The organism is Streptomyces sp. NPDC030814 (genome assembly GCF_055572155.1).
Genome location: NZ_JBVIDX010000038.1, coordinates 1 through 51085 on the forward strand (window position 1 = coordinate 1; position 51085 = coordinate 51085).

Annotated in this window: 40 protein-coding genes, 2 tRNA genes and 1 pseudogene; 30 read left to right on the plus strand and 13 right to left on the minus strand. The window is 71.3% G+C overall.

Going from position 1 to position 51085, the window contains the following annotated elements; genetic code table 11:
* Window positions 1-175: 175 nt before the first annotated feature.
* The 5 genes from ACZ43N_RS40070 (at window position 176) to moeZ (ending at window position 6464) form a co-directional block, all read left to right on the plus strand.
* Window positions 176-1966, plus strand: a complete 1791-nt coding sequence (locus ACZ43N_RS40070; RefSeq protein WP_468104434.1) for a DUF3492 domain-containing protein — start codon at window positions 176-178, stop codon at window positions 1964-1966.
* Window positions 1963-3324: a hypothetical protein gene (locus ACZ43N_RS40075; RefSeq protein WP_468104435.1), complete on the plus strand. Its 1362-nt coding sequence runs from the start codon at window positions 1963-1965 to the stop codon at window positions 3322-3324. Before ACZ43N_RS40070 ends, ACZ43N_RS40075 begins: the two co-directional genes overlap by 4 nt.
* A gap of 201 nt (window positions 3325-3525) precedes the next feature.
* A complete protein-coding gene (locus ACZ43N_RS40080) occupies window positions 3526-4485 on the plus strand; it encodes an NAD-dependent epimerase/dehydratase family protein (RefSeq protein ID WP_468104437.1) in 960 nt (319 codons plus the stop codon).
* On the plus strand, window positions 4473-5222 hold the full coding sequence (locus ACZ43N_RS40085; RefSeq protein WP_468104439.1) for a spherulation-specific family 4 protein: 750 nt from the start codon (window positions 4473-4475) through the stop codon (window positions 5220-5222). Before ACZ43N_RS40080 ends, ACZ43N_RS40085 begins: the two co-directional genes overlap by 13 nt.
* Before the next feature lie 63 nt (window positions 5223-5285).
* Window positions 5286-6464, plus strand: coding sequence for an adenylyltransferase/sulfurtransferase MoeZ (gene moeZ, locus ACZ43N_RS40090; protein WP_055514434.1), 1179 nt, complete (start codon window positions 5286-5288; stop codon window positions 6462-6464).
* Window positions 6465-6550: 86 nt separating this feature from the next.
* Here moeZ and ACZ43N_RS40095 read toward each other — a convergent pair whose 3' ends face one another.
* The 3 genes from ACZ43N_RS40095 to ACZ43N_RS40105 form a co-directional block, all read right to left on the minus strand.
* Window positions 6551-8053, minus strand: coding sequence for an alpha/beta hydrolase (locus ACZ43N_RS40095; RefSeq protein ID WP_468104441.1), 1503 nt, complete (start codon window positions 8051-8053; stop codon window positions 6551-6553).
* 116 nt (window positions 8054-8169) lie between these two features.
* On the minus strand, window positions 8170-9720 hold the full coding sequence (locus ACZ43N_RS40100; RefSeq protein WP_468104443.1) for an alpha/beta hydrolase: 1551 nt from the start codon (window positions 9718-9720) through the stop codon (window positions 8170-8172).
* 119 nt (window positions 9721-9839) lie between these two features.
* A complete protein-coding gene (locus ACZ43N_RS40105) occupies window positions 9840-12656 on the minus strand; it encodes a lysylphosphatidylglycerol synthase transmembrane domain-containing protein (RefSeq protein ID WP_468104445.1) in 2817 nt (938 codons plus the stop codon).
* A gap of 185 nt (window positions 12657-12841) precedes the next feature.
* On the opposite strand from ACZ43N_RS40105, the gene ACZ43N_RS40110 reads away from it, so the two are divergent.
* The 5 genes from ACZ43N_RS40110 (at window position 12842) to nudC (ending at window position 23060) form a co-directional block, all read left to right on the plus strand.
* On the plus strand, window positions 12842-13207 hold the full coding sequence (locus ACZ43N_RS40110; RefSeq protein ID WP_468104447.1) for an MGMT family protein: 366 nt from the start codon (window positions 12842-12844) through the stop codon (window positions 13205-13207).
* A 251-nt stretch (window positions 13208-13458) separates the two neighbouring features.
* On the plus strand, window positions 13459-16986 hold the full coding sequence (locus ACZ43N_RS40115; protein ID WP_468104449.1) for an ATP-dependent helicase: 3528 nt from the start codon (window positions 13459-13461) through the stop codon (window positions 16984-16986).
* Between the two features lie 99 nt (window positions 16987-17085).
* Window positions 17086-20601: a UvrD-helicase domain-containing protein gene (locus ACZ43N_RS40120; protein WP_468104451.1), complete on the plus strand. Its 3516-nt coding sequence runs from the start codon at window positions 17086-17088 to the stop codon at window positions 20599-20601.
* 10 nt (window positions 20602-20611) lie between these two features.
* Window positions 20612-22015, plus strand: a complete 1404-nt coding sequence (locus tag ACZ43N_RS40125; protein ID WP_468104453.1) for a dipeptidase — start codon at window positions 20612-20614, stop codon at window positions 22013-22015.
* Between the two features lie 97 nt (window positions 22016-22112).
* A complete protein-coding gene (gene nudC / locus ACZ43N_RS40130) occupies window positions 22113-23060 on the plus strand; it encodes an NAD(+) diphosphatase (protein WP_468104454.1) in 948 nt (315 codons plus the stop codon).
* A 28-nt stretch (window positions 23061-23088) separates the two neighbouring features.
* Here nudC and ACZ43N_RS40135 read toward each other — a convergent pair whose 3' ends face one another.
* Complete coding sequence (locus tag ACZ43N_RS40135; RefSeq protein WP_055519018.1) at window positions 23089-23331, minus strand: mycoredoxin; 243 nt, start codon at window positions 23329-23331, stop codon at window positions 23089-23091.
* 176 nt (window positions 23332-23507) lie between these two features.
* Here ACZ43N_RS40135 and ACZ43N_RS40140 point away from each other — a divergent pair, with 176 nt between their 5' ends.
* The 5 genes from ACZ43N_RS40140 to ACZ43N_RS40160 all read left to right on the plus strand — a co-directional run bounded on the left by ACZ43N_RS40140 (window position 23508) and on the right by ACZ43N_RS40160 (window position 27504).
* Complete coding sequence (locus ACZ43N_RS40140) at window positions 23508-25790, plus strand: ATP-dependent DNA helicase UvrD2 (protein WP_468104457.1); 2283 nt, start codon at window positions 23508-23510, stop codon at window positions 25788-25790.
* A gap of 163 nt (window positions 25791-25953) precedes the next feature.
* Window positions 25954-26277, plus strand: a complete 324-nt coding sequence (locus tag ACZ43N_RS40145; protein WP_468104459.1) for a hypothetical protein — start codon at window positions 25954-25956, stop codon at window positions 26275-26277.
* Window positions 26278-26452: 175 nt separating this feature from the next.
* Window positions 26453-26821, plus strand: coding sequence for a WhiB family transcriptional regulator (locus tag ACZ43N_RS40150; protein WP_055538974.1), 369 nt, complete (start codon window positions 26453-26455; stop codon window positions 26819-26821).
* Window positions 26818-27141 carry a hypothetical protein gene (locus tag ACZ43N_RS40155; RefSeq protein WP_468104461.1) on the plus strand — a complete coding sequence of 108 codons (324 nt, stop codon included), beginning with the start codon at window positions 26818-26820 and terminating at the stop codon, window positions 27139-27141. Before ACZ43N_RS40150 ends, ACZ43N_RS40155 begins: the two co-directional genes overlap by 4 nt.
* A 153-nt stretch (window positions 27142-27294) precedes the next feature.
* On the plus strand, window positions 27295-27504 hold the full coding sequence (locus tag ACZ43N_RS40160; protein ID WP_468104463.1) for a hypothetical protein: 210 nt from the start codon (window positions 27295-27297) through the stop codon (window positions 27502-27504).
* A gap of 140 nt (window positions 27505-27644) precedes the next feature.
* Here the strand turns inward: ACZ43N_RS40160 and ACZ43N_RS40165 are convergent, their stop codons facing one another.
* Window positions 27645-28997, minus strand: coding sequence for an ABC1 kinase family protein (locus ACZ43N_RS40165; RefSeq protein WP_468104464.1), 1353 nt, complete (start codon window positions 28995-28997; stop codon window positions 27645-27647).
* Complete coding sequence (locus ACZ43N_RS40170; RefSeq protein ID WP_468104466.1) at window positions 28990-30255, minus strand: TOMM precursor leader peptide-binding protein; 1266 nt, start codon at window positions 30253-30255, stop codon at window positions 28990-28992. Before ACZ43N_RS40170 ends, ACZ43N_RS40165 begins: the two co-directional genes overlap by 8 nt.
* 218 nt (window positions 30256-30473) lie before the next feature.
* Between ACZ43N_RS40170 and ACZ43N_RS40175 the strand changes: the two genes are divergently transcribed.
* From ACZ43N_RS40175 to ACZ43N_RS40190, 4 genes are all read left to right on the plus strand, one after another.
* Window positions 30474-31070 (plus strand): M48 metallopeptidase family protein, encoded by a 597-nt coding sequence (locus tag ACZ43N_RS40175; RefSeq protein WP_468104467.1) that lies wholly within the window; start codon window positions 30474-30476, stop codon window positions 31068-31070.
* Window positions 31071-31370: 300 nt separating this feature from the next.
* Window positions 31371-32975 carry a TerD family protein gene (locus tag ACZ43N_RS40180; protein ID WP_468104469.1) on the plus strand — a complete coding sequence of 535 codons (1605 nt, stop codon included), beginning with the start codon at window positions 31371-31373 and terminating at the stop codon, window positions 32973-32975.
* Window positions 32976-32983: 8 nt separating this feature from the next.
* On the plus strand, window positions 32984-33661 hold the full coding sequence (locus ACZ43N_RS40185; protein WP_468104471.1) for an AIM24 family protein: 678 nt from the start codon (window positions 32984-32986) through the stop codon (window positions 33659-33661).
* A gap of 27 nt (window positions 33662-33688) precedes the next feature.
* Entirely contained in the window at window positions 33689-34441 is a 753-nt protein-coding gene (locus ACZ43N_RS40190) for an AIM24 family protein (RefSeq protein ID WP_468074637.1), read from the plus strand.
* A 199-nt stretch (window positions 34442-34640) separates the two neighbouring features.
* On the opposite strand, the gene ACZ43N_RS40195 is transcribed toward ACZ43N_RS40190, so the two are convergent.
* Both ACZ43N_RS40195 and ACZ43N_RS40200 read right to left on the minus strand, forming a co-directional pair.
* Window positions 34641-35162 (minus strand): NUDIX hydrolase, encoded by a 522-nt coding sequence (locus tag ACZ43N_RS40195; RefSeq protein ID WP_468104473.1) that lies wholly within the window; start codon window positions 35160-35162, stop codon window positions 34641-34643.
* On the minus strand, window positions 35159-36574 hold the full coding sequence (locus ACZ43N_RS40200; RefSeq protein WP_468104474.1) for a zinc-dependent metalloprotease: 1416 nt from the start codon (window positions 36572-36574) through the stop codon (window positions 35159-35161). Before ACZ43N_RS40200 ends, ACZ43N_RS40195 begins: the two co-directional genes overlap by 4 nt.
* Window positions 36575-36763: 189 nt before the next feature.
* Here ACZ43N_RS40200 and ACZ43N_RS40205 point away from each other — a divergent pair, with 189 nt between their 5' ends.
* The 4 genes from ACZ43N_RS40205 to ACZ43N_RS40220 all read left to right on the plus strand — a co-directional run bounded on the left by ACZ43N_RS40205 (window position 36764) and on the right by ACZ43N_RS40220 (window position 40097).
* On the plus strand, window positions 36764-37876 hold the full coding sequence (locus tag ACZ43N_RS40205; RefSeq protein WP_468104476.1) for an SDR family oxidoreductase: 1113 nt from the start codon (window positions 36764-36766) through the stop codon (window positions 37874-37876).
* A gap of 174 nt (window positions 37877-38050) precedes the next feature.
* Window positions 38051-38512, plus strand: a complete 462-nt coding sequence (locus ACZ43N_RS40210) for a molybdenum cofactor biosynthesis protein MoaE (protein ID WP_468104477.1) — start codon at window positions 38051-38053, stop codon at window positions 38510-38512.
* 249 nt (window positions 38513-38761) lie between these two features.
* Window positions 38762-38926 (plus strand): hypothetical protein, encoded by a 165-nt coding sequence (locus ACZ43N_RS40215; protein ID WP_468104478.1) that lies wholly within the window; start codon window positions 38762-38764, stop codon window positions 38924-38926.
* A gap of 73 nt (window positions 38927-38999) precedes the next feature.
* The gene (locus ACZ43N_RS40220) at window positions 39000-40097 is read left to right on the plus strand and encodes a YlbL family protein (protein ID WP_468104479.1); all 1098 of its coding nucleotides are present in this window, start codon (window positions 39000-39002) and stop codon (window positions 40095-40097) included.
* Between the two features lie 141 nt (window positions 40098-40238).
* Here ACZ43N_RS40220 and ACZ43N_RS40225 read toward each other — a convergent pair whose 3' ends face one another.
* On the minus strand, window positions 40239-40781 hold the full coding sequence (locus ACZ43N_RS40225) for a PPA1309 family protein (protein WP_468104480.1): 543 nt from the start codon (window positions 40779-40781) through the stop codon (window positions 40239-40241).
* 164 nt (window positions 40782-40945) lie between these two features.
* Here ACZ43N_RS40225 and ACZ43N_RS40230 point away from each other — a divergent pair, with 164 nt between their 5' ends.
* The 4 genes from ACZ43N_RS40230 (at window position 40946) to ACZ43N_RS40245 (ending at window position 46517) form a co-directional block, all read left to right on the plus strand.
* The gene (locus ACZ43N_RS40230) at window positions 40946-43900 is read left to right on the plus strand and encodes a UPF0182 family membrane protein (protein WP_468104489.1); all 2955 of its coding nucleotides are present in this window, start codon (window positions 40946-40948) and stop codon (window positions 43898-43900) included.
* Window positions 43901-43944: 44 nt separating this feature from the next.
* A tRNA-Met gene (locus ACZ43N_RS40235) sits at window positions 43945-44018 on the plus strand.
* A gap of 173 nt (window positions 44019-44191) precedes the next feature.
* Window positions 44192-46306 carry a sel1 repeat family protein gene (locus ACZ43N_RS40240; protein WP_468104482.1) on the plus strand — a complete coding sequence of 705 codons (2115 nt, stop codon included), beginning with the start codon at window positions 44192-44194 and terminating at the stop codon, window positions 46304-46306.
* Between the two features lie 137 nt (window positions 46307-46443).
* Window positions 46444-46517: transfer RNA gene (locus tag ACZ43N_RS40245), tRNA-Met, on the plus strand.
* Window positions 46518-46687: 170 nt separating this feature from the next.
* Here the strand turns inward: ACZ43N_RS40245 and ACZ43N_RS40250 are convergent.
* The 3 genes from ACZ43N_RS40250 to hisN form a co-directional block, all read right to left on the minus strand.
* Window positions 46688-47104, minus strand: coding sequence for a Fur family transcriptional regulator (locus ACZ43N_RS40250; protein ID WP_468104483.1), 417 nt, complete (start codon window positions 47102-47104; stop codon window positions 46688-46690).
* Between the two features lie 270 nt (window positions 47105-47374).
* Window positions 47375-47767, minus strand: a complete 393-nt coding sequence (locus ACZ43N_RS40255; protein ID WP_468104484.1) for a CBS domain-containing protein — start codon at window positions 47765-47767, stop codon at window positions 47375-47377.
* 246 nt (window positions 47768-48013) lie between these two features.
* Window positions 48014-48814 carry a histidinol-phosphatase gene (gene hisN / locus ACZ43N_RS40260; RefSeq protein WP_468104486.1) on the minus strand — a complete coding sequence of 267 codons (801 nt, stop codon included), beginning with the start codon at window positions 48812-48814 and terminating at the stop codon, window positions 48014-48016.
* A 260-nt stretch (window positions 48815-49074) separates the two neighbouring features.
* Here hisN and ACZ43N_RS40265 point away from each other — a divergent pair, with 260 nt between their 5' ends.
* From ACZ43N_RS40265 to ACZ43N_RS40275, 3 genes are all read left to right on the plus strand, one after another.
* A complete protein-coding gene (locus tag ACZ43N_RS40265) occupies window positions 49075-49707 on the plus strand; it encodes a TetR/AcrR family transcriptional regulator (protein WP_468104490.1) in 633 nt (210 codons plus the stop codon).
* A gap of 129 nt (window positions 49708-49836) precedes the next feature.
* Window positions 49837-50310, plus strand: a complete 474-nt coding sequence (locus ACZ43N_RS40270) for a GNAT family N-acetyltransferase (RefSeq protein WP_468104487.1) — start codon at window positions 49837-49839, stop codon at window positions 50308-50310.
* Window positions 50311-50401: 91 nt separating this feature from the next.
* Window positions 50402-50836, plus strand: a complete 435-nt coding sequence (locus ACZ43N_RS40275) for a transposase (protein ID WP_468104488.1) — start codon at window positions 50402-50404, stop codon at window positions 50834-50836.
* Here ACZ43N_RS40275 and ACZ43N_RS40280 read toward each other — a convergent pair.
* Window positions 50769-50927: pseudogene (locus ACZ43N_RS40280) on the minus strand (GNAT family N-acetyltransferase); the annotation flags it as partial. The gene ACZ43N_RS40275 and the pseudogene ACZ43N_RS40280 sit on opposite strands and share 68 nt — an antisense overlap.
* Window positions 50928-51085 lie beyond the last annotated feature (158 nt).

The window sequence follows — 51085 nt, forward strand, 5'->3', positions numbered from 1 at the left end:
CCCCCCCCCCCCCCCCCCCCCCCCCCCCCCCCCCCCCCCCCCCCCCCCCCCCCCCCCCCCCCCCCCCCCCCCCCCCCCCCCCCCCCCCCCCCACCGCCTTGTCCGCATACGTTCGTCCCGCTGCGAGCCGCCGGGTGAACGGCGGCTCCCCAAACGGGAGATCGGGGGTGCACACGTGCGCATCGGACTGCTTACGGAGGGTGGCTATCCGTATGTGAGCGGTGACGCCAGGCTCTGGTGCGACCGACTCGTGCGTGGGCTGGAGCGACACGAGTTCGACGTCTACGCGCTCAGTCGTGACGAGCGCCAGGAGGACGAGGGCTGGGTCCCGCTGCCGCCACAGGTCAGGCGCGTCCGGACAGCGCCGTTGTGGACGGTCGAGGACGACGGTGTGGTCCACGGCCGACGGGCGCGACGGCGCTTCGCGGAGGCATACGGCGAACTGACGTCGGTGATCTGCTCCCCAGTGGCGCCCGAGATGCGGGAAGCCTCCGGCAGTGGCGCCGGCGTTGAGGCGGACCGTTTCGGCAACGCCCTGTACGTGCTTGCCGAGCTGGCCCGCGAAGAGGGCGGGCTGGTGGGCGCCATGCGTTCGGAGGCCGCTGTCCACACACTGGAACGCGCCTGTCGTGCGCCCGGCGCACTCGGCGCGGCGCGCGAGGCCCGTGTACCGGATCTGCTGACCGTCGCCGCGCACCTCGAACGCGCGCTGCGCCCCCTCTCGCTCGACTGGTACGAGGACGACGGGCTCGGCTCTGTCGACCTGTGCCACGCAGCGGCCGGCGGCTCGGCCGCACTGCCCGGTCTGCTGGCCGGTCACTTCCACGGGGTGCCGCTCCTGGTCACCGAGTACGGGGTGCCCCTGCGCGCCCACTACCTCGGGGCCTCCGGCAACGCGCCGGTGCGCGCCCTTCTCGCGGCCTTTCACCGGCATCTCACCGCCGAGGTCTACCGGCGGGCCACCTGCCTCACCCCCGGCAACGCACACGCCCGGCGCTGGCAGGAGCGCTGCGGTGCCGATCGCGCGAAGATCCGCACGGTCTATCCCGGCATGGAGGCGTCCCGCTTCGCCGAGGTGGGGGAGTCGCCGGAGAGCGCGGATCCACACACCCTGGTGTGGGTCGGCCGTATCGAGCCGGCCAAGGACCTGATCTCCCTGCTGCACGCCTTCGCCGAGATCCGAAGAGCGGAACCGAAGACCCGGCTCAGAATCGTCGGAGCGGCCGCGGGCGCCGAGGGGGCCGCGTACCTCGGTCACTGCATGGCGCTGGCCGCCCAGCTCTTCCCCGGCGAGGCCGACGGCGTCCATTCCGTCGGTGACCATCCCGTCTCCTTCGAGGAGATCGGAGACCCCGCCGTCCCCGACCTGGCGGAGGCGTACGCGTCCGGCGCCGTCGTCGTCCTGTCGAGTGTCGTCGAGGGGTTCCCCATCAGTCTCGTCGAGGCCATGTTCTGCGGACGGCCCACCGTGTCCACGGATGCCGGGGCGGTCGTCGAGGTCATCGGCGGTACGGGACTCGTCGTCCCGCCGCGCAATCCGAAGGCGCTGGCGGAAGCGTGCGTGGCGCTCCTGCGTGAACCCGAGCGCCGTGCGCGCCTCGGCGCGGCAGCCCGTGCCCGCGCCCTCGAACTCTTCACGGTCGAGCAGAACGTCGAAGCATTTCGCGGCATCTACCTGGACGTCGTCTCCCACGCCCCGGTACGGAAGGTCGTCCTCGACGAAACCGGCGAACCACTGCCCTTCGGCGCCCCGGCCGAGGCGCACGTCCCCGGCCGCTGGACCGAGACCCGGCCGGTGACGGGCGGCCTCGGCGTGGCGGGCGTCGCGGGGGTCGCAGGGTTCGCGGGCCTCGGCGGAGTCGTCGCCGGTCGCCCCCGCTGGGCGGTCGACGACCCCGTCCGCGTCACGGGAACGCCTCCGGCAGCCACCGGCGAGCCGGTGCCCGCGGGGGAGGGAGCGCGATGAGCGAGCTGCGGTTGGACGGTCTTGAGACATGGGACGGGCCGGACGAGTCCGTCGCGTCGAGTCCCCCGGAGCCGGGGGCTTCCTCGCAGGCCGAGGCGGCACCGGGGGTACGGCCCTCATCGCCGTCGACAGCTCCGCCGGACCCACCGGCCGTCCTCGACGCGGCCGGTCCCGAGGACCTGGCCGAAGCCGAGGCCGTGCCAGGCCTGCCGGCACCGCCTCGCAACGCCGACGACGGCCTCACCCCACCACAGGACGAAGACCACACCAGCCCCGAACCCGCGGCCACCCCGCGAAGCGGGGCCGTCGACCCCGTGAAAGCCCTGATCGACCGCCACCGGGAGCTGTGCGAACGGGCCGTGGACCCGCTGGAGATCGCCGCCGGGCTGGAGGCCCACGGGGTCACCGACCGCACGGCCGCCCGGTTCCGGCACCGCGACGTGTTCTCGCTCGCCGAGGAGATGTACGCGCGCGTACCCCGCGACGCGGAGACAGCCCCGCAACGCGAACCGATGCCCGCCGCGACCGGCCACGGGGGCGGTTGGGCGGTGTTCGCCCTCCTCCCGGGCGCCCTGTGCGCGGCGGCCGTGGCCGGCGTACGACTCACCCACGGCCAACCCCGCCTCGCGGTCGCCGCCGTCGGCGCCCTCGCGGTCGCACTCGGTCTGCGCGCCGCCCTCCGACGCGGCCCGCTCCGCGTCCCGGCCGGCTCGACCGAACGCGGCGGCACATGGGCCTGCTGGCTGATCGCGTACGCCCTCCTCGGCGACGGTCTGCTCGCCGCCGGACTCGCGGGAGGCCCCGACGGTCCCTGGCCCCTGGCCACCGCACCCGTCCTGGCCCTCGCCCTGGGCTGCGCTCCCGCACTGTGGTGCGCCCACCTCCTCTCCGTGCGTGCCCGCCGCAAGCTCGGCGTGAGCCGCGGCCTCGCCGACTTCGCCGACTCCATGAAGCCTCTGCTCCTCGGAGTGTTCGCCCTGTACCTGTGCGCCCTGGTCGCCCTGCTCGCCCTGTGCGGCGCGCTCCTGGACGAGCCGGCCGTCCCCAGGGGGGCAGTCGCCCTGGGTGCGCTGCTTCTGCTGGCCCGTCTCCTCACCGCGCACGGCTTCCCGCACGCCCCGGCCGTCGCCCTGTGCACAGCGGCGCTGACCGAGGTGTGCGCCTTGGCCACGGTCTTCGCGAGCCGCCTGCCCGGCTGCTCCCTCCTCGCCGTCCCCGTCCGGAAGGTCACCGACGCCTGGGGACCGGGCGCGGTCCCCGCCCTGGTCTGCGGCATCGCCGCGCTCCTCCTCCTCGTCCACGCCACACGCACCTTCACCCGGGCCTCGGCCCACGCCCGCCCCCCGGGGGCGACCTGACACGCCCCGGCCGGTCCACGGCGCGGTGGCCACAGGCCACCTCCCGGAGCCGAGCCCCACCGGTGCGCGGGATCCGTCGCGCGCACCACCTCCCGCGGGGCCGACACCGCGGGCCCACCTCATCACCCACGGCACCACCCCCTAAGGAGAACGCCAGATGATCACCTCCCGAACCGGAGAGTCCGCCCCGGGAGCCGCCCGATGAGGGTCCTGCTGATCGGAGCCAACGGATACCTCGGCCGTTTCGTCGCCGAGCGCCTCCTCGCCGACCCGGCCGTCCAGCTCACCGCGCTCGGGCGCGGCGACGACGCCGACGTACGGTTCGACCTCGCCACCGGCAGCCCCGGCGCGCTCACCCGCTTCCTGGACGCGGTCCACCCCGGCGTCGTCATCAACTGCGCCGGGGCCACCCGCGGCGGCGCCCGCGAACTCACCCGGCACAACACCGTCGCCGTCGCCACCGTCTGCGAGGCCCTGCGCCGCAGCGGCTGCGGGGCCCGCCTGGTGCAGATCGGCTGCGGCGCCGAGTACGGCCCCAGCCAGCCCGGCTCCTCCACCGCCGAGGACGCCGTGCCCCGCCCCGGCGGCCCGTACGGCGTGAGCAAGCTCGCCGCCACCGAACTCGTCCTCGGCTCCGGCCTGGACGCCGTCGTCCTCCGGGTCTTCTCACCCGCCGGGCCCGGCACCCCTGCCGGCTCGCCGCTCGGCCGCCTCGCCGAGGCCATGCGGCGCGCCATGCAGTCCGGCGACGGCGAACTCAAACTCGGCGGCCTCGGCGTCCAGCGCGACTTCGTCGACGTACGGGACGTCGCCCGCGCCGTCCACGCCGCCTCGCTCTCCGCCGCCCAGGGTGTCATCAACATCGGGTCCGGCCGGGCCGTGCGCCTGCGCGACGCCGCCGCCGTCCTCGCCCGTGTCGCCGGCTACGGCGGCGCCCTGCACGAACTCGACACCCCGCCCGGTCCCCTCCGGCCGACCATCGGCCACCCCCGGCCCGAACCGGACCACACCCCCCAGGTGGCCTACCCCTACCCGGACGGCTGCGGCAGCTGGCAGCAGGCCGACGTCCGCACCGCCCGCGACCGGCTCGGCTGGCGGCCCCGTATCAACCTGGAGGAGTCCCTCGCCGACATCTGGATGGAGGCGGCGTGCCGTATCTGACCTCCGCCGCGTCCGGCACCGCCAGCACCGGCTTGAGCGCCGGCCTCGGCATCCCCGGCTATGCGCACCCCCTTGTCGCTCCGCTGGAATGGGGCGAACTCACCCGCCCCAGGACTCCGCTGCACTGGGTCGTCCTGAACGTCTCCGACGGACCCGGCACCCGCCCCGACCCGCTCTGCCTGGAAGCCGCGGGGCGGCTGCGCAACGCCGGCGTCCGCGTCCTCGGCCACCTCGACGTGACCTACGGCGCGCGCCCCTTCGGTGAGATCGTCGCCGACGCCCACCGCCACCTCGACTGGTATCGGGTCGACGGCTACCTCCTGGACCGCTGTCCCACCGAGCGCGGAGCACTCCCCGAGATCAGCCGCACGGTCCTCACGCTCCGCTCGCTCCTCGGCGGGGGACACATAGTCCTCGGCCACGGCACCCATCCCCATCCCGGATATGCCGAGAGCGCCGACCAGCTGGTGACCTTCTCCGGGCCCTGGAGCGACTACCGCTGGTCGCAGGTGGCCGAATGGACCGCCGACCATCCTCCCGAGCGCTTCTGCCACTTCGTCCACGGTGTGCCCCGCGTCCACCTAGACGAGGCGCTGCGCATTGCCCGCTGGCAGGGCGCCGCCACGATCTACTTCACCGACCGCACGGACAACGGCGGTCGAGCCGACCCCTGGGCGGCACTGCCCGGCTACTGGGACGAAATTGTCTCGCTTGTTGGAACGGGTGTCTCGGAATGAAAAAGGGCGTGGCAGTGTTACGGGGAGAACAACTGTAGTGATTGACCGATCAACGGAGTCCCCGTGTCGCTGCCACCCCTGGTCGAGCCCGCTTCCGAGCTCACCGTAGATGAGGTCCGCAGGTACTCCCGCCACCTGATCATCCCCGACGTCGGGATGGACGGGCAGAAGCGGCTGAAGAACGCCAAGGTGCTCTGTGTGGGCGCCGGCGGCCTGGGTTCGCCGGCGCTGATGTACCTGGCCGCGGCGGGCGTCGGCACGCTCGGCATCGTGGAGTTCGACGAGGTCGACGAGTCGAACCTGCAGCGTCAGATCATCCACAGCCAGGCCGACATCGGCCGCTCCAAGGCCGAGTCCGCGCGCGACTCCGTCCTCGGCATCAACCCGTACGTGAACGTGATCCTTCACGAGGAGCGGCTCGAGGCCGACAACGTGATGGACATCTTCAGTCAGTACGACCTGATCGTCGATGGCACGGACAACTTCGCGACCCGTTACCTGGTCAACGACGCGTGCGTACTGCTGAACAAGCCGTACGTCTGGGGTTCCATCTACCGCTTCGACGGCCAGGCCTCCGTCTTCTGGTCCGAGCACGGTCCCTGCTACCGCTGCCTCTACCCGGAGCCCCCGCCGCCGGGCATGGTCCCCTCCTGCGCCGAGGGCGGCGTCCTCGGTGTGCTGTGCGCGTCCATCGGCTCCATCCAGGTCACCGAGGCCATCAAGGTCCTCACCGGCACCGGTGAGCCCCTCGTCGGCCGGCTGATGATCTACGACGCCCTCGAGATGCAGTACCGCCAGGTCAAGGTTCGCAAGGACCCGAACTGCGCGGTCTGCGGCGAGAACCCCACCGTCACCGAGCTCATCGACTACGAGGCCTTCTGCGGCGTCGTATCGGAGGAGGCCCAGGAGGCGGCCGCGGGCTCGACGATCACTCCCAAGCAGCTCAAGGAGTGGATCGACGACGGCGAGAACATCGACATCATCGATGTCCGCGAGATCAACGAGTACGAGATCGTCTCGATCCCCGGTGCCCGGCTGATCCCGAAGAACGAGTTCCTCATGGGCTCCGCACTGGAGAGCCTCCCGCAGGACAAGAAGATCGTCCTGCACTGCAAGACGGGTGTCCGCAGTGCGGAAGTCCTCGCGGTCCTCAAGTCGGCCGGCTTCTCCGACGCCGTCCACGTGGGTGGCGGCGTGATCGGCTGGGTGAACCAGATCGAGCCGGACAAGCCGGTCTACTAGTTCCGTCCCCGCCGCCGGCGGGCGGACGCCTTCGACGGAGGGGCTCGGCACCACACGTGCCGGGCCTCTTTCCGTCAGGGCCGCGACTACGCGCAGACCTTCCCGTCCTTCGGCACGGTCCCGGCCAGCAGATACGCGTTCACCGTCGAGTCGACACAGCTGCTGCCGCTGCCGTACGCCCCATGGCCCTCGCCCTTCCAGGTGAGCACCACTCCGACGTCCTCGCCCAGCTCCCGCGCCATCTTCAGGGCGCCCTCGTACGGCGTCGCCGGGTCCCCGGTGTTGCCCACCACCAGAACGGGATCGGCCCCCGGCGCGCTCACTTCCGGTGAGTCCGTCAGGCCGGGCACCGGCCAGTCGTGGCACCAGCCCGCGGTGTCCCAGCCCAGGAACTCCCCGAACACGGGCGAGATCTCCCGGAACTCGGGAAGCAGCGTCTCTGTCTCCTGCGGGGTCGGCCGCTGCTTGTCGTCCAAGCACGATATGACGCGTTGCGAGTGGGTCGTCGTGCCGTAGTGGCCCGAGGGGTCGCGCTCGTTGTAACCGTCGGCCAGGGCCAGTAGTTCCGTGCCGTCGCCGTCCTCGGCAGCGTCGAGCGCGCTCGTCAGGCCGGGCCAGCTCTGCTCGCTGTAGAGCGGCAGGATGATGCCGGTGATCGCCAGGGTCTGGGTGAGCTTCCGCCCTGAAGCCGTCGGCAGGGGCTCTGCGTCCATCCGTTCCAGCAGGTCCGCGATCTTCCGTGTGCCCTTCTTCGGGTCCTGGCCCGTCGACCTGAGGTAGTTGTCGAGCGCGCGCTGGAAGCCCAGTGTCTGGTTCTTCGCGTGGCCCACCGTGTCGGCGGTGGGGTCGATGACCGCGTCGAGCACCAGGCGGCCGACGTGCTCCGGGAACAGGTGGGCGTAGACGCCGCCGAGTTCGGTGCCGTAGGAGATACCGAAGTAGTGCATCTTCCGGTCGCCGACCGCCCGGCGGATGAGGTCCATGTCGCGGGCGGTGTCGGTGGTCGAGACGCGGGACAGGAGCTCGCCCGCGGCCCGCTCGCAGCCGTCGCCGAAGTCGGCCGCGTCCTTGAAGAAGGCCGTCTCCTCGGCGGCGTCGTCCGGGGTGGCGTCCACCGACTCGGCCGCCTCGATCTCCTTGTCGCTGCGGCAGCGCACGCCCTCGCTCCCGGCGACACCGCGCGGATCCCAGCTCACCAGGTCGTACCGCTTGTGCAGTTCGCTCGTGAGGCCGGCGTACGAAGGCATCATGGAGACGCCCGAGCTGCCCGGTCCGCCGAAGTTGAACAGGAGCGAGCCGAGCCGTTCGCTCTTGTCGGCGGTCGCCTCGCTGCGGATCAGTGCGAGCCCGATCGTCTCGCCGTCCGGCTTCGACCAGTCCAGCGGGACCTTCAGCGTCGCGCACCGCCAGTCGTCACCCGGCGGCGGCCCGTCCGGCGTCGCCTCGCAGCGCTCCCAGTCGAGCTTCTGCGCGGGGAGCGCGGAAGGGGGCGAGGCGCTTTCGTCCTTGCCTGCGTCCGAGCCTGCGCTGCAGCCGGCGACCAGCAGCACCCCCGCCGCCAGAGCCGCTCCCCGTAGTCGTCGAGTCATGGGCAAATCCCCCCTTACGACACCACCAGCCGGATGTCGTGAATGGCAGTCATGCCATGGTATGCGGACTTCCGTGCAAGCGTCGGTGCCTGTGGATAACGCCCTGACCTGCGGCTTCAGGTGCAGACCGAGCCGGTTCTCGGGATCTTGCCCGTGAGCAGATAGCCGTCCACGGCCGATTTCACGCAAGCGTTCCCGCTGCCGTACGCACCGTGCCCCTGCCCCCTGTACGTCAGCTCGACACCGACTCCCGGCCCGAGCGCCTCCACCATTCTCCGCGCGCCCTCGTACGGCGTGGCGGGATCACCCGTGTTGCCGATCACGAGGATCGGCGCCGAGCCCGGCGCGCTCACGTCGGGATGGTCGGCCGCGCCGGCGACGGCCCAGTCGGTGCAGGTGGGCAGGGACCAGGCGAGCCAGTTGCCGAAGACGGGAGAGGCGGCCCGGAACTCGCCCTGCTTCGCCTCCACGTCCTTGGTGGTGTACCGCGGTTTGTCGTCGGCGCAGTTGATGGAGATGTTCGCCGCGGTCAGGTTGCTGTACTCGCCGTTCTCGCTGCGCCCGTTCATCGAGTCGGCCAGCAGCATCAACGGTCGCCCGTCCCCGTTGTACGCCTGTTCGAGTCCTTCGGTCAGGTAGGGCCAGAAGTCCTGGGAGTACAGGGCCTGCGCGATACCGGTGGTCGCTGCGGACTCCGTCAGGTCACGGGGGAAGACGCCGGGGATCGGTTCGCGGTCGAGGTCTTCGAGGAGTGCCAGGACGCGAGTCTGGACGTCCTGCGCGGAGTCACCGACCGGGCACTCCTCGGCCTTCGACACACAGTCCTTCGCGAAGTTGCCGAGGGCGCGCTGGAAGCCCTCGGCCTGGCCGAGCGTGTTCTGTTCGGGTGTCCGGGTCGGGTCGACGACCGCGTCGAACACGGCCCGGCCCACCTTCTTGGGGAACAGATGGGCGTAGACCCCGCCGAGTTCGGTGCCGTACGAGACGCCGAAGTAGTGCAGCTTGTCGTCGCCGAGGACCTGGCGCATCAGGTCCAGGTCGCGCGCGGCGTCCGTGGTGCGCACATGCGGGAGGGTCTTGCCGGAGTTGTCCTTACAAGCCGCGTTGAACGTCTTCGTGCTGTCCAGGAGTTCTTTCCGCTCCGACGCGTCGTCCGGCGTCTGGTCCTGCTGGAAGTACTCGTCGAGTTCCTCGTCGTCCTCGCACTCGACGCCCGCGCTGCGACCCACTCCGCGCGGGTCGAAGCTGACCAGGTCGTAGCGCGTGCGCAGGTCGGCGAAGTCGTCGGCGAAGGCGGGTAGGGACTTGACGCCCGAGCCCCCGGGACCGCCGAAGTTGAAGACGAGCGAGCCGATCCGCCGGTCCCGGCCGCCGCTCGACCGCACCCGGATCAGCGCGACGTCGATCGTGTCGCCCTTGGGATCGTCCCAGTCGAGGGGGGCCTTGATGGTCGCGCACTGCCAGGGGTCGCCGTCCGGCAGCGGTGAGGGGGCGGGGCCGCCGCCCTCGGAGGCCGAGGGTGCCGGGCAGTCCTTCCAGTCCGGTTTCTGCGTCGTCAGATCCTCGTCCCTGCCCTCGGGCTCGTCGCCGCAGCCCGCCGCCGACCAGGACAGCAGGACGGCGATGGCGGTCAGGGCGACGGCACGCTGCCGGAACGACGTGGGCATGCCCTCATCCTGAAGCCGCCCCGAGCGGCACGCTCGGGGCGCGGGCCGTGCGGGTGAGACGGGAGGGTTCGCCTTCACGCGCGCGTGAAGGCGAACCCTCCGTTCTTACGGGACAGCTCTCAGAGCGCACCCTTGCGCGTCAGCTGGTTGAAGGCCAGCCACCCCGGCAGCACGGGCAGCCACAGCGTCAGCAGCCGGAACAGCAGGACGGCGGGCGCCGCGACCTCCTTGGGGAGACCGACGGCGATGAGGCCGACGGTCAGGGTGGCCTCCACCGCTCCCACACCGCCGGGAGTCGGTGCAGCGGAGCCCAGCGCGTTGCCCGCGAGGAAGACGACCGCGACGCTGGCGATGCTGATCGAGGCGTTCTCGTCGCCGAAGGCGCGGATCGAGGCGTCCAGGCACATCACGAAGCAGCCGGTCAGGAGCAGCATGCCGCCGATTCCGGTGATCAGCTTCTGCGGCCGCTGCAGCACGTCGAGCATGCGCGGCACGACACCGGCGAAGAGCGACCGCACACGCGTCACGACGAACTTCCGCAGGAACGGGATCGAGGTCACCACCAGGACGAGCACCGCGACCGTCAACAGGCCCGCGATGACCGTGCGGGACGGCGACAGGGACGGAGTCTTCTCGGTGCCGGTGAGATAGCCGAAGGCGAGCAGCATGAGGATGTGACAGCCCAGCCCGAACAGCTGTGACGCGCCCACGCTGGCCACCGCGAGCCCAGGCCGCACCCCCGACCGCTGCAGGAACCGGGTGTTGAGGGCCACACCGCCCACCGCCGCCGGCGCGACGATCTTCACGAACGACCCGGCGACCTGCGCCGCCACCGTCCGGAGGAAAGGCACCCGCTCCGGCACGAAGCCCAGCAGGCTCATCGCCGCCGCCACATAGCTCAGCGCCGAGAAGAACACCGCCGCGGCGACCCAGCCCCACTCTGCGTTCTGAATGAGCGGCCCGAACTCGATGTGGGTCAGCTGCGTCAACAGGAAGTACGCGCCGATGGCGCCCGCGATGAAACTGATCAGCGTGCGCGGCCGGACCCGTTCCAGCCTGGCCGGCTCGACGGGCGCCTGCGGCCTGATGAGCAGCACCTGGTGGCGGATCTGGGTGAGCAGGTCCTCCTCGCGGGCCTCCTCCAGGGCCTCGTCGATCGCCCGCTTCTCCGCCCGCTGCTCGGCTCGTACCGTCTTCTTGTCGGCCTTTCCCGGCTGGACGGCGGCCTCCTTGTGCTCCTCAGCGCGGGCCTGCTTGGCCAGCTGGGAGGCCTCCAGGACCGCCTCGCGCTCGCGCTCCGCCCGCTCCCTGGCCAGTCTGCGCAGGGTCGCGCGCGTGGAGCGGGACAGCGCGATGGGTTGCAGCATCGGCAGACAGGCGGCCACCGCGTCGGGGCCGAGGACGCTCACCGCCGACGCCACCGCCCGCTCGGCGCCCACGCGTAGCCCCAGGGTGGTCAGCAGCTGGGAGACGTCCATGCGGAGCACCAGGTCTCCGGCCGCGATCTCACCGACGCGCAGATCCGTCAGGATCACCGTGCCGGAACGATCCACCAGGATTGCGTCACCCACGAGCCTGCGGTGCGCGATGCGTCGCGACTGCAGGGCCTTCACCTGGGCCCAGGTGTCGTGCAGCAGTTCGTCGGTGACCTCGTCGTCCGACAGGGAGTCGAGAGTGCGCCCGCCGGTGTGCTCGTAGACGAGCATCACGGCGTCCGGCCCGAGCTCGGAGGTGGCGATCAGCTTGGGGGCGTTGGCGCCGGCGGCGATGGCCGCGTAGGCGAGGAGTGCCTCCTGCTCCAGTGCCTGGCGCAGGGACTGCAGGCTGCGCCGCGTGGTGATGCCTCGCAGGGTCAGCCGCCGCCAGACGCGGTAGAAGAAGCCCTGCGCCTGCTGCTCCCGGTCGACGACGGTGACGTCGAGGGGCGGACCGTCCTCCAGCGTCACGAAGTACCGGCGGCCCCGGTCGCCGCCTTCCGCGGTGTCCGAGGCCTCCTCGCGGGCGGCGCTCACCGGCTTGAAGCCGACCCGCCTGAGGCCCGCCATGAGGGTCCGGCCGGTGGGGCGCACGTTCGGCGAGCCGACGGCGTAGAGCGTCCCGTAGGCGACCGTCCACCCGATGAGCACCGTCAGGATGATCGAGAACGGTGTCGTGTAGCCGGCGACCAGCATGGAGAACGCGTCCAGCAGCAGCACGATCCACAGCACCGCGCGCCAGCGGGGTCTGCGGGACATGCCCACGGCTGTCATGTATGCGATGACCGGCGCGAGATAGCCGTGCACGGGGTCCGTGAGGGCGTGGATGTCGCCGGGGGAGGGCTGGGTGAGCGCCTCCTGGATCGAGTCCGGGGCGGTACGGGCGACCCACAGGTCCGTCGCCAGTGTCACCCCGTGTGCCAGGACCGCCGCGAGCACGCCGTCCGCGATGCGCAGCCCGTCCCTCTTGACCAGTCGCTCGATCGCGAAGGCGACCGGTACCAGCAGGATCGCGATGCTCGATCCCAGGCCCGCGAGCTTGATCATCAGGTCGGGTGCCTGGCCCGTGCCCTTGTTGATGTCCTGTTCGAGGCCGGCCGTGGTGCCGTGCGCGAACGCGGCGATCGCCAGCAGGACGATGATCCCGAGGATGCCGACCGACAGCCTCATGAGGTCCGAGGGGCGGTGCACGCGCGCGGGGAGCAGCGGTTCGTCGCCCTCGACCGCTTCGGTATGACCCTCGTCCGGGACGTCGGCATCCGGCACCGCCGGCGACGACGTGCCGCCGGGCTGCTCATCGTGCGTCACGTTCGGCGGCGATGTGTCCGGGTGCGGGGTGCTCGCCGGGTCCTTCCGGTCGGCGGTGGCGGCGCCCTTGTCGTCCCCGTCGGCGGCGTCCGGGCGCGACGAGGCGTCAGAGGTGCCCGCCGGGTCATCGGGGTGCACGCTCTGCTGCTTCATCGTCTCTTCTTGGTCTCGTATCACCAGTCACCGCCCGCACGATGGTGGCATGCCCGGTGGGCACACAGGGGCATCAGGGTGCAATGCGGGGGCGCACAGTCTGCCCGAAGACGGTCCTCGGGGCGAGGGACGCACGCGTGGGCCACCACGTCCCATTGTCGGTGGGGTGGGGCAGGATGGGCCGGATGAGCGAGGAGAGCCTTCCGGTGGACGCCCTGCCGGAGTACGCGGAGCGGGTCCTCGAGGTCGCCGAGCTGATCCCGCCCGGGCGGGTCATGACGTACGGGGACGTCGCCGAGTGGCTGGGGGAGGGCGGCCCGCGGCAGGTGGGTCGTGTGATGGCCCTCTACGGAGGTGCCGTGCCGTGGTGGCGTGTGGTCCGCGCGGACGGCCATCTGCTCCCAGGCCAGGAACTGAGGGCCTTGCGCCACTACCGCTCGGAGGGGACGCCCCTGCGCGAGGCGAGTCGCGCCGCCGAGGGTCATGTGCCGCGTATCGACATGAGACGGGCGCGATGGGACGGCGGTGAGCGCGCGGAAGATCACACCTGACGGCATGCCCCGTCCGACGCGCTCCGAGGCACCCCCGCACGGGGGAAGCGGGGCACGTCGGTGGCATGCCGTACGTTCGTGGGTCGAGGGACGCACGTGCCGCGTGAGTCGGGAGGGAACAAGAGGAAGCACTGCTTCCGCACCTTCCGTCGGCGTAGCGTCGGCTGCACGTGTCCCCCTCACCCCGCGGCCACCGCTCTCCACGAGCAGGGGCAGGGCAACCAGCACACCCACCAGGACCGGCGAACCACGTGAGCTCCTCTTCCTCCACCAGACGCCCGCCGCACGCCCAGGTGCGGCAGGGGAGCCGTGGCGCTTACCGACTGGTGCGTACCCCACCGGTCCGAACGAACCCCCCTCATCTGGACGCGGAGCAGCGCGCCGTGGTTGACCACGAGACGGGTCCTTTGCTCGTTCTCGCAGGTCCGGGCACCGGAAAGACGACCACGCTCGTCGAGTCCGTGGCGGCCCGCATCGCCCGCGGAGCCGACCCCGAGCGCGTCCTCGTCCTGACCTTCAGCCGCAAGGCTGCCGTCGAACTGCGCGACCGCATGGCGCTGCGCATGGGCGCCGCGCGCGCCCCCCGGGCCACCACGTTCCACTCGTTCTGCTACGCCCTGGTCCGCGCCCACCAGGACAGCGACCTGTTCGTCGAGCCGCTGCGGCTGCTGTCCGGTCCCGAACAGGACGTCGCCGTCCGGGAGCTGCTCGCCGGCCAGCCCGACCTGGAGCGCCTCGGCCTCGCGCATGTGCGCTGGCCGGACGAACTGCGCGCCTGCCTCACCACGCGCGGGTTCGCCGACGAGGTCCGCGCGGTCCTCGCCCGCAGCCGCGAACTGGGCCTGGCCCCTGCCGACCTGCGGGCCTTCGCCGACCGCATCGGCCGTCCCGACTGGCGCGCCGCCTCCGCCTTCCTGGCCGAGTACCTCGACGTCCTCGACCTGCAAGGGGTCCTCGACTACGCGGAACTGGTCCACCGCGCCGTGCTCCTCGCCGCCCGCCCCGCCGTCGCCGAGCACCTGGCCGGGCAGTACGACGCGGTCTACGTCGACGAGTACCAGGACACCGATCCCGCGCAGGTACGGCTGCTGAGGGCCCTCGCGGGCGGCGGCCGCACCCTGGTCGCCTTCGGCGACCCCGACCAGTCGATCTACACGTTCCGGGGCGCCGATGTGAACGGCATCCTGGAGTTCCCGGCCGCCTTCCCGTGCGCGGACGGGCGCCAGGCGCCGGTCGCCGTCCTCAGGACCTCCCGCCGCTCGGGGGCCGCTCTGCTCGCAGCCACCCGACTGCTCACCCAGCGCATGCCGCTCACCCGCCTCCCGGCGGAGAAGGTACGGGCCCACCGTGAGCTCCGACCCGTACGGGACGACGGCCGCGTCGAGGTCTACACGTACCCGACGCCGGGCACGGAACTGGACAACATCGCGGACGTCCTGCGCCGGGCCCATCTGGAGGACGGTGTCCCCTGGGGCGAGATGGCCGTCCTGGTGCGCGCGGGTGCCCGCACGATCCCCTCGATGCGGCGCGCCCTCACGGCGGCGGGCGTACCCCTGGAGATCGACGGCGACGACCTTCCCCTCCGTCACGAACCGGCCGTACAGCCCCTGCTGACGGCCCTGCGGGCGGTCGCCCGGGCGGAGCTGGGGGAAACCGGACCGACGGCAGCCAACGAGCCTGTGGACTCCGAAGAGGCCGAGGGGACCGGCAAGGGCGGCTCACCGGAAGGGCCGGAAGCGCCGGAAGGGCCGGAAGCGCCGGAAGGGCCGGAAGCGCCGGAAGGGCCGGAAGCGCCGGAAGGGCCGGAAGGGCAGGAAGGACTGGAAGGAGACGACGGGCCCGACGCCGCTGCGGCGCAGTCCCACGAGTCGTCCGGCGATCCCGAGCCGCGTCCGTGCTGGCTGGACACCGAGACCGCGCTCACCCTCCTCGCCTCCCCCCTCGCCGGTATGGACACCGCCGATCTGCGGCGCCTGGGCCGCGCCCTGCGCGAGGAGGAACGGGCCGGCGGCAACCCCGTACCGCCTCCCTCGGACGAACTACTCGCCCGTGCCCTGGCCGAACCGGAGCGGCTCGTCGCGCACGACCCGGTGTACGCACGGGGCGCGCAACGCCTCGGCGCGCTGCTGCGGAAGGCGCGGGAGCGCCTCGCCGGCGGCGGTACGGCCGAGGAGGCGCTGTGGGACCTGTGGGACGGCACGCCGTGGCCCAGGCGTCTGGAGCGGGCCGCCCGGCGCGGCGGCGCGGCCGGCCGCAACGCGGACCGGGACCTCGACGCCGTGTGCGCGCTGTTCGCCACCGCGGCACGCGCGGAGGAACGCACCGGAGGTCTCGGCGCGCTCAACTTCCTGGCGGAGATCGAGGCCGAGGACATCGCCGCCGACATTCTCACCGGAAGGGCGGTGCGCCCCGACGCCGTACGTCTGATGACCGCGCACCGTTCCAAGGGCCTCCAGTGGCGCCTGGTCGTCGTCGCAGGTGTCCAGGAGGGGCTCTGGCCGGACCTGCGCCGCCGGGGCTCGCTCCTGGAGGCGGACCGCATCGGCCGTGACGGTCTCGCCGAACCGCTCACCCCGGGAGCGCTGCTCGCCGAGGAACGGCGTCTGTTCTACGTGGCCGCCACACGTGCGTGTGAACGCCTCGTCGTCACCGCTGTGAAGGCCCCTGCCGACGACGGGGACCAGCCCTCCCGCTTCCTGGCCGAGCTCGGTGTCGAACCCAAGGACGTCACCGGCCGCCCCCGCCGCCCGCTCTCCGTGGCTGCCCTCGTGGCCGAACTGCGTGCCACGACGGTCGACCCGCGGGTCTCGGACGCGCTGCGGGAGGCCGCCGCCCGGCGACTTGCCAGGCTCGCCGCCCTGAGCGACGAGGACGGCCGTCCCCTCGTGCCCTCGGCACACCCGTACCGCTGGTGGGGCATGTTCGAGCCCACCGAGAGCAAGGTCCCGCTCAGGAACCGCGACCAGCCGGTCGTGCTGTCCGGCAGCGCCCTCGACCAGCTCGCCAACACCTGCGCCCTGCAGTGGTTCCTGGGCCGAGAGGTCAAGGCCGACGCGCCCGCGACCGCTGCCCAGGGCTTCGGCAACGTCGTGCACGTACTCGCGGACGAGGTCGCCTCCGGACGCACCCCCGCCGATCTCGACGTCCTCATGGAGCGCCTCGACTCCGTGTGGAACGCGCTCGCCTTCGACGCGCCCTGGAAGTCGGAACAGGAGAAGCAGCACGCGCGTGTGGCGCTCGAACGCTTCCTGAAGTGGCACGTCGACTCGAATGGGCTCCGCGCCGGACGCACCCCCGTGGCCAGCGAGCACGACTTCGACGTGACCCTTGAGGCGGGCGACTACCAGGTGCGCATCCGAGGCTCCATGGACCGCGTCGAGACCGACACCGAAGGCCGCGCCTACGTCGTCGACTTCAAGACCGGCAAACAGGCGCCGACCGCCGCCGAGGTCGAACGCCACCCGCAGCTCGCCGTCTACCAGCTCGCGGTCCGCGAGGGGGCCGTCGACGATCCCTTCGGCGGCGCACGGCCCGACCCGGGAGGCGCCGAACTCGTCCAGCTGCGGCAGGGCGCCGCGAAGAAGAACGGCGGCGAGACCCTTCCCAAGGTGCAGGCTCAGGGCCCCCTGGAGGGTGAGTGGGTCGGCGGGCTCCTCGCCAACGCCGCCGGCAAGGTCCTCGACGAGCGGTTCTCCCCGACCGCCGGACAACACTGCGCACACTGCGCTTTCCGGGCGTCCTGCAGTGCCCGCCCGGAGGGCCGTCACGTCGTCGAGTGACCGCGTGACCCACAGCATCACACGTGCTGACCAGCGCTTCTCCCGACCCGGAGGGTGATCCGGCATCCGCTGTCAGTGGCCGACGCTAGCCTCTCTTGGGTGTCAGCCCGTATCAGTGATCCCGAGCAGCTCAAGGAGCTCCTGGGGATCCCGTTCACCCCGGAGCAGACGGCCTGCATCATCGCGCCGCCCGCCCCGCAGGTGATCGTGGCCGGAGCCGGCTCGGGCAAGACCACGGTGATGGCCGCACGCGTGGTCTGGCTGGTCGGCACCGGACAGGTCGCCCCCGAACAGGTGCTCGGCCTGACCTTCACCAACAAGGCGGCCGGCGAACTCGCCGAGCGGGTGCGCAAGGCCCTGGTCAAGGCGGGCATCACCGACCCGGACGTGATCGACCCCGACAACCCGCCGGGCGAGCCCGTCATCTCCACGTACCACGCCTTCGCGGGCCGCCTCCTCACCGACCACGGACTGCGCATCGGCCTGGAGCCCACCTCCCGGCTCCTCGCCGACGCCACCCGCTACCAACTCGCCGCGCGGGTGCTCCGCGAGTCCCCGGGTCCGTACCCGGCGCTCACCCGCTCCTTCCCGGACCTCGTCAGCGACCTCCTCGCGCTCGACTCCGAACTCGCCGAACACCTCGTACGCCCCGAGGAACTGCGCGCGTACGACACCGAACTACTGCGCGACCTGGAGAGCGCCAAGCTCTCCAACGCGGACCTCCGCAAGGTCCCCGAGGCGGCCGCCGCCCGGCGTGAACTCGCGGAGCTGGTCGGCCGCTACCGCGCCGCCAAGCGCGAGCGGGACCTCCTCGACTTCGGCGACCAGATCGCCCTGTCCGCCGGCCTCGCCCAACTGCCCGAGGTCGGCCGCCTCCTGCGGGACGAGTTCCGGGTGGTCCTGCTCGACGAGTACCAGGACACGTCCGTCGCCCAACGCGTCCTGCTCGCGGGCCTGTTCGGCGGCGGCACCGGCCACCCCGTGACCGCTGTCGGCGACCCCTGCCAGGCCATCTACGGCTGGCGCGGCGCCTCCGTCGCCAACCTCGACGACTTCCCCGACCACTTCGCCCACCCCGACGGCCGCCAGGCCACCCGCCAGGCGCTCAGCGAGAACCGCCGCAGCGGCGGCCGCCTCCTCGACCTCGCCAACGGCCTCGCCGAGCCCCTGCGCGCCATGCACGCGGGCGTGGAGGCCCTCAGGCCCGCGCCCGGAGCCGAGCGCGACGGCATGGTTCGCTGCGCCCTGCTGCCGACCCACGCCGAGGAACTCGACTGGATCGCCGACTCGATCGCCCACCTCGTGCGCACGGGCAAGGAGCCGGGCGAGATCGCGGTCCTGTGCCGTACGGCCACCGACTTCGCCGACATCCAGGGCGCGCTCGTCGCCCGCGACATCCCGGTCGAGGTCGTCGGTCTGTCCGGGCTGCTCCACCTCCCCGAGGTGGCCGACCTCGTCGCCGTCTGCGAGGTCCTCCAGGATCCCGGCGCCAACGCCTCCCTGGTCCGCCTGCTCACCGGCCCGCGCTGGCGCATCGGCCCCCGCGACCTCGCCCTCCTGGGACGCAGGGCCAGGCTTCTCGTGTCGCACGCGCGCGTGGGCGCCGAGGACGATCCGGACCGTCGGCTCGCCGCCGCCGTCGAAGGCGTCGACCCGGCCGAGGTGATCTCGCTGGCCGACGCACTCGACACGTTCCTCGAACTGCCGCTCGAAGCCGAGGGGGAGGACGACGGGCTGCCCTTCTCACCGGATGCCCGTGTGCGGTTCGCCCGCCTCGCCGCCGAACTGCGCGACCTGCGCCGCTCACTCGCCGACCCCCTCATGGACGTCCTGCACCGGGTGCTCGCCGTCACCGGCCTCGAAGTCGAACTCTCCGCCTCGCCGCACGCGCTCGCCGCCCGTCGCCGCGAGACGCTCTCCAACTTCCTCGACATCGCCGCCTCCTTCGCCGCCAACAGCGAGGGCGAGGCCAGCCTGCTCGCCTTCCTCGGCTTCCTGCGCACGGCCGCCCAGTACGAGAAGGGCCTCGACAACGCCCTGCCGGGCGGCGAGAACACCGTCAAGGTGCTCACCGCGCACAAGTCCAAGGGGCTGGAGTGGGATGTCATAGCCGTGCCCGGCCTCGTCACCGGGACCTTCCCCAGCACCCAGGGCCGCGAGAAGTGGACCGCCCAGGGCAGGGTCCTGCCGCACGAACTGCGCGGCGACGCCGACACCCTCCCCGACGTGGAGGCCTGGGACTCCCGCGGCCTGAAGGCCTTCCAGGAGGCCATGAAGGACCACCAGCACACGGAGGAACTCCGCCTCGGCTATGTGACGTTCACCCGCCCCCGCTCCCTGCTCCTCGGCTCGGGCCACTGGTGGGGGCCCACACAGAAGCGTCCGCGCGGACCGTCCGACTTCCTGAAGGCCCTGCACGACCACTGCGCCGCCGGGTTCGGCGAGATCGAGGTCTGGGCCGACGAACCCCAGGAGGGCAGCGAGAACCCCGCCCTGCACGAGGCGTCCGCCGACCACGCCTGGCCGCTCCCGCTGGACGACACCGCCCTGGCCCGCCGCCGCGCGGCCGCCGAGACCGTACTGGCCCACCTGGAACGCGCCGCCTCCCACGAGGACACCCACCCGGGCGGCCCGGACGACCCGTACGCCTACGAGGACCCTGACTGGCCGCTCCCGCCGCAGGACGACCCGGACGACTTCCCCGAGGACCTCCCCGACGAGAACGCCACCGACTGGGACTCCTGGACGACCGACCGCCCGGCGGAGACCTCGCCCCCGGACCACGGCGCACGCACGCCATCGGTCCCGCACGCCCGCAGGCACCCCGCCGAGGACGACCTCACCCCCGAAGAGGCCCGCACCATCGCCTCCTGGGACCGGGACCTCGACGCCCTCACCGGAGAGCTCCTGCGCGCCCGCGCCAAGGTCACCGACGTACCTTTGCCGGCGTCGTTGACCGCGTCGCAGCTGGTGCGCCTCGCCGCCGACCCCGACGGCTTCGCGCAGGAACTCGCGCGCCCCATGCCGCGCCCGCCGCAGCCCGCCGCGCGCCGCGGCACCCGCTTCCACGCCTGGGTCGAGGCCCGCTTCGAAGAACTGCGGCTGCCCATGCTGGAGCCGGAGGACCTGCCCGGCAGCGAGGCCGAGATCGCCGACGAGCGGGATCTGGAGGCACTCAAGGAGGCCTTCGAACGCACCTCGTACGCGCACCGCACGCCGTACCGCGTGGAGGCGCCCTTCCAGCTCGGGATCGCCGGACGCGTCATACGCGGCCGTATCGACGCCGTCTACCGGAACACCGGCGACGACGGGACGACGACGTACGAGATCGTCGACTGGAAGACCAGCCGCGCCCGCACCGCCGATCCGCTCCAGCTCGCGCTCTACCGCCTGGCCTGGGCCGAGCAGCAGGGCGTGGACCCGGAGTCCGTGGGGGCCGCTTTCCTGTACGTACGAACGGGTGACGTCGTACGACCGGGGAACCTGCCCGGCCGGGAGGCGCTGGAACGGCTGCTCCTGGAGGAGCCGGACTCCGAGGATCCTTTCGGGCCGCGGGAGTCCCCGGAGCCGTTCGGGGACGAACCGCCGGACGAGTACGCCGGTGCGGGCCGATAGTCTCGTGAGCATGAGCGAGACCCCGGACAGCGCCGTCCGTACGTACATCGAGAACCACCGTGCCGCCTTCCTCGACGACCTCGTGGAATGGCTGCGCATCCCGTCGGTGTCGGCGCAGCCCGAGCACGCGACGGACGTACGCCGCAGCGCCGACTGGCTGGCCGCCAAGTTCCGGGAGACCGGCTTCCCCGTAGCCGAGGTCTGGGAGACACCCGGCGCTCCCGCCGTCTTCGCCGAATGGCCCTCCGAGGACCCCGACGCCCCCACCGTCCTGGTCTACGGCCACCACGACGTGCAGCCCGCCGCCCGCGAGGACGGCTGGGACAGCGAGCCGTTCGAGCCCGTGATCCGGGGCAACCGTCTCCACGCGCGCGGGGCGGCCGACGACAAGGGCCAGGTGTTCTTCCACACACTCGGCGTCCGCGCCCACCTCGCCACCACCGGCCGCGGCACCCCGGCCGTCCACCTGAAGATGCTCATCGAGGGTGAGGAGGAGTCCGGCTCACCGCACTTCCGGGCCCTCGTCGAGGAGCACGCCGAGCGGCTCGCCGCCGACGCGGTGGTCGTCTCCGACACCGGCATGTGGTCCGCGGACACCCCGACCGTGTGCACCGGCATGCGCGGCCTCGCCGAGTGCGAGATCCGGCTGTACGGCCCCGACCAGGACATCCACTCCGGCTCCTTCGGCGGCGCCGTCCCGAACCCGGCCACCGAGGTCGCCCGCCTGGTCGCCGCCCTGCACGACGAGCACGCGCGCGTGGCGATCCCCGGCTTCTACGACGGCATCGTCGAACTCACCGACCGCGAGCGCGAACTCTTCGCCGAACTGCCCTTCGACGAGGAGCGGTGGCTGCGCACGGCCAAGTCGACTGCGACCCACGGTGAGGCCGGGCACACCACCCTGGAGCGCGTCTGGGCCCGTCCGACCGCCGAGGTCAACGGCATCGGCGGCGGCTATCAGGGCGTCGGCAGCAAGACGATCATTCCGTCCTCGGCGATGGTGAAGCTGTCCTTCCGGCTGGTCGCCGGCCAGGACCCGGACCACATCGAGAAGGCCGTCACCGCCTGGGCCGCCGAGCGGATCCCCGCCGGCATCCGCCACGAGATCACCTTCAGCGGGGCCACCCGTCCATGTCTCACCCCCCTGGACCACCCCGCCCTGCAGTCCCTGGTGCGTGCCATGGGCCGCGCCTTCCAGCAGCCAGTCCGCTACACCCGTGAGGGCGGCTCCGGCCCCGCCGCCGACCTCCAGGAAGTCCTCGACGCACCCGTGCTCTTCCTGGGTATCTCCGTCCCCTCCGACGGTTGGCACGCCCCGGACGAGAAGGTCGAACTGGACCTGCTGCTGAAGGGCGTCGAGACCAGCGCGTACCTCTGGAGCGAGCTGGCCGAAAGCTCCCGCGGGGCACACTGAAGAAAGTCCCCACGCCCCAGCGCGCCCGCCCGCCGTACACCCCGCCCGAACCGCCCGCCCGAACCCGACCGTCCCACCGGGGGAGTTGGAAGCACCCGTGACGTCCTGGACCGACCACACCGCCGATCGTCCCATCGCGCTCACTGCCCCGAGCGGCATCGACCGGGCGGCCCACCACCGCCTCGACGAGGCCTGGCTCGCGGCGGCCTGGAGCCACCCCACCACCCGCTGCTTCGTGGTCTCCGGCGGTCAGGTCCTCATCGACGAGACGTCGGACGGCACCACCGAACTCGTCATGACACCGTCCTTCGAGGCGCCGCTCACCGAGGCACACCGCTACTTCCTGGGCACCGACGCCGACGGTGTGAGCTACTTCGCACTGCAGAAGGACTCGCTCCCCGGGCGCATGGACCAGTCGGCCCGCCCGGCCGGCCTGCGTGAGGCGGGCATGCTGCTGTCGCCGCGCGACACCGGCCTCATGGTGCACGCGGTGGGCCTGGAGAACTGGCAGCGCACCCACCGCTTCTGCTCCCGCTGCGGCGAGCGCACGGTCATCGCGGCGGCCGGTCACATCCGCCGCTGCCCCCCCTGCGGCGCCGAGCACTACCCGCGGACCGACCCCGCGGTGATCATGGGCGTCACGGACGACGAGGACCGCCTTCTCCTCGGCCGCCAGGTCCACTGGCCCGAGGGCCGCTTCTCGACTCTCGCGGGCTTCGTGGAGCCCGGTGAGTCCATCGAGCAGGCCGTGCGCCGGGAGGTCCACGAGGAGGTCGGCATCACCGTCGGCCAGGTCGAGTACATCGCCAGCCAGCCATGGCCCTTCCCGTCCAGCCTCATGCTCGGCTTCATGGCCCGCGCCACCTCCACCGACGTCGACGTGGACGGCGACGAGATCCACGAGGCGCGCTGGTTCTCCCGGGAAGAGCTGCGGGCCGCGTTCGAGTCCGGGGAGGTGCTGGCTCCCTACGGCATCTCGATCGCGGCCCGGCTGATCGAACTCTGGTACGGCAAGCCCCTGCCGACCAGGGGACACACCGGCTAGGGGTGTGACCCGGCAGGGGCTCGCGCGACTACGCGCCTATCTTCTGCTTGACCTGCGCCAGCGAAGGGTTGGTGAGGGTCGAACCGTCCGGGAAGAGGACGGTGGGAACGGTCTGGTTCCCGCCGTTCGCCTTCTCCACGAACGCCGCGGACTCCGGGTCCTGCTCGATGTTGATCTCGGTGTACGTGATGCCCTCGCGGTCCATCTGGCTCTTCAGCCGACGGCAGTAGCCGCACCACGTGGTGCTGTACATCGTCACAGTGCCCGCCATGTCCCTGGCGCTCCTTCACGGTATGAGGGGTGCTCGTAGCAGTGAGTGGAACGTACGCGACGGGCCCGCCATTCCCCGGGGCAGGGTGGCGTCCACCACCACGCCGCCCTCCGGCCGACACCGGCACGACACGGGGACGCCCGCGGCATGAGCCTGCCGCACTAATACGACTGCGGGTGCCTGCCTGTGGACAACCGGCTCGGCCGTCTCCGGGGACCTGGCAGCATGGCCGTGTGACAGCAGCAACGCACTCCACCCTCTTCCCGCGGGTCCCCGACTCGGCCGACGCGGTGCTCGAAGGGCTCGACCCCGAGCAGCGCGCGGTGGCCACCGCCCTGCACGGGCCGGTGTGCGTCCTTGCGGGAGCGGGCACGGGTAAGACCCGCGCCATCACCCACCGCATCGCCTACGGCGTGCGAGCGGGCATACTCCAGCCCGCCAGCGTGCTCGCCGTCACCTTCACCAGCCGTGCCGCCGGCGAGATGCGCGGCCGCCTCCGCCAGCTCGGCGCCTCCGGGGTCCAGGCCCGCACATTCCACTCCGCGGCCCTGCGCCAGCTCCAGTACTTCTGGCCGAAGGCCGTCGGCGGCGGGATGCCCAGGATCGTCGACCGCAAGATTCCCCTCGTCGCGGACGCGGCGGCCGCCTGCCGCATCCGTCTCGATCGCAACGAACTACGGGACGCCGCCGCCGAGATCGAATGGTCCAAGGTCACCCAGACCGTCCCCGCCGACTACGCCGCCGCGGCTGCCAAGCACGGTCGTGAGACCCCCCGCGACCCGGCGGAGATCGCCCAGCTCTACGCCACCTACGAGGACCTCAAGCGCGAGCGCGCGGTGATCGACTTCGAGGACGTCCTGCTGCTCACGGTCGGCATCCTCCAGGACCGGCACGACATCGCCGAGCAGGTCCGCTCCCAGTACCAGCACTTCGTGGTCGACGAGTACCAGGACGTCAGCCCCCTCCAGCAGCGCCTCCTGGAACTGTGGCTCGGCGACCGGGACGACCTCTGCGTCGTCGGTGACGCCAGCCAGACGATCTATTCGTTCACGGGCGCAACCCCCGACCATCTGCTCGACTTCCGCCTCCGCCACCCCGGGGCCACCGTCGTCAAGCTCGTCCGCGACTACCGCTCCACACCCCAGGTCGTCCACCTCGCCAACGGCCTCCTCTCCCAGGCCCGCGGCCGCGCCGCCGACCACCGCCTGGAGCTGATCTCGCAACGCCCCCCGGGCCCCGAACCCCGCTACACCGAATACGTGGACGAGCCCGCCGAGGCGGAGGGCGCCGCCCGCCGCATCCGGGGTCTCATCGACTCCGGGGTCCCGGCGAGCGAGATCGCCATCCTGTTCCGCACGAACTCCCAGTCCGAGACCTACGAGCAGGCCCTCGCCGACGCAGGGGTGCCCTATCAGCTGCGCGGCGCCGAGCGGTTCTTCGACCGCCCGGAGGTGCGCAAGGCGGGGTCCGCCCTGCGAGCCGCGGCCCGGTTCGGCGGCAACGACAGCCTCCTGGAGGACGCCGTAGACCTTCCCTCACAGGTACGGGCCGTGCTGTCCGGCGAGGGCTGGGCCGGCGAACCACCGGCGGGTTCCGGAGCGGTCAGGGAACGCTGGGAGTCACTGGCGGCCCTGGTGAACCTGGCGCAGGACTTCGCCGCGGCCAAGCCGGACGCCACCCTCGGCGACCTGGTGGCGGAACTGGACGAACGGGCGAGCGCCCAGCACGCCCCGACCGTCCAGGGCGTCACCCTCGCCTCCCTGCACTCCGCCAAGGGCCTGGAGTGGGATGTTGTCTTCCTGGTCGGTGTCGCCGAGGGCATGATGCCGATCACCTACGCCAGAACGGACGAGCAGATCGAGGAGGAGAGACGACTCCTCTATGTCGGCGTCACCCGGGCCCGGCAGCAGCTCTCCGTCTCCTGGGCCCTCTCCCGTACGCCCGGCAGCCGCCCGAACCGGCGCCCCAGCCGCTTCCTCGACGGACTGCGCCCCGGCTCGACCGCCACCGGGGGCCGCACCGGCCCGAGCGCCTCCGGCGGGGTCGAGCCGGGCTCGCCGGGCCACCGCCCCGGCGCCTTCTCGGTCGGCGGCGGCAACGGACCGGTCGCACGCCGCACCAGTCGGACCCCCGCCCGCTGCCGGGTCTGCGGCCGCAGCCTGCGCGAGGCGGGCGAGATGAAGCTGATGCGCTGCGAGGACTGCCCCTCCGACATGGACGAGGGCCTCTACGAGCGACTCCGGGAGTGGCGGGCCGTCCAGGCCCGGCGCAGCGGGCAGCCCGACTTCTGCGTCTTCACCGACCGGACCCTGATGGCCATCGCGGAAGCGGGGCCGAGCACTCCGGTGGAACTGGGTCGCATCCCCGGTGTCATCGCCCGTAAGCTCCAGCGGTACGGCGCCGATGTTCTCGACATCTGCGCAGGTCGGGAACCCCTGGGCGAGGACGAGAGTGACTGATACCAACTCGTCGAAAAAATAGTTTGCGCATGCCCCAGCAATCCCCATAGGTTCTTAGGCACGGGAACAGCGGCCTTCTCCAAGGCCCTGGTTTCGTGGTGTACTTCATATCCGTCGGATCGGTTCACACCGGTCCCGTAGACGCCGAGAGGAGGCGAGTCCAGTGATCAGCATCAACACCAGCTTCATCAGCCCGGTCAAAATGACCGATCGCTCGGCCGTCTCCACGTGCATGCTCGGCGCCTCGAACCTGGGCACCGGTCTGTCCGCCATCCGTGGCGGTCGTCCGGCGTCCTCCGTGTCTCCTGCGGGTCTTCCCGTCAGCGAGCGCAATGAGCGACCGACCAAGGCACTGGAAGCAGCAGTAGCGGCACAGGCGCAGGCCTATGCCTTTGCGGCGGCCGGTGCCGGATTCCGGAAGCAGACGACGCAGCACCACCTGATGTGGGCCTTCCGTGGGCCTGAACCCTGGAGCGATCCAGCCTGATCGACGATCAGGCCGGCGCCTTCAGGGCCGCGGAACCCCACCCGGGATCCGCGGCCCTTCTGTTTGTCCCCGACCGGGGGCTGCAGAACGAAGGGGCCTCGGGACAAGAAAAGAACCCGGTACCAGCCGCCACCCGGCCCACCCGGCCGGAACGACCAGACGAGGAAGACGAACCGTGCAACTCGAAGCGCACGCCCCGTCCGTACCGCCTTCCGAAACGATCCCCCCGCCCCGCCTCACGGAGGACTCCACCTTGACCCCGCTCACTGCGCTCACCGCGCTCGACGACGCCATCGAGAACCTGGGTGTACCCGTCCCCTGCCGCTCCTACGACCCGGAGGTCTTCTTCGCCGAGTCGCCGGCCGACGTCGAGTACGCCAAGTCCCTCTGCCGCACCTGCCCGCTGATGGAGGCCTGCCTCGCCGGCGCCAAGGAGCGGCGTGAGCCTTGGGGCGTCTGGGGTGGCGAGCTCTTCGTCCAGGGTGTCGTCGTTGCCCGCAAGCGGCCTCGTGGTCGCCCGCGCAAGAACCCGGTCACGGCATGAACATCACCGGAACGATCGACCGCCCCCTCACGCACGACCCCAAGAAGCAGGCCCCGATGAAGCCGTCCACGAGCGAGCCCGCAGGCTCCGCGATCCCAGACTTCACCCCCACCGGCGCGAACGCCTCGCGTCAGAACAGGACCCGAGAAATGCATCTCATGCCAGAAGCCCTGGCTCGTGCGCATATGCACGACCGCCTGCACCATGCCGAGCAGGAGCGCCGGGCCGTGCGCCTGGCGGTCGCCCGCCGGATGCAGCGCCGGGCCGAGCGCGCGTCGATGCGTGCCCGCCGTGCGCTCGCCATGGCGGTCATGCAGTAGCCGCGACGCGGCCACCGGCATGAACCGGCCGAGCCAGGCACATCATCACCACCACCTCTGACGGTGGCTCCTCGCGGGGGCCGGTCCGAACGGACCGGCCCCCGCGCTGCGTTGCGAGCACCGATCCGCCGGGCACGGAGTTATCGTCGCCCGGTGACGAGTATTCCCGGGGGCAGCGACGACAGCGGCTTCGCCGCAGGACCCCAGACCCTCGTGTGCGCCGGCTGCGGTGCCACCACCGAGGCTCCCCAGCCCCTGTGGACCTGTTCCGTGGAGAACGGCCGTCGGCACTACTTCTGCGAGACCTGCGCCCGGGAGAACCTCCGCGCGATCGAGGGCCGTTTGGACTCGGCCTGGTGGTGAGCCGGACACAGCGGGGCGGGCCGAGCCCGGGGCGGCGCGGCACCGGCTCCCCCGGGCGAGTCCCGCGGTGTCGGCGAAGCCGTGTCCTGACCTGCTCCGGACTGCTTCGCCGAGACCGAGATGGCCGACCGACGACCGGCTCACGCCCCCGTGGCTGACTCGGGCTCCTCGTCCGCCATGAAGCCCGGCAGCCACTCCTCCAGTTCGTCGCGCATACGGACCGTCGCACCCAGCTGGCACAGCACGCCGATGGTGCTCAGGGTCACCCGGTGAATGAGCAGGTAGGACGGGGGCAGGTTGAGCTGCTTGCCCAACTGGTGGGCGGGGGAGCGGGGGTCGGCTATACGAGCGGCCTGGCTGCGCATCCAGCCTCGGGCGAAGGTGAACTCGTCCGCCCGGGCCGGTTCGATGATCGGGAGCAGATAGTCGAGGACCGCGTCCGGGTCCAGAGCGATCGACTCCTTGACGAAGCCCTCCGCGCACAGCATCTCGTAGACGGCCTCGGCCTCACCCTCGATGGTCAGGCGCAGGGCGTCGCCGATCGGTGTGGGCAGGCCGCCCGGCAGCCGGTCCACCGTGCCGAAGTCGAGGACGCCGAGGCGCCAGCCGACCTTCTCGTCCGGCAGGAGGCGGAAGTTCCCGGGGTGGGGGTCGGCGTGCAGAAGACCGGTGCGGGCCGGGCCCGAGAAGAGGAAGCGCGTCAGCAGCTGACCCGCTCGGTCGCGCTGCTCCTGGGTACCGTCAGTGATCACCTCGGAGAGAGGCGTGCCGTCCATCCACTCGGTGACGAGGACCTGGTCGCACTGGTGCACCACGGCCGGGACCACGACATCCGGGTCGTCGGCGAACTCCTGCGCGTGCGCCTGCTGGGCCTGCGCCTCCAGACCGTAGTCGAGCTCCTCGGAGACACGGTCCCGCAGCTCCGCGATAAGCGGCTTGATGTCCATCCCGGGGACCAGCGGTCCCAGCAGGCGGGCGAACCGGCTGAGCTGCCCGAGGTCGGAGAGGAGGGCCTCGCCCGCACCCGGATACTGCACCTTGACCGCGACCGCACGCCCGTCGTGCCACACCGCGCGGTGGACCTGGCCGATCGAGGCCGCCGCGGCCGGCTTGTCCTCGAATTCGAGGAACAGCTCCTGCCAGTCCTCACCGATCCGCTCCCGCAGCACGGAGTGCACGGTGCGGGTCGGCATCGGCGGAGCAGCGTCCTGGAGCTTGGTCAGCGCGGCGCGGTAGGGGCCCGCGACCTCCTCCGGGAGCGCCGACTCGAAGACGGACAGAGCCTGCCCGAACTTCATGGCGCCGCCCTTGAGCTCGCCCAGCACCTTGAACAGCTGCTCCGCGGTGCGCTGCTGGAGCTCACGGCCCACGAGCTCCGCCGACTCGCCGACGATCCGTTTGCCGAGGCCCCAGGTGGCCCGACCCGCGATGCCGAGCGGGAGCGCGGCGAGCTTGGCGGTCCGGGTGACCGCCTTCCGGGGAAGATCAGACATGCGCCCTCCAAGTCCCAGCCGGCCGTGCCGCGTACGCCTTGCGGGACAACCTCGTTGACCGCTGATGCTCCGCCATTGTCTCGCGCTGTTCCCCTTCTTTTGGGGTGTGTTCCCCGTTACCTTTCTCGCTCGGGTCATTCTCCGCCGCCCCGCAGGGGCAACCGGGATGGGACCACACCGGGCGCGAGTGCCAGTCGAGCCCCGGTAGAGAGGCCTCCCAGCGGGCACCCGCGCTGGACGGCGTCTGTCCGTCGAGGAAGGAGAGGGCGTGCCCCGCGGCCAGCGCTGCGACCGCTGTGGCCAGCGCCATGTCGCAGGCCTCGACCTGACGTGGGCGACCGGAGCGCCACTGTGCGACCAGACGCGGCCAGCTCTCGTCGCGGTCCGCGCGCCTCCGCTCCAGGCAGCCCGCGCAGCCCGTCTCACCGGGCAGGACCAGGGGACCCACGACACCGGTGCCCTCGACGACGCCCACGTAGAGATGGGGTGTTCCGGAGGCGATGAGCGGCTCCGCGGCGGCGGGCCTGGGGGCCTGGACGTCGACGGCGTCGCGTGGGGCGAGGATCACCAGGGAGAAGCCGGGCTCGTCGCGGAGGCGGTGCGGCGGCATCTCCTCGGCCGGGTCCGTGGTGGATTGCGGCCCGCCGCGGCGCCGGGGCGGCCGGCCGGGGGCCGCGTGTCGGGCGGCCCGGCGCGCCGCGACATCCCTGCCCTCGCCGATCGACTCGACCGGCAGGCCGCCCGGCGCCACATCCCACGGCTCGACCCGCCCGACGTCGCGCACATCGACCTCGCCGACGCCCGCCCCCGACAGCAGACAGGCGAGCACCGCGCCCACCCGGCCCGCGCCCCGTACCTGCACTCTCAGTGAGCGGCGGGCGGCCAGGTGCCGCAGGGCGTCGCCGGGGGTGGGGGTGGTCAGAGAGAGCGTGGCGGCGTCGGGCCGCAGCCGGTCCAGGACCTCGGGCTTGCCCCGCAGGGCGTCCGCGGCCGGGCCGCCGCCGGTGGCGTCGTCCAGCAGGCCGGACGCGGCAAGCCGGTCCACCAGTCCGTCCACATGGCCGTCGGGCAGGCCCATCGAGCGCCCCTCCTCGCGCAGGAGCGGCAGGCCGCGTGTTCCATCGAGGAGGTCGAGGAAACTGCCCGTCGCCGTGTCCATCGGCCCCAGGACCATGGCGTGCGCCGGTGCGAGACCGAACTGCACGGTATTGAGATCCCGCCAACCGCGCCGGAGCGCGGGCTTCACCATCGGATGCATGATCGGCCCCCGTAGCCAGAAGAAGATCCCCATGTGCCGGCGAGGCGAGTGCCTGGAGCGCCGACGGGTGCCAGCATGCACGGACCGCGACGATGCGCGTCGAGAGTTGTCCACAGGCGACGGCGTTCGTCGTACAAATCAGGCGCTCGGAGTGCGGATCGATATCGAACCGTCCCGGAGGCGGGACTTCCCCCGTGTGCAGCGGGTAACGTCGGGGCGTGCCCGCCGACCCACTGCACCGCGCCGGAAAGCCACAGCGCAGCACGACGAGCCAGCCGCCAAGCGGCTCGGGGGCGAGCGCGATCGAGGTCCGCAGGAGCGCCCGACGGCGCAGAACCGTCTCCGCGTACCGAGAGGGCGATCGCACCGTCGTACTGATCCCCGCCCGGATGTCCGAGGCGGAGGAGCAACGCTGGGTGACCGTCATGCTCGACAAGCTGGCCGCGCAGGAAAGCAGACGGCTCCTCGGCGACACGGAACTGGCCGAGCGAGCCGCCCGCCTGTCGGACCAGTACTTCGGCGGGCGGGCCCGGCCCACCTCCGTCCGCTGGGTCACCAACCAGAACACCCGCTGGGGCTCGTGCACCCCCGCCGAGGGCAGCATCCGGCTCTCGCACCGTCTGCAGGGCATGCCCGAGTACGTCGTCGACTACGTCCTCCTCCACGAACTCGCACACCTGCTCGTACCGGGTCACGGGCCACGCTTCTGGCGCCTGCTGGAGGCCTACCCGCGCACGGAGCGTGCTCGCGGGTACCTCGAAGGAGTGGTCGCCGCCGACCGGCTGCCGCATCTCCCCGCGGCCGACGACGAGTGACTCCGCCTCGGGAACGCCCCCCGCGGCGGCGGATTCCGCGCTCAGCGGACCCCCGTGCGGCGAGCGGCCCCGCTTCCGGGACGACCGCTGACGTGCCCGCGCCTCCAGGGACGCCACCGCACCCGCGGGTGGCCTGAAGGGCACTTCACGTGCGCGTGGACGTTTCCCGGCACGGTGGCTCGAAGAGGCACTTTTGTAGCGGCTCTGTACCAGCCTCGTACGGTCTCGGACTTTGCGGTTAGCCTGGCGCGACGCACTCGCAGGCGCACTCACTTTCGGGATGGGGGACGGTCGTTACGCATGGCCAGGGAATTCCAGCGCGGCCACAAGGCCAAGATCAGTGACCTCACCGCGGGTACAGATCTGTACGTAGGCGTACAGATCTCCGCCCCCGGATTGACCTTCGACATCAGCTGCTTCGGTCTGGACGCCGACGAACGTCTCTCGGACGACCGTTACTTCGTCTTCTTCAACCAGCCGAAGAGTCCCGAGGAAGCCATCCAGCTCCTGGGCGCCCAGTCGGGCGACACGGAATCCTTCCGGGTCACGCTCGACAGGATCCCGCCACAGATCCAGAAGCTGTCGTTCACGGCGACGATCGACGGCAATGGCCAGATGTCGCAGATCTCCCCCGGCTACATCCGCATCGTCGCGGGCGGCGAGGAGGTGGCCCGGTACCCGTTCGACGGCTCGGAGTTCTCCACCGAGCGCGCCGTGATGCTGGGCGACTTCTACCTGAAGGACGTCTGGCGGTTCGCCGCCGTCGGCCAGGGCTTCGACGGCGGCCTCGACGCGCTGCTGAAGAACTTCGGCGGCGAGGTCGCCGAGGAGGAGCCGGCCGCCGCGCCCCAGCAGCCGCAGACGGACCCGGCTCCCGGCTTCGCCCCGCCTGCGTTCGGCGCCCCCGCCGCGCCGGCCCCGGCCCCGTCCCAGGGATACGCGCCCCCGGCGCCCTCACCCTCCGTGCACGCCGCTCCGACGATCGCCGCGCCGCTCCACACGCCGCCAGGCGGCACCGTCCCGCCGCCGGCCGCACCGCCGGGCGGGCCCTTCACTCCGCCCGGTGCCCCGCCGCAGGGCGGCCCGTTCACCCCTCCGGGCGCACCGCCGCAGGGCGGACCCTTCACGCCGCCGCCCGGCGCGGCACCTCAGGGCGGCCCGTTCACACCGCCGGGCGCCCCCGCGGCCTTCCCCGGGCAAGGGCAGCCGTTCGGCGGCGGCACACAGCTCGCCCCCGTGCCCCCGGACGCCGGACTCCGCGTCGTGCTGACGAAGTACTCCGAGGCACCCGTCGGTGACCGCTGGACCGAGCAGAACCCGCAGATGGTGCGGGCCACCCTCACCAAGGGCGCCAACATCCTCGCAAAGCAGGGCAGCATGGTCGCCTACCAGGGCGACATCGACTTCGCCCACAAGGGGTCCGGCCTGCTCGGCAAGTTGACGGGACAGCTCACCGGACAGGGCATGGCCCTGATGCGCTGTTCCGGCGACGGCGAGGTGTTCCTCGCCGACGAGGGCAGCAGGCTCTTCGTCATCCGCCTCCAGAACGAGCAGCTCTACACCAGCGCGCGCGGCGTCCTCGCCTTCGACGAGGCGCTGGACACCGAGATCCGCCGCATCGAGGGCGCCGGTCTGCCCGGCGGCGGACTGTTCAGCATGCTCTTCTCCGGCACGGGAGCGGTCGTCGTCAAGACGCGCGGCGTCCCCGTCGTGCTTCCCGTCGGCCCGGCCACCTATGTCGACGGCAACGCCGTCATCGCCTGGTCCGCCGGTGCGCAGGCCGTCACCACGACCTCGCTGAGGCTGCGCCGCTCCGGGTACGCCCGGCAGACCCAGGAGGCGATCAACCTCCAGTTCCGCGGTGCCCCCGGCAACTTCGTCGTCGTCCAGCCCTTCGAGGTGTGAGGCAGAGCATGGACCTCCAGACACTCAACGCGCACCGCTCCGCGGCCACCGGCGTCCGGATGAGCGTGCACAGCTCCAAGACGCTCAAGGTCACCATGGTCACCGGGCAGGATCTCCTGGCGAAGGCCGGCTCGATGATCGCGTACGACGGGTTCGTGCAGTTCGACGCCGCGCCCGCCTCGCTGCGCCGCAGCGCCGAGGAGATGGTCACCGGAGAGGGCGGCAAACTGATGCTCTGCCGCGGCGACGGCGACCTCTACCTCGCCGACTACGGCGGTGACGTCCTCATCGTCCACCTGAACAACGAGGCGCTGTCCGTCAACGGTCCCACCCTGCTGGCCTGCGACGCCTCCCTCCAGCTGAGCATCGAACCGGTCAAGGGCCTCGCCAAGCTCTCCGGCTCCGGCCTGACCAACCTGGTCATCCGGGGCACCGGGTGGGTCGCCCTGGTCAGCCGGGGCGTGCCGATCTCCCTCGACTGCGCCGAACGGGAGACGTACGTCGACCCGGACGCGCTGATCGCCTGGACCGACGGCCTCGACATGAAGGCCCGCCGCACCATCAAGGCCGGCGCGCTCATCGGCCGGGGCAGCGGAGAGGCCTTCCAGATCGGGTTCAAGGGGCAGGGCTTCGTGGTCGTCCAGCCCAGCGAGGACACCGGTGACCGTTTCAAGGTCCGTGGCTGACCGGGGCCGAGAGGAGAACAGCACACCATGCACAGCACACTCTTCGCGCACATCCCGGTGGAGCACACCGAGCGCTACACGCTGCAGAACCCGCAGCTGCTCAAGACGGACGTCACCATCGGCAGCAGCCCCGTCCTGGCCCGCCAGGGCGCCATGGTCGCTTTCGAGGGGCAGGTCGAGTTCGACAGCCAGTACCGCAACCGCAGCTGGCGCAACGCCGAGCGGATGACCGGTGAGCGTCTGGAACTCATGCGCTGCAAGGGCAACGGGATCGTGTATCTCGCCAACTTCGCGCAGTACCTGCACATCATGGACGTCGGCCGCGGCATCACGGTGGACTCCTCCGCGGTCCTGGCGTTCGACGGCTCCCTCAACGTCGGCATCGTCGCCGTGGACAGCGCCGTCGAGGTCGCCTCGGCGGGGGCGTACAACCTGGAGCTGTCCGGCGGCGGCAAGGTCGTCCTGATGACCTCGGGTGAGCCGCTGGCGCTCGAAGTGACCCCCGAGAAGAACATCTGTGTCGACTCGGACGCCGTCATCGCCTGGTCCACCTCGCTGCGCACCCAGCTCCAGGCGCCGACCTCGACATCCGCCGTGTGGCGCCGTCGGGGCTCCACCGGTGAGGGCTGGGAGATGCACTTCTCCGGCAGCGGGCACGTCCTGGTGCAGCCGAGCGAGCTGCTGCCGCCGCAGCACGTCCGTACGTCCGGGGTGCTCGGTCAGTTCGGCATGGGCGCGGGCGGCCTGAGCGGGAACAACCTCGGGGGCAGCCGCAACTGATCGCCGCGTCGGGCAGCCGAGAGACGCGTAAGGGGCGACCGCCATGGCGGTCGCCCCTTACGGCTTGCTTCCCCCCGGCGGGGGCCTTCCCAGAGCCCGGCGACTCCACTCCGCCCCACCGCCGACACCACCCGGAAGAGCGAGGTCGCCCCACGCCCTCACATGCTGAGGGCCGAGCCGTGCCCGGCCTGGCGCACGGTCACAGCCGCGCTCGCGTCGCCTCCAGCAGCCGTACGACCGACTTGTCCGCCACGTCCGCCACCTCGGCGTACGGGAACCAGCGCACGTCGAGCGACTCGTCGCTGACCAGGTGTTCGGCGTCCGGGGGCGCCAGCACCGCGTACTGGACGTCGTAGTGCCAGTGGCAGGGCGGCGGGATCGGGTGGCGGTCCAGGCGCACCGGTCCGCCCGGGAGCAGGGTCAGGCCGGTGACGCCGGACTCCTCCGTCGCCTCGCGCAGGGCGGCGGCCGCGAGGCTGGTGTCCCCGGGCTCGCAATGTCCCCCCATCTGGAGCCACATGCGCAGCTTCCTGTGGAGCGTCAGGAGGACCCGCCCGCGCTCGGGGTCGATCACCAGGCCGCTCGCCGTGATGTGCCCTGCCTCGCAGGCCTTCCAGATGCCGTCCGGGTGCTCGGCCAGATGGTCGAGGTAGGCCTGGCGCAGCGCCGGCTGGTCCTCGTAGCCCTTCAGTACGAGGACCGCGTCGTCGTACAGGATCACTCGGTGTCGTCGTCCTTCTTCTTCGGCTCCGGCTTCTCGTCGGAACCGGACGCGGCCTCGCCGAGCATCTTGTCCAGTTCCGAGAAGTCCAGCTGCTCGCGGTGGACGAAGCCGTCGGGGTCGTCCAGGTCGGAGGCGTTGGGCAGCATGTCCGGGTGTGCCCACAGGGCGTCCCGGCCGTCGACGCCGCGCGCGTCCGTGAGGGAGGCCCACAGGCGGGAGGCGTCGCGCAGTCGGCGGGGACGCAGCTCCAGGCCGATCAGCGTGGCGAACGTCTGCTCGGCCGGGCCACCCGTGGCGCGGCGGCGGCGCAGGGTCTCGCGCAGCGCGTCGGCGGAGGACAGGCGCGGCTTGGCAGCGGCGTGCACCACCGCGTCCACCCAGCCCTCCACGAGCGCCAGAGCCGTCTCCAGACGAGCCAGAGCGGCCTTCTGCTCCGGCGTGTCCTCCGGCTGGAACATGCCCTGCTGAAGCGCCTGCTGCAGTTCCTCGGGGTTCTGCGGGTCGAACTGGCCGACCACGTCCTCCAGCTTGGCCGTGTCGACCTTGATCCCGCGCGCATAGCCCTCGACCGCGCCGAACAGGTGCGAGCGCAGCCACGGCACATGGGCGAAGAGCCGCTGGTGGGCGGCCTCACGCAGCGCCAGGTAGAGCCGCACCTCGTCCTGGCCGATGCCCAGGTCCTTGCCGAACGCCTCCACGTTGACCGGCAGGAGGGCGGCCTTGCCGGCCGGACCGAGGGGCAGGCCGACGTCGGTCGAGCCGACGACCTCGCCCGCGAGCACCCCCACGGCCTGCCCGATCTGCTGGCCGAACATGGCTCCGCCCATCGACTTCATCATGCCGATCAGCGGGCCCGCCATGGCCTGCATCTCCTCCGGCAGGATGTCGCCCATGGCGCCGCCGACGCGCTCGGCCACCGGGTCGACGAGCTCCTTCCAGGCGGGCAGGGTCGCCTCCACCCATTCCGCGCGGCTCCACGCCACCGCGGATCCGGCACCCGACGGCAGGGACGTCGCGTCGTCCAGCCACAGGTCTGCCAGGCGGACGGCCTCCTGGACGGCGGTGCGCTCGGCGGGGCCGACGCTGGAGTCCTTGGTGCCGTCTGCGGTGCCCTGGGACACCGTCTGACGGGCGATCTGCTTGGCCATGTCCCAGTTCACCGGGCCGCCCTCGTACGAGAGCATCTGGCCCAGCTGCTGGAAGGCGGCGCCCAGGTCGGTGGGGTTCATGGAACCGAACATCGCGGCGAACGGATTGTCGGCACCGGAGCCGCCGGCACCGGGGAAGCCGAAGCCGAACGGGTTGGCAGGCCCCTGACCACCACCGCTCTGCTGGTCCTTCTTCTTGCCCTCGTCGCCGTCGTCCGGCTCCTCCGGCGGAAGGCCGAATCCGAATGGGGTGTCACTCACGGGATTCCTCGGCTGGTAGGGCCGTCGGTTCCACCGACGGCACGGCTGCCCGAACACCACCCAGCGTAGACACCGCGGCGCGTTCGGGCCTCGGTGCTCCGCCGACTGAAGGCCTGCGGCAGGATGGATGCCACCTGGTACGTACGCGTCACCCGCGTTCGTACTGAAGACAACCGCTGGAGACGCCCGGTGAGTTCCCCAGATCCGCAGGTTCGCGCAGCGCGAAACCACTCAACCAGCTCTGCCGCGCGCGGACCCGTCGTCGCGGTCACCGGCGCCGCGTCCGGTGTGGGCGCGCTGCTCACCGAGCGGCTCGCCGAGTCCGCAGAGATCCGGCAGGTCATCGCCATCGACGAGCGGCGCGGGGAGTGCTCGGCGGCCCAGTGGCACATCCTCGACGTACGGGACCCGGCGATCGCCGACAAGCTGCGCGGCGCGGACGTCGTGGTGCACCTCGCGGTCGACCTCGATCTGGGCACCGACCCGGCGGCACGCAGCGCGTACAACGTCCGGGGCACGCAGACCGTCCTCACCGCGGCGGCCGCGGCCGGGGTGCACCGTGTCGTGCTGTGCACGTCGGCCATGGTCTACGGGGCACTGCCCGACAACGAGCTGCCCCTCTCCGAGGACGCCGAACTGCGGGCGACCGCGGAGGCCACCGGGGTGGGCGACCTGCTGGAGATCGAGCGCCTCGCCCGCCGTGCGCCGCGCGCCCACCCGGGCCTCAATGTCACCGTCGTCCGGCCCGCCGTCCTCGTCGGCGGTACGGACACCGCGCTGACCAGGTATTTCGAGTCGCCTCGACTGCTGGTGGTGGCCGGGTCGCGGCCCGCCTGGCAGTTCTGTCACGTCGAGGACCTCTGCGGGGCGCTGGAGTACGCCGTCCAGGAGAAGGTCGACGGGGAGCTGGCCGTCGGGTGCGAGGGCTGGCTGGAGCAGGAGGAGGTCGAGGAGCTCAGCGGGATCCGGCGCATGGAGCTGCCGTCCGCGGTGGCTCTCGGAGCCGCGGCCCGGCTGCACCGGATCGGGCTCACCCCGTCGCCGGCCGGGGACCTGGCGTACACGATGTACCCCTGGGTGGTCAGCGGAAGCCGGTTGCACGAGGCCGGGTGGCGGCCGCAGTGGACGAACGAGGAAGTGCTCGCGGAACTGCTGGAGGAGGTGTCCGGGCGCCATACCGTGGCCGGGCGCCGGCTCGGCCGGAAGGACGCGACGGCGGCCGGCGCCGCGGGTGCGACGGTCGCGCTGCTGGGTACGGCGGCGCTGGTGCGGCGGGCTCGGAAGGCTCGACGGCGGCTGTGACGGTGCATGCGTCGCCGTGGGGCGACGGCGCCCCTGGGGGACTGCGATGCCCCCGTGGGGCGGCTGCCCTCTGTGGGACGTGACAGAACTCTGTAGGACGAGACAAGCACGTACGCGCGGGTGCCTGCTGATCCGACCATGTCGGGCGGGGGGCGGGTGGGGCACGATGGAGGTATGGCAGCGATGAACGATCACCCCGGTGAGCAGGGGGCCGACGAGCCCATCAAGCTGATCGGTGTCCGGGAGACCCCGCTCTCCGTGGACGAGGTCTTCCGGGCCGTCGGGGACGACGCCGCCGGGGGGACCGCGCTGTTCGTGGGGACCGTGCGGAACCACGACGGGGGAGCCGATGTCGACGAGCTCGGCTATTCGTGTCATCCGACCGCCGAGGCGGAGATGCGGCGGATCGCGGAGAAGGTGGTCGCCAGTTATCCGGTGCGGGCGCTCGCTGCCGTACACCGGGTGGGAAGTCTGAAGGTCGGGGATCTCGCCGTGGTCGTCGCCGTGTCGTGCCCGCACCGCGGTGAGGCCTTCGAGGCGTGCCGCAAGCTCATCGACGACCTGAAGCACGAGGTGCCCATCTGGAAGCACCAGAGGTTCTCCGACGGGACGGAGGAGTGGGTCGGGGCCTGCTGAGCATCGCCGGGAGCCTCCGAGGGCCTGGGAATGAGCCTCTGAGGGCGCGGGTCAGGAGTACCGGAACGCGATTGCCAGGAGCCCGGAACACCCTTGTCACAAGTCCCGGGGGACCGGGTGGCGTGACCGGGAGGGCCCCATTCCCGTTCCGGTTGCGTAACCCGCCCCCCAGCGTGAGCGTTGACGGTGCGGACGGATAATCTGCTGATCACTAAGTTGCGGTCGCGTGAATGGGGTTGGGAGGTCGGCATGGCGGCTCTCGCCTGGTTGCTGATTCCACTTGTGGCTGCGATCGGTGCCGGTCTGTGGGGCAGCTGGGCCAGTCGGCACCGCAAGAGCGTCGAGGACGGCACCGAGCTCGCCGGCTACACACGGTTCCGAGAGGCCATGGAGAGGTCCCACACGGGCGGTTGACACGACCGCTCACCGTCGCCCCGGACAGCGGCCCCGACAGTGCACTTACAGGCCTGTCCCGTACTGTCGTTCCATGCCACGCCGCACCGCGACGATGCTCGCTTCCACCCTGATGCTGATCGCGATCCTGTGCGCGGGAGTGCTCATTCCCGTGCCTTACTCGGAGATGTCACCGGGGCCGACGGTGAACACGCTGGGGAAGCACGACGGCGAGCCGGTGCTGCAGATCTCGGGACACAAGACGTATCCGACGACCGGGCATCTCAACATGACCACCGTCCGGGTCACGAGCGCCGACTACAAGATGAACCTCGTCGAGGCCGTCTACGGCTGGCTGGCACACGACAACAAGGTCGTCCCCCACGACACGCTGTACCCGGACGGCAAGACGGAGGAGCAGTCCACCCAGGAGAACGCCGAGGAGTTCAGCCAGTCCCAGGAGAGCGCCAAGGTCGCCGCCCTGAAGCAGCTGGACATCCCGGTGAAGTCCTGGGTGATCGTCTCCACCGTCGTCAAGGGCTCCCCGGCCGAGGGCAAGCTGCACGCCGGTGACGTGATCAAGTCCGTCGACGGTACGGCGATCAAGGCACCCGAGGACGTCGCGAAACAGGTCACCAAGCACAAGCCGGGCGAGGCCGTCGACTTCGTCATCGTGCCCGCCAAGGCACAGGCCGCCGCCGAGAAGAAGAACACGACGCCGACCGAGACCCGGAAGGTCACGATCACGACGGCCAAATCCGACGACTCGGGTGAGGAGCGGGCGATAGTCGGGATCTCCGCGGGGACCGACCACACGTTCCCGTTCACCATCGACATCAAACTCGCCGACGTCGGCGGCCCGAGCGCCGGACTGATGTTTGCCCTCGGCATCTACGACAAGCTGACGCCGGGCAATCTGACCGGCGGCAGGTTCGTGGCCGGCACCGGCACGATCGACGACAAGGGGAAGGTCGGCCCCATCGGCGGCATCGAGATGAAGACGGTGGGGGCGCGCGGCAAGGGCGCCCAGTACTTCCTGACGCCGAAGGACAATTGCGCCGCTGCCGCCAAGGACACTCCCGACGGACTCACCCTCGTCAAGGTCGACACCATCGAGGACGCCCTCGGCGCCCTGAAGGACATCCGCTCAGGAAACACGTCCGACCTGCCGAAGTGCTCCACCAAGGGCTGACGCCCACGGGTGCCGCCGCCGACGGCGTCCCAGCCGAGGTACCCGCGCGCGTGGGGGGCGCTCCCGTCATCAGGGGGCGCCCCCACCCCGCCGTAGGGCACGGGCCCGCCGCACGGACCCGCCGCGCGAGGGCCCCGGTGATCAGTCCGCGAACGTCGCCGTCAGCGCTTCGGCCAGGCCCGGCACCAGCTCGGGGCCGGTGAGGACCTCGGTCGGGGAGTCCTTCTCACGCAGCCGCAGCGCGGAATCGCGGGAGCCGTCCCGCAGGACCGCGACCGTCATACGGACCTCCTGACGCTCCGGGTGGGCCGCGACCCACTCGGTGAGACGGGCCCCGTCGAGGTGGTCGGGGACGGACGCCTCGACGGAGGGCGGCAGCATCAGCCGCTCCACGGTCAGCGCGCAGCCGACCACCGCGTCCGGCCAGGCGATCGTGCCGAGGAACTCGTCCAGGGCCTTGCCGGTGGGGATCTCGTCCTGCTCGATCGGGGTGAGACCGGCGGTCTCGGACTCCTCCTCCAGACCGAGCTGGGCCGCGAGCGCGGGCTCCTGGGCCTTGAGGCGCGCGGTGTCTACGAGGGCGAAGAGGCGAGCGGGCTGGTCCCAACCGAGGCCGGAGGCGTACTCGTCGATCTCGAGTACGGCCCGGGTGAGCGGGTTCGCTGCCATGGGAGTGTTGGACATGGTCACAATCCTGCCTCGTTCGTTACCCGAAGCGGGAACCGAGTAAAGCGTGAGTAAGTTGCAATAGGTGAGGCCCCTACGACCAGGGGGCCCGCTGGAGGGTCCGTAGACGCGGGCCCGACATATCGACAGCGAACTTCGAGGTGCGCACCTTGGCTTTCCAGATGCCGGACCGCGGCGGAGGCCCGACGGGGCCGCGGATCAGAGTCGGCCGACCGTCCCGGCGTGTCCGGACCCTGCTCATGACGCTGGGCGTCCTTGCCGCCCTCGGCATGGCGTTCGTCATGTTCGCGGGGTTCTGGACGGACTGGCTCTGGTACCGGTCGGTGAACTACTCCTCCGTCTTCACGACCACGTTGTGGACGAAGATCGGGCTCTTCTTCGTCTTCGGTCTGCTGATGGCGGCCGCGGTCGGCTTCAACATCTGGCTGGCGCACCGGCTGCGCCCGCCGCTGAGTGCCATGTCGATGGAGCAGCAGAGCCTCGACCGGTACCGCATGGGCATCGCGCCCTACAAGAAGTGGCTGCTCCTCGGGATCACCGCATTGGTCGGCCTGATCGCCGGCGCCTCCGCCTCCGGGCAGTGGCGCACCTGGCTGATGTGGGTCAACGGCGTGTCCTTCGGGCAGAAGGACCCCCAGTTCGACCTGGACGTCTCCTTCTACGCCTTCGACCTGCCCTGGTACCGCTTCCTGCTCGGCTTCGGCTTCGCCGCCGCCGTGCTCTCGGTGATCGCCGCCGCGCTCACGCACTACCTGTACGGCGGTCTGAGGGTCACCTCCCCGGGCGCGCGTGCCACGGCCGCGGCCACCGGACACCTGTCGGTGCTCCTCGGCATCTTCGTCGCCCTGAAGGCCGTCGCGTACTGGCTCGACCGGTACGGCCTCGCGGTGAAGTCCAGCGACTTCAAGGCGACGGGCAACTGGACGGGTCTGAGGTATGTCGACGCGAACGCCTATCTGCCGGCCAAGACGATCCTGTTCTGCATCGCCGTCATCTGCGCCCTGCTCTTCTTCGCCACGATCTGGCGGCGCACCTGGCAGCTGCCCGTCATCGGCTTCGGCCTGATGGTGCTCTCCGCGATCCTCATCGGCGGGCTGTACCCGGCGATCGTGCAGAAGTTCCAGGTCCAGCCGAACGAGCAGGCCAAGGAGGCGCCGTACGTCGAGGAGAACCTGAAGGCGACCCGCCAGGCGTACGGCATCGACGGAACGACGGTCCAGGAGTACACGGGCACGGGTGACACCACCGACAAGGCCAAGCTGCGCAAGGACGCCGACGGCGCCGCCAGCATCCGCCTGCTCGACCCGAACATCGTCTCGCCGACGTTCCAGCAGCTTCAGCAGATGAGGAACTACTACGCGTTCCCCACCAACCTGGACGTCGACCGCTACAGCGGCGAGGACGGCGCTGAGCAGGACACGGTCATCGGCCTGCGCGAGCTGAACCTGGCCGGTATCCCCAAGAACAACTGGATCAACGACCACTTCCGCTACACCCACGGCTACGGCGTCGTCGCCGCCAAGGGCACCGAGGCCACCTCCGGCGGCCGCCCGGTGTTCACGGAGTCCGACCTGCCGTCCAAGGGCGACCTGGGCGAGTACCAGCAGCGGATCTACTACGGAGAGAAGACCACCCAGTACTCCATCGTCGGCGGTCCCCAGAAGGAGATCGACTACTCCGACGACAGCGGTGAGAAGACCACCAGCTACAAGGGCGACAGCGGCGTCAACCTCTCCAACCCGGTCAACCGGGCGGCGTACGCGGCGGCGTTCAGCGAGCCGCAGATCCTCTACTCCGGCGCCATCGGCGAGGGGTCGCGGATCCTGTACAACCGCACGCCCAAGGAGCGCGTCGAGGCGGTCGCCCCCTGGCTGACCATTGACGGCGACGCCTACCCGGCCGTCGTCGACGGGAAGATCCAGTGGATCGTCGACGCGTACACGACGACCAACGGCTACCCGTACGCCTCCCGCACCACCCTCGGCGATACGACGGCCGACTCGCTGACCGCCGACAACAGCCAGCGCGCGGTGGTGGCCCAGCAGAACCAGGTCAACTACATCCGCAACTCGGTGAAGGCGACCGTCGACGCGTACACGGGCGAGGTCAAGCTCTACCAGTGGGACACCCAGGACCCGGTCCTGAAGACCTGGATGAAGGCGTTCCCGGACACGGTGGAGCCGAAGACGGCGATCTCCAAGTCGCTGGAGGCCCATCTGCGGTACCCGCAGGACCTGTTCAAGGTCCAGCGCGAGCTGCTCACCCGCTACCACGTGAAGGACGCCGAGACGTTCCTCAGCGGCAGCGAGGTGTGGCAGGTCCCGGACGACCCGACCAACACCTCGGGCAACGCGGTGCCGCCGTACTACCTGAGCATGAAGCTGCCGGGCCAGCAGGAACAGGCGTTCTCGCTGACCACGACGCTCACGCCCAACGGCCGGGACAACCTGAGCGCGTTCGTCTCGGTCAACGCCGAGGCGGGGACGCCGGACTACGGCAAGATCACGGTCCTGAAACTGCCGACCAGCGAACCGATCGACGGTCCCAAACAGGTCCAGAGCCAGTTCAACTCCGAACAGGACATCGCGGAGACCATCAGCCTCCTCAAGAGAGGTGACTCGCAGGTCGAGTACGGCAACCTCCTGACGGTGCCGCTCGACGGCGGACTGCTCTACGTGGAGCCCGTCTATGTGCGAGGCGGTGGCCTCAAGTACCCGCTGCTGCGCAAGGTTCTCGTCACCTACGGCGGCAACACGGCCTTCGAGGACACCCTCGACGCCGCGCTCAACAAGGTGTTCGAGACGGAGGGGCCGACGCCCGAGCCACCGAAGGACGACGGCGACGAGGGCACCGACGAGCCGCCGAAGTCCGGCGACCCGACGGTCCAACAGGCCCTGCAGGATGCCCAGAAGGCGTTCGACGAGGGCCAGCAGGCCCTCAAGGACGGTGACTGGGAGGCGTACGGCCGTGCTCAGCAGGACCTCGAGGACGCGCTGAAGCGGGCCGAGGAGGCCCAGTCCAAGGCCGACGGGGCCGGCGGCACCGGCGGCAGCGAGAACAACGACAAGGGTGATCAGGCCGACAAGAACGACGACAAGGGCTCCGGGAGCGGGTGATTCAAGGCTCCACCCCGCGCCGTGATACGGTTGCCGAGCAACGGCGCGGGGTGGAGCAGCTCGGTAGCTCGCTGGGCTCATAACCCAGAGGTCGCAGGTTCAAATCCTGTCCCCGCTACTGAAGTTGAAGGCCCGGATCCTCCAAAGGATCCGGGCCTTCGACGTGTTGTCCGGGGACATCGGCACATCTGTGTTTGACTTGTCGCTCTGTGGGCATGTCGACAAAACGCTGTAGTGACCTCAATGGGCTTGCGGTATACCAGGTGTACCCAGGTTGCAGGTGGTGCGACGATGGACGTTATGGGGGACAAGGCAACTCTGTTGGAGTCAGGGCGGTTTGCGCAGTCTGTCGACGTTGCGCCGTCTGCCGACCTCGTGCTGCCCGCGGAGTCCGAGCCGTCGGGGGAGTCCGTCTTGACCACAAAGCCCGGCACGATCATCGGTCACCCGCGCCCGGCGGGCGATTCCGCGCCGCCCGCTGACCCGGACGAAGCGGGGGAAGCCATCGAGGAGGCGCGTCAGCGGCTCGCCGCCGAAGCCGGTGACTCCGAGGCCATGAGCGTCCTCGGAGCCATGCTGCTGCGCCGTGGTGACCCCGACGGAGCCGAGCCGTATCTGCGGGCCGCCACCGCAGCCGGGGACCGGGCGGCCGCCAACAACCTGGGCGTCCTGCTCCACCAGCGTGGCTACCCGGACGAGGCCGCCGGATGGTGGCGGATCGCCGCCGTCGCCGGCTCCGCGGCCGCCGCTCACGCGCTCGGACGGCACCACCGCGAGCGCGGCGACGAGCCGGCCGCCGAGTACTGGCTGCGCCAGTCCGCCGAACAGGGACACGCGCTCGGCGCGTACGCCCTCGCCGACCTGCTCGAACACCGCAGTGACGCCGCCTCCGAGAAGTGGATGCGCGTCGCCGCCGAGCGAGGGCACCGCGAGGCCGCGTACCGGCTCGCACGGACGCTCGACCATCGCGCCGAGCGCGAGGAGCGCGCGGCCGTCCGCGAGGGCCGCAGGATCGCCCGCGCCGCGCTCGAGATCGGCGGCGCGAGCCGCGAGGCCGTACGGGAAACCCCTCGCGCCAGGGAAGGCGTACGGGACGGCCGGGTCGGCGCCGCACGGGAAGGGCGAGACGGCGTACGAGAAGGGCGTTCCGCCGCACGAGCGGGAGAGCCGGGCGCCGACAACGGTGTCGGACCCTCCGCCGCCGAGGAGGCCGAGCAGTGGTACCGCCAGGCCGCCGCGCGCGGGCACCGGCGGGCGGCGCTGCACCTCGGCGCCATCCTGGAGCGGCGCGGTGAGCTCAAGGAAGCCGGGCGCTGGTACCTGACCTCCGCCAAGGACGGCGAGCCCCGGGCCGCCTGTGCGCTCGGCTTCCTGCTGCGCGACGCGGGCGACACCGAGAGCGCGGCCGTGTGGTGGCTGCGGGCCGCCCAGGACGGCGACGGCAACGCGGCGAACGCCCTGGGCGCGCTGCACGCCGAGCGCGGTGAGACCCAGACCGCCGAACGGTGGTACCGGGCCGCGATGGACGCCGGTGACGTCAACGGCGCGTACAACCTCGGGCTGCTCTGCGCCGAGCAGGGGCGCACCGCGCAGGCCGAGCAGTGGTACCGGCGAGCCGCGTACGCCGGGCACCGGGAGGCGGCGAACGCGCTCGCGATCCTGCTGCTCCAGGTCGGCGACACGGCCGGGGCCGAGCCGTGGTTCTCCAAGGCCGCGGAGGCCGGCAGCGTGGACGCCGCCTTCAACCTCGGGATCCTGCACGCCGGGCGGGGCGACGACGTGACCGCACTCGTCTGGTACGAGCGGGCGGCCGCCGCCGGGCACACCGAGGCGGCGCTCCAGGTGGCCATCGCCCGTCTGCGGGAGGGGGACGAGCGGGCCGCCGAGCGGCATCTGCGGTGTGCCGCCGGCGGGGGCAGCGCGGAGGCCGCGTACCGGCTCGCCGCCGTGCTCGACGCACGCCGGCCGCCCGCGCCCTCGCATGAGCTGGGGGAGCCGGTGCGGGAGAAGAACGAGTGCGAGGAGTGGTACGAGAGGGCCGCCTCGCAGGGGCATCGCCGGGCGCAGGTGCGCGTGGGGATGCTGGCGGCGGGGCGGGGCGACGTCGTCGAGGCGGCGCGGTGGTACCGGCTCGCCGCCGAGGCCGGTTCGCGGAACGGGGCCTTCAACCTGGGGCTGCTGCTGGCGCGTGAGGGGAGTGAACCGGAGGCCGCCGTGTGGTGGGCTCGGGCCGCCGACGCCGGGCACGGGCGGGCGGCGTTGCGGCTCGCCCTCGTCTACGCGCGTCGGGGCGAACTGGTCGAGGGGAAGCGGTGGGCCGACCGGGCGGTGGCGCTCGGGCCGGCCGAGGTGACGGAGCGGGCGGCGCGGTTGCGGGACGCGTTGCGACAGGAGCTGTCGGCCTGACGGGCTGTCCCGTCCACCGCGGATCACGGGGACAGCCCTTGTGCGCCGGGCGGGCCCGGGCCCGATGGCTGCGGCCTCGCCCGGTGGTGAAGTGATTTGCGCTGGTGGGTGGGGACACGTAAGGTTGCGTTTACCGACGCGGGGTGGAGCAGCTCGGTAGCTCGCTGGGCTCATAACCCAGAGGTCGCAGGTTCAAATCCTGTCCCCGCTACTGAAGGCCGAAGGCCCGGGACCAATGAGGTTCCGGGCCTTCGGTGTGTGTGGCTGCCCGCGTGAGCGGGATGAGGGTGCCGGGTGCCGACGGCCACCGGAAACGGCGAAGCCCCCGGCTGGAACATCCGCCGGGGGCTTTCGTGTGGTGTGGCGTGGTTGGGCCGCAGGCTATGCCGCCGCGCAGTTCGGGCAGACGCCTCGGTATGTCACCTCGACGTCGGAGACCGTGAAGCCGAAGCGCTCCGAGGAGGGCAGGTCCGCGAGGGGGTTGCCGGTGGGGTGGACGTCACGGATCGTGCCGCACTGGGCGCAGACCAGGTGGTGGTGCGGGCGGTGCGCGTTGGGGTCGTACCGCTTGGCGCGCTTGTCCGTGGAGACCTCGAGCACCTCACCCAGGGAGACCAGCTCACCCAGGGTGTTGTAGACGGTGGCCCGGGAGATCTCGGGCAGCTTGGCGACAGCGCGCGCGTGCACCTCGTCGGCCGTCAGATGGACGTGCTCACCGTCGAGAACCTCGGCCACGACACGCCGCTGCGCGGTCATACGCCATCCGCGTCCGCGCAGTCGCTCCAACAGGTCACTCATACAGGTCAGCCTAACAGCAAGGGGAACAGATTCCGAACAGGTGTGACTTCGGAATGAGTATTGACCTGGATTTAGTCCAAGGTAAGATCTGGGCTCGAAAGTGGCGCTCACCACGGTCGGGGACCGGCGGGTGCACCGCGCGGACTTCGGCAAGCGCCTGGAGGCCGCTGTCCAGGCTCTGTGCGGCCGGCCAGGGTTGGACCGCTTGTCGTGGTGACGGGCCGGGGCTCCTTGGGGTCCCGGCCCGTTGAGCGGGGCGCACGGTTCAGGTCACGCCGTCGCGTGCTGTCGTGCCGGAGCCCAGCAGCGGATGATGTCGCGGACCGAGACGATGCCGGCGGGCGCGCCCTCGTCGAGCACGATCAGATGGCGGAAGCCGCCGTGCGCCATGGCATGGGCCGCCTCCTCCAGGGTCCAGGACGGCGTGGCGAACACGACGTCGTTGGTGGTGTGGGCGTGGGTGCGCTCGATGTCGGGGCTCTGACCCAGCCCGACGGAGTTGAGAATGTCGCGTTCGGTGAGGATGCCGAGTCCGCCGGCGTCGGGGTCGAGGACCACGGCCGCGCCCACTCGGCGTGCGGACATCAGGGCGGCGGCCTGGCGGAGCGTGTGGTCGGGGCCGATGGTGAGAACCACCGTGCTCATGGCGTCGCGGACGAGCATGGAGTGCGGTCACCTCCTGGGGAACCCATGGCAGTTCGTCGTGCCCGGCGCGTCGGCGCGCCTGTTGAGCACTGCACAAGTTCACAAGTGGGGGGACTGCCAGCTTCCCAGGCAAAGAGAGGGTCAACAAGGGGGCGCGCGTGGTCAGTTCAGGGCGCCTCGGGATCACTCCACAGCCGTACGCGCATCGATGAGGACGATGCGGTGGGTCCCGGTCCTGGTGTGGCCGGGTTCAGCGCCGCCGGTTCAGTAGCGCTCGTTCAGGTACCCCAGCAGTTCGTCGTGGAGCAGGCCGTTCGAGGCCGCCGCGTTGCCGCTGTGCGGACCGGGGCGTCCGTCGAGCCCGGTGAAGGTGCCGCCCGCCTCGGTGACGATGATCGCGTTGGCGGCCATGTCCCACAGGGACAGCTCGGGTTCGGCGCAGAGGTCGACCGCGCCCTCGGCCACCATCATGTACGGCCAGAAGTCGCCGTACGCGCGCGTGCGCCACACCTCGCGGGTGAGGTCCAGGAAGCCGTTCAGGCTGCCCCGGTCCTCCCAGCCGCTGAGGGAGGAGTACGCGAAGGAGGCGTCCGACAGCTTCGAGACACGGGAGACATGGAGGCGGGAGGACGAGCTGAGGCTGCGGCCGGTGAAGGCGCCGTGGCCCTTCGCGGCCCACCAGCGGCGGCCGAGGGCGGGGGCGGAGACCACACCGACGACGGGCTGGTAGCCGCCCTCGCCCGCTTCCATCAGCGAGATCAGGGTGGCCCAGACCGGGACGCCGCGGACGTAGTTCTTGGTGCCGTCGATCGGGTCGACGACCCAGCGTCGAGGGCCGGTGCCCTCGACGCCGTACTCCTCGCCGAGGATCGCGTCCCGGGGGCGGGAACGCTGGAGATGGCCGCGGATGAGCTCCTCGGCGGCCTTGTCGGCCTCGCTCACCGGGGTCATGTCGGGCTTCGTCTCCACCTTGAGGTCGAGGGCCTTGAAGCGGGACATGGTGCTCGCGTCGGCGGCGTCGGCGAGGACGTGGGCGAAGCGGAGGTCGTCGAGGTAGTCGGCCATGTTGCGAACGGTATCTGCCGAGGTCGGTGCGGAGCCATAGGGGGGCCGGGGCGGGGGCGCCAGGAGAGGATCGGGCGCCCGGGGTGGTGCGGAGGGCGGGTGTGCGGGTACCTGACACCGACGAGATCCTTCGGGTGCTCCGCGGGCCCGCGCATGTTGGCCGGAGTGCGCCCGTTGGTGCTGTCGCGAACCCTTGACAGTGGGTTGATGCACGTCAAATCTGAGGGCCGGAGCCGCCCGCTCGTATCAGGGAGGCGATGATGCCTGCAGCGCGGGAATCCTTGTTGGACGCCGCTTACACGGCGCTGGTGCGCCGCCCGTGGTCCACCGTGCGCATGGTGGACGTGGCGGCGGTGGCCGGAGTGTCACGCCAGACGCTGTACAACGAGTTCGGCAGCAAGGAGGGGCTCGCCCGGGCCCTGGTCCGCAGGGAGGCGGACGGCTATCTCGCGGGCGTCGAGCGGGCGTTGGCCACTCCCGTGGAGAGCCGGGAGCGGCTGGCCGCGACCGCCGAGTGGACCGTGGCGGCCTCCCGGAGCAACGTGCTCGTACGGGCCATGCTCACCGGCTGCTGGAGTGAGCGCCTGCCCGCGCTCACGCTCTCCGCGGTGCCCTCGTCCTCCGCGGTGCCCGCGCAGCGCCGCGCCGACGGGCCGTTGCCCGCCCCCTCCGACTTCGTGGCGCTCGTCCGTGACCGGGCCGTCGCCGTCCTGTCGCCGCCCGACACCCCCAAGGTGGACGCGGTGGAGCTGGCCCGCTCCTGCGAACTCGCGGTCCGGCTCGCCCTGTCCTGCGTCGCGGCGCCCCCGGGCGAGGGCGGGGTCACCGATCTGGTGCGGACCGCGCTGCCGCGCCAGCTGAGCAGGCACCCGGCCAGGCTCCCGGCCGGCTAGGCCCTGCCGCGTCGAAATGTACGGGAGACCCCGGACAGGGGAGGGTGGGAACAGGCCGCACGGGCCAAGGCTTGCGTCACAACTTGCCCAACTCGTGCGGGTTCGCCTGTGACGGTCTGGGCGCCTGCCATGATCGTCATTATGGGGATACGCATCGCACCGGCCGCGGTGGCCGACTTCCATCAGGTCCTGACTGATCACTCCCGATACTGGGGCGAGCGCGACCTTCGGTCGCTGCACCTTCTGGCACTGGTGCAGGAGTTCGGTTCCACCTGCTTGGTCGCTCGGGCCGAGGACGGAATCCGCGGGTACATTTTCGGGTTCGTCACCCCAGGGGGCACCGGGTACGTGCATCTGATCGCCACGCGGGATGACGTCCGTGGCACCGGTCTCGGGCGTCGTCTGTACACGGCGTTCGCTGAAGCAGCGGAATGTCACGGTGCACGGAAGTTGAAGGCGATCACGTCAGTCGAGAATGCCGGCTCGATCGCCTTCCATCGCAGCCTCGGCTTCGATACGAAGATCGTCGACAACTACAACGGCCCCGGCCGGGCTATGGCCGTCTTCCACCGAGATCTGCCGCTCAACGTCCCGCGGCCCTGACCCGCCCACCGTCACCGGTAATCGCTCCCCAGGCCATTAGCCGTGTGATGATCTCAGTTCGTGGCACGTGGAGACCTGACGGACGAGCAATGTGGGGTGTCGGGGCCGTTGTTGCCGATGGGCAAGAAGCCCGGCCGCCCGCTCGTGGGCTCGGCGACGGCTGATCGACGGCATACGGTTCCGGGTCAGCACCGGTGTCCCGTGGCGGGACATGCCCGCCGAGTACGGACCCTGGGGCCGGGTGTACGACCTGTTCCGTCGATGGCAGCGGGACGGCACCTGGCATCGAATCCTCACCGCGTCGCAGGTCCGGGCGTATGCCAACGAGCTGATCATCTGGGACCTCAACGTGGACTCCACGATCGTGCGCGCCCACCAGCACGTCGCCGGTGCGCGCACCCAGTGGACCGGATCTCCACGGCGAACAGGCCGAAGCCCTGTGACTCCCACTCGCTCTCCCATGCCTGGATCCGCCCGCGAGTCTGCTGTTCGTCAAAGACGCTGCCGTCACGGATCCACCGCATGACCTCGGGGTCGGAATTGACGGCGGCCATGGGCGCAACGTCTTCCTCGCGCCAGCGCCGCAGGATCAAACGGGGAGTCTCAAGCGTGACCATCCAACCATTCTGGATCACCAATGGGCTCTCACTATCCTCACCAGGCACTTTCGATACGCCCCCTACTGATCTTTTCGTAAGTTCGGTTGATGTGCTGACCTTGTGAGTGGGAGGCTTCCGGGGTGGCTTATCGACCCTCGCCTTCAGATGCCAGCTCG

Bases quoted from the DNA above. Each gene is read 5' to 3' on its own strand.
- ACZ43N_RS40190 (WP_468074637.1), top strand. From the start codon at position 33,689: ATGCACAGCACACTCTTCGCGCACATCCCGGTGGAGCACACCGAGCGC.
- ACZ43N_RS40215 (WP_468104478.1), top strand. From the start codon at position 38,762: ATGGCGGCTCTCGCCTGGTTGCTGATTCCACTTGTGGCTGCGATCGGT.
- ACZ43N_RS40210 (WP_468104477.1), top strand. From the start codon at position 38,051: ATGGCAGCGATGAACGATCACCCCGGTGAGCAGGGGGCCGACGAGCCC.
- ACZ43N_RS40155 (WP_468104461.1), top strand. From the start codon at position 26,818: ATGAACATCACCGGAACGATCGACCGCCCCCTCACGCACGACCCCAAG.
- ACZ43N_RS40255 (WP_468104484.1), bottom strand. From the start codon at position 47,767: ATGCTCGTCCGCGACGCCATGAGCACGGTGGTTCTCACCATCGGCCCC.
- ACZ43N_RS40185 (WP_468104471.1), top strand. From the start codon at position 32,984: ATGGACCTCCAGACACTCAACGCGCACCGCTCCGCGGCCACCGGCGTC.
- ACZ43N_RS40125 (WP_468104453.1), top strand. From the start codon at position 20,612: ATGAGCGAGACCCCGGACAGCGCCGTCCGTACGTACATCGAGAACCAC.
- ACZ43N_RS40265 (WP_468104490.1), top strand. From the start codon at position 49,075: ATGCCTGCAGCGCGGGAATCCTTGTTGGACGCCGCTTACACGGCGCTG.
- ACZ43N_RS40250 (WP_468104483.1), bottom strand. From the start codon at position 47,104: ATGAGTGACCTGTTGGAGCGACTGCGCGGACGCGGATGGCGTATGACC.
- ACZ43N_RS40105 (WP_468104445.1), bottom strand. From the start codon at position 12,656: ATGAAGCAGCAGAGCGTGCACCCCGATGACCCGGCGGGCACCTCTGAC.
- ACZ43N_RS40100 (WP_468104443.1), bottom strand. From the start codon at position 9,720: ATGCCCACGTCGTTCCGGCAGCGTGCCGTCGCCCTGACCGCCATCGCC.
- ACZ43N_RS40135 (WP_055519018.1), bottom strand. From the start codon at position 23,331: ATGGCGGGCACTGTGACGATGTACAGCACCACGTGGTGCGGCTACTGC.
- hisN (WP_468104486.1), bottom strand. From the start codon at position 48,814: ATGGCCGACTACCTCGACGACCTCCGCTTCGCCCACGTCCTCGCCGAC.
- ACZ43N_RS40080 (WP_468104437.1), top strand. From the start codon at position 3,526: ATGAGGGTCCTGCTGATCGGAGCCAACGGATACCTCGGCCGTTTCGTC.
- ACZ43N_RS40230 (WP_468104489.1), top strand. From the start codon at position 40,946: ATGCCGGACCGCGGCGGAGGCCCGACGGGGCCGCGGATCAGAGTCGGC.
- ACZ43N_RS40220 (WP_468104479.1), top strand. From the start codon at position 39,000: ATGCCACGCCGCACCGCGACGATGCTCGCTTCCACCCTGATGCTGATC.
- ACZ43N_RS40095 (WP_468104441.1), bottom strand. From the start codon at position 8,053: ATGACTCGACGACTACGGGGAGCGGCTCTGGCGGCGGGGGTGCTGCTG.
- ACZ43N_RS40170 (WP_468104466.1), bottom strand. From the start codon at position 30,255: ATGCATCCGATGGTGAAGCCCGCGCTCCGGCGCGGTTGGCGGGATCTC.
- ACZ43N_RS40110 (WP_468104447.1), top strand. From the start codon at position 12,842: ATGAGCGAGGAGAGCCTTCCGGTGGACGCCCTGCCGGAGTACGCGGAG.
- ACZ43N_RS40225 (WP_468104480.1), bottom strand. From the start codon at position 40,781: ATGTCCAACACTCCCATGGCAGCGAACCCGCTCACCCGGGCCGTACTC.
- ACZ43N_RS40270 (WP_468104487.1), top strand. From the start codon at position 49,837: ATGATCGTCATTATGGGGATACGCATCGCACCGGCCGCGGTGGCCGAC.
- ACZ43N_RS40180 (WP_468104469.1), top strand. From the start codon at position 31,371: ATGGCCAGGGAATTCCAGCGCGGCCACAAGGCCAAGATCAGTGACCTC.
- ACZ43N_RS40165 (WP_468104464.1), bottom strand. From the start codon at position 28,997: ATGTCTGATCTTCCCCGGAAGGCGGTCACCCGGACCGCCAAGCTCGCC.
- ACZ43N_RS40075 (WP_468104435.1), top strand. From the start codon at position 1,963: ATGAGCGAGCTGCGGTTGGACGGTCTTGAGACATGGGACGGGCCGGAC.
- ACZ43N_RS40240 (WP_468104482.1), top strand. From the start codon at position 44,192: ATGGACGTTATGGGGGACAAGGCAACTCTGTTGGAGTCAGGGCGGTTT.